At 59.7% G+C, this 51,889-nt stretch carries 48 protein-coding genes and 1 pseudogene; 22 read left to right on the top strand and 27 right to left on the bottom strand.

Annotation, left to right across the window (positions count from 1 at the left end):
• The first annotated feature begins 454 nt into the window (after nucleotides 1–454).
• The 7 genes from P406_RS14510 (at nucleotide 455) to P406_RS14540 (ending at nucleotide 9,235) form a co-directional block, all read left to right on the top strand.
• Nucleotides 455–1,270, top strand: coding sequence for a class II aldolase/adducin family protein (locus P406_RS14510; protein WP_046236560.1), 816 nt, complete (start codon nucleotides 455–457; stop codon nucleotides 1,268–1,270).
• A 70-nt stretch (nucleotides 1,271–1,340) separates the two neighbouring features.
• Entirely contained in the window at nucleotides 1,341–2,249 is a 909-nt protein-coding gene (gene glsB, locus P406_RS14515; protein WP_010433163.1) for a glutaminase B, read from the top strand.
• Between the two features lie 87 nt (nucleotides 2,250–2,336).
• Complete coding sequence (locus tag P406_RS14520) at nucleotides 2,337–3,407, top strand: DUF1615 domain-containing protein (protein ID WP_046236561.1); 1,071 nt, start codon at nucleotides 2,337–2,339, stop codon at nucleotides 3,405–3,407.
• A gap of 195 nt (nucleotides 3,408–3,602) precedes the next feature.
• Nucleotides 3,603–5,414 (top strand): ABC transporter ATP-binding protein, encoded by a 1,812-nt coding sequence (locus P406_RS14525; RefSeq protein ID WP_004412676.1) that lies wholly within the window; start codon nucleotides 3,603–3,605, stop codon nucleotides 5,412–5,414.
• A 97-nt stretch (nucleotides 5,415–5,511) separates the two neighbouring features.
• Nucleotides 5,512–6,549, top strand: a complete 1,038-nt coding sequence (locus P406_RS14530) for an NADP(H)-dependent aldo-keto reductase (protein WP_004418008.1) — start codon at nucleotides 5,512–5,514, stop codon at nucleotides 6,547–6,549.
• 66 nt (nucleotides 6,550–6,615) lie between these two features.
• Complete coding sequence (locus tag P406_RS14535) at nucleotides 6,616–7,416, top strand: SDR family oxidoreductase (protein WP_003409893.1); 801 nt, start codon at nucleotides 6,616–6,618, stop codon at nucleotides 7,414–7,416.
• Complete coding sequence (locus tag P406_RS14540) at nucleotides 7,409–9,235, top strand: glycoside hydrolase family 15 protein (RefSeq protein ID WP_046236562.1); 1,827 nt, start codon at nucleotides 7,409–7,411, stop codon at nucleotides 9,233–9,235. The genes P406_RS14535 and P406_RS14540 overlap by 8 nt, the downstream gene beginning before the upstream one ends.
• A gap of 55 nt (nucleotides 9,236–9,290) precedes the next feature.
• Here P406_RS14540 and P406_RS14545 read toward each other — a convergent pair whose 3' ends face one another.
• The 5 genes and pseudogenes from P406_RS14545 to P406_RS14565 all read right to left on the bottom strand — a co-directional run bounded on the left by P406_RS14545 (nucleotide 9,291) and on the right by P406_RS14565 (nucleotide 15,239).
• A complete protein-coding gene (locus P406_RS14545) occupies nucleotides 9,291–10,718 on the bottom strand; it encodes a DUF2723 domain-containing protein (RefSeq protein WP_046236563.1) in 1,428 nt (475 codons plus the stop codon).
• Nucleotides 10,719–10,771: 53 nt separating this feature from the next.
• Entirely contained in the window at nucleotides 10,772–11,740 is a 969-nt protein-coding gene (locus tag P406_RS14550) for a lysylphosphatidylglycerol synthase transmembrane domain-containing protein (protein ID WP_046236564.1), read from the bottom strand.
• Nucleotides 11,737–12,477 carry an SDR family oxidoreductase gene (locus tag P406_RS14555; RefSeq protein ID WP_003317865.1) on the bottom strand — a complete coding sequence of 247 codons (741 nt, stop codon included), beginning with the start codon at nucleotides 12,475–12,477 and terminating at the stop codon, nucleotides 11,737–11,739. The genes P406_RS14550 and P406_RS14555 overlap by 4 nt, the downstream gene beginning before the upstream one ends.
• Nucleotides 12,474–13,791 (bottom strand): annotated as a pseudogene (locus P406_RS14560) (FAD-binding oxidoreductase). The gene P406_RS14555 and the pseudogene P406_RS14560 overlap by 4 nt, the downstream one beginning before the upstream one ends.
• Complete coding sequence (locus P406_RS14565) at nucleotides 13,788–15,239, bottom strand: UbiA family prenyltransferase (protein ID WP_046236565.1); 1,452 nt, start codon at nucleotides 15,237–15,239, stop codon at nucleotides 13,788–13,790. Before P406_RS14565 ends, P406_RS14560 begins: the two are co-directional and overlap by 4 nt.
• 428 nt (nucleotides 15,240–15,667) lie before the next feature.
• Between P406_RS14565 and P406_RS14570 the strand changes: the two genes are divergently transcribed.
• Nucleotides 15,668–15,892: a DUF6555 family protein gene (locus tag P406_RS14570; protein ID WP_003407519.1), complete on the top strand. Its 225-nt coding sequence runs from the start codon at nucleotides 15,668–15,670 to the stop codon at nucleotides 15,890–15,892.
• Nucleotides 15,893–15,913: 21 nt separating this feature from the next.
• On the opposite strand, the gene P406_RS14575 is transcribed toward P406_RS14570, so the two are convergent.
• The gene (locus P406_RS14575; protein ID WP_046236566.1) at nucleotides 15,914–17,332 is read right to left on the bottom strand and encodes an MFS transporter; all 1,419 of its coding nucleotides are present in this window, start codon (nucleotides 17,330–17,332) and stop codon (nucleotides 15,914–15,916) included.
• A 303-nt stretch (nucleotides 17,333–17,635) separates the two neighbouring features.
• Here P406_RS14575 and P406_RS14580 point away from each other — a divergent pair, with 303 nt between their 5' ends.
• Nucleotides 17,636–18,955, top strand: a complete 1,320-nt coding sequence (locus tag P406_RS14580) for an Nramp family divalent metal transporter (protein WP_046236567.1) — start codon at nucleotides 17,636–17,638, stop codon at nucleotides 18,953–18,955.
• A 61-nt stretch (nucleotides 18,956–19,016) separates the two neighbouring features.
• A complete protein-coding gene (locus P406_RS14585; protein ID WP_046236568.1) occupies nucleotides 19,017–20,468 on the top strand; it encodes an MFS transporter in 1,452 nt (483 codons plus the stop codon).
• Between the two features lie 6 nt (nucleotides 20,469–20,474).
• Here P406_RS14585 and P406_RS14590 read toward each other — a convergent pair whose 3' ends face one another.
• From P406_RS14590 to P406_RS14600, 3 genes are all read right to left on the bottom strand, one after another.
• Nucleotides 20,475–20,672: a hypothetical protein gene (locus P406_RS14590; protein ID WP_003349205.1), complete on the bottom strand. Its 198-nt coding sequence runs from the start codon at nucleotides 20,670–20,672 to the stop codon at nucleotides 20,475–20,477.
• 154 nt (nucleotides 20,673–20,826) lie between these two features.
• Nucleotides 20,827–21,030, bottom strand: coding sequence for a hypothetical protein (locus tag P406_RS14595; protein ID WP_003349206.1), 204 nt, complete (start codon nucleotides 21,028–21,030; stop codon nucleotides 20,827–20,829).
• A 63-nt stretch (nucleotides 21,031–21,093) separates the two neighbouring features.
• The gene (locus P406_RS14600) at nucleotides 21,094–21,582 is read right to left on the bottom strand and encodes a DUF3828 domain-containing protein (RefSeq protein WP_046236569.1); all 489 of its coding nucleotides are present in this window, start codon (nucleotides 21,580–21,582) and stop codon (nucleotides 21,094–21,096) included.
• 184 nt (nucleotides 21,583–21,766) lie between these two features.
• Between P406_RS14600 and P406_RS14605 the strand changes: the two genes are divergently transcribed.
• Both P406_RS14605 and P406_RS14610 read left to right on the top strand, forming a co-directional pair.
• On the top strand, nucleotides 21,767–22,273 hold the full coding sequence (locus tag P406_RS14605; RefSeq protein WP_046236570.1) for a CesT family type III secretion system chaperone: 507 nt from the start codon (nucleotides 21,767–21,769) through the stop codon (nucleotides 22,271–22,273).
• Nucleotides 22,266–23,162: a hypothetical protein gene (locus P406_RS14610; protein WP_046236571.1), complete on the top strand. Its 897-nt coding sequence runs from the start codon at nucleotides 22,266–22,268 to the stop codon at nucleotides 23,160–23,162. The genes P406_RS14605 and P406_RS14610 overlap by 8 nt, the downstream gene beginning before the upstream one ends.
• Before the next feature lie 131 nt (nucleotides 23,163–23,293).
• On the opposite strand, the gene P406_RS14615 is transcribed toward P406_RS14610, so the two are convergent.
• A complete protein-coding gene (locus P406_RS14615; protein ID WP_046236572.1) occupies nucleotides 23,294–23,602 on the bottom strand; it encodes an RcnB family protein in 309 nt (102 codons plus the stop codon).
• 97 nt (nucleotides 23,603–23,699) lie between these two features.
• A complete protein-coding gene (locus tag P406_RS14620; protein ID WP_046236573.1) occupies nucleotides 23,700–24,557 on the bottom strand; it encodes an SDR family oxidoreductase in 858 nt (285 codons plus the stop codon).
• Nucleotides 24,558–24,645: 88 nt separating this feature from the next.
• Between P406_RS14620 and P406_RS14625 the strand changes: the two genes are divergently transcribed.
• The 4 genes from P406_RS14625 to P406_RS14640 all read left to right on the top strand — a co-directional run bounded on the left by P406_RS14625 (nucleotide 24,646) and on the right by P406_RS14640 (nucleotide 31,348).
• The gene (locus P406_RS14625; protein WP_046236574.1) at nucleotides 24,646–25,110 is read left to right on the top strand and encodes a winged helix-turn-helix transcriptional regulator; all 465 of its coding nucleotides are present in this window, start codon (nucleotides 24,646–24,648) and stop codon (nucleotides 25,108–25,110) included.
• A 138-nt stretch (nucleotides 25,111–25,248) separates the two neighbouring features.
• Nucleotides 25,249–27,138 carry a penicillin-binding protein 2 gene (gene mrdA / locus P406_RS14630; RefSeq protein ID WP_003409936.1) on the top strand — a complete coding sequence of 630 codons (1,890 nt, stop codon included), beginning with the start codon at nucleotides 25,249–25,251 and terminating at the stop codon, nucleotides 27,136–27,138.
• A 156-nt stretch (nucleotides 27,139–27,294) separates the two neighbouring features.
• On the top strand, nucleotides 27,295–29,013 hold the full coding sequence (gene poxB / locus P406_RS14635; protein ID WP_003424086.1) for a ubiquinone-dependent pyruvate dehydrogenase: 1,719 nt from the start codon (nucleotides 27,295–27,297) through the stop codon (nucleotides 29,011–29,013).
• A gap of 373 nt (nucleotides 29,014–29,386) precedes the next feature.
• Nucleotides 29,387–31,348, top strand: coding sequence for a methyl-accepting chemotaxis protein (locus tag P406_RS14640; RefSeq protein ID WP_046236575.1), 1,962 nt, complete (start codon nucleotides 29,387–29,389; stop codon nucleotides 31,346–31,348).
• A gap of 224 nt (nucleotides 31,349–31,572) precedes the next feature.
• Here P406_RS14640 and P406_RS29415 read toward each other — a convergent pair whose 3' ends face one another.
• The gene (locus P406_RS29415) at nucleotides 31,573–31,833 is read right to left on the bottom strand and encodes a hypothetical protein (RefSeq protein WP_154232073.1); all 261 of its coding nucleotides are present in this window, start codon (nucleotides 31,831–31,833) and stop codon (nucleotides 31,573–31,575) included.
• Nucleotides 31,834–31,965: 132 nt separating this feature from the next.
• On the opposite strand from P406_RS29415, the gene P406_RS29420 reads away from it, so the two are divergent.
• From P406_RS29420 to P406_RS14660, 3 genes are all read left to right on the top strand, one after another.
• Nucleotides 31,966–32,283 (top strand): hypothetical protein, encoded by a 318-nt coding sequence (locus P406_RS29420; RefSeq protein WP_046236577.1) that lies wholly within the window; start codon nucleotides 31,966–31,968, stop codon nucleotides 32,281–32,283.
• A gap of 205 nt (nucleotides 32,284–32,488) precedes the next feature.
• Nucleotides 32,489–33,007 (top strand): chalcone isomerase family protein, encoded by a 519-nt coding sequence (locus P406_RS14655; RefSeq protein WP_046236578.1) that lies wholly within the window; start codon nucleotides 32,489–32,491, stop codon nucleotides 33,005–33,007.
• Between the two features lie 17 nt (nucleotides 33,008–33,024).
• A complete protein-coding gene (locus tag P406_RS14660) occupies nucleotides 33,025–33,558 on the top strand; it encodes a DUF3833 domain-containing protein (protein ID WP_003407549.1) in 534 nt (177 codons plus the stop codon).
• A gap of 39 nt (nucleotides 33,559–33,597) precedes the next feature.
• On the opposite strand, the gene moaA is transcribed toward P406_RS14660, so the two are convergent.
• From moaA to P406_RS14705, 9 genes are all read right to left on the bottom strand, one after another.
• A complete protein-coding gene (gene moaA, locus P406_RS14665; protein WP_003317890.1) occupies nucleotides 33,598–34,596 on the bottom strand; it encodes a GTP 3',8-cyclase MoaA in 999 nt (332 codons plus the stop codon).
• 265 nt (nucleotides 34,597–34,861) lie between these two features.
• The gene (locus P406_RS14670; protein ID WP_003409949.1) at nucleotides 34,862–36,208 is read right to left on the bottom strand and encodes a cation:proton antiporter; all 1,347 of its coding nucleotides are present in this window, start codon (nucleotides 36,206–36,208) and stop codon (nucleotides 34,862–34,864) included.
• Between the two features lie 149 nt (nucleotides 36,209–36,357).
• Complete coding sequence (locus tag P406_RS14675) at nucleotides 36,358–37,410, bottom strand: ABC transporter substrate-binding protein (protein ID WP_046236579.1); 1,053 nt, start codon at nucleotides 37,408–37,410, stop codon at nucleotides 36,358–36,360.
• Complete coding sequence (locus tag P406_RS14680; RefSeq protein WP_046236580.1) at nucleotides 37,407–38,591, bottom strand: NAD(P)/FAD-dependent oxidoreductase; 1,185 nt, start codon at nucleotides 38,589–38,591, stop codon at nucleotides 37,407–37,409. The genes P406_RS14675 and P406_RS14680 overlap by 4 nt, the downstream gene beginning before the upstream one ends.
• Entirely contained in the window at nucleotides 38,588–39,979 is a 1,392-nt protein-coding gene (locus P406_RS14685) for an FAD/NAD(P)-dependent oxidoreductase (protein ID WP_046236581.1), read from the bottom strand. The genes P406_RS14680 and P406_RS14685 overlap by 4 nt, the downstream gene beginning before the upstream one ends.
• Nucleotides 39,976–40,266, bottom strand: a complete 291-nt coding sequence (locus P406_RS14690; RefSeq protein WP_032698427.1) for a (2Fe-2S)-binding protein — start codon at nucleotides 40,264–40,266, stop codon at nucleotides 39,976–39,978. Before P406_RS14690 ends, P406_RS14685 begins: the two co-directional genes overlap by 4 nt.
• A gap of 17 nt (nucleotides 40,267–40,283) precedes the next feature.
• Entirely contained in the window at nucleotides 40,284–41,078 is a 795-nt protein-coding gene (locus P406_RS14695; protein ID WP_046236582.1) for an ABC transporter permease, read from the bottom strand.
• 3 nt (nucleotides 41,079–41,081) lie between these two features.
• Nucleotides 41,082–41,954, bottom strand: coding sequence for an ABC transporter permease (locus tag P406_RS14700; protein WP_003317898.1), 873 nt, complete (start codon nucleotides 41,952–41,954; stop codon nucleotides 41,082–41,084).
• Nucleotides 41,951–42,979: an ABC transporter ATP-binding protein gene (locus P406_RS14705; RefSeq protein ID WP_046236583.1), complete on the bottom strand. Its 1,029-nt coding sequence runs from the start codon at nucleotides 42,977–42,979 to the stop codon at nucleotides 41,951–41,953. The genes P406_RS14700 and P406_RS14705 overlap by 4 nt, the downstream gene beginning before the upstream one ends.
• 241 nt (nucleotides 42,980–43,220) lie before the next feature.
• Between P406_RS14705 and P406_RS14710 the strand changes: the two genes are divergently transcribed.
• Complete coding sequence (locus tag P406_RS14710) at nucleotides 43,221–44,060, top strand: IclR family transcriptional regulator (protein ID WP_046236584.1); 840 nt, start codon at nucleotides 43,221–43,223, stop codon at nucleotides 44,058–44,060.
• Between the two features lie 194 nt (nucleotides 44,061–44,254).
• A complete protein-coding gene (locus tag P406_RS14715) occupies nucleotides 44,255–45,874 on the top strand; it encodes a methyl-accepting chemotaxis protein (protein WP_046236585.1) in 1,620 nt (539 codons plus the stop codon).
• 57 nt (nucleotides 45,875–45,931) lie between these two features.
• On the opposite strand, the gene P406_RS14720 is transcribed toward P406_RS14715, so the two are convergent.
• From P406_RS14720 to P406_RS14740, 5 genes are all read right to left on the bottom strand, one after another.
• A complete protein-coding gene (locus P406_RS14720) occupies nucleotides 45,932–46,894 on the bottom strand; it encodes a class I SAM-dependent methyltransferase (RefSeq protein WP_046236586.1) in 963 nt (320 codons plus the stop codon).
• A gap of 65 nt (nucleotides 46,895–46,959) precedes the next feature.
• Nucleotides 46,960–47,664, bottom strand: a complete 705-nt coding sequence (locus P406_RS14725) for a YoaK family protein (RefSeq protein ID WP_032609373.1) — start codon at nucleotides 47,662–47,664, stop codon at nucleotides 46,960–46,962.
• A 50-nt stretch (nucleotides 47,665–47,714) separates the two neighbouring features.
• The gene (locus tag P406_RS14730) at nucleotides 47,715–47,942 is read right to left on the bottom strand and encodes a hypothetical protein (RefSeq protein WP_003317903.1); all 228 of its coding nucleotides are present in this window, start codon (nucleotides 47,940–47,942) and stop codon (nucleotides 47,715–47,717) included.
• Between the two features lie 129 nt (nucleotides 47,943–48,071).
• Nucleotides 48,072–48,413 (bottom strand): FKBP-type peptidyl-prolyl cis-trans isomerase, encoded by a 342-nt coding sequence (locus P406_RS14735; protein ID WP_046236587.1) that lies wholly within the window; start codon nucleotides 48,411–48,413, stop codon nucleotides 48,072–48,074.
• 153 nt (nucleotides 48,414–48,566) lie between these two features.
• Nucleotides 48,567–48,848 (bottom strand): hypothetical protein, encoded by a 282-nt coding sequence (locus P406_RS14740; protein ID WP_046236588.1) that lies wholly within the window; start codon nucleotides 48,846–48,848, stop codon nucleotides 48,567–48,569.
• A gap of 647 nt (nucleotides 48,849–49,495) precedes the next feature.
• On the opposite strand from P406_RS14740, the gene P406_RS14745 reads away from it, so the two are divergent.
• Nucleotides 49,496–51,064: a TerC family protein gene (locus tag P406_RS14745; protein ID WP_032653745.1), complete on the top strand. Its 1,569-nt coding sequence runs from the start codon at nucleotides 49,496–49,498 to the stop codon at nucleotides 51,062–51,064.
• A 70-nt stretch (nucleotides 51,065–51,134) separates the two neighbouring features.
• On the opposite strand, the gene P406_RS14750 is transcribed toward P406_RS14745, so the two are convergent.
• Entirely contained in the window at nucleotides 51,135–51,710 is a 576-nt protein-coding gene (locus P406_RS14750) for a GNAT family N-acetyltransferase (RefSeq protein WP_046236589.1), read from the bottom strand.
• Nucleotides 51,711–51,889: the final 179 nt, after the last annotated feature.

The raw sequence follows: 51,889 nt of genomic DNA on the forward strand, positions 1-51,889 counted from the left end.
CCCCCGGATCAGTGACAGGGCGAAGGAACCCGACGAAGTCGGGCCGGAAACGGAGCCAGGGGCTTTGGTCACTTTGGCCCCATCAAAGTGACTCGCCGAGGGGCGAAAAGGTGACCTGAGTCGGACCCCAATCTACCTGACATCAAAAAACCGCCGTGTGACGCAGAGCGTCGGCCGCTGTGAAGCGACTGATACGGAGCAGGAATCTTGCGATATTGGACATGCGATGATCTATAGGGGTTTGCCAATTCTGGAGCATATCGCTATATAAAAAGTTATTTAAATAGCCTTTAGAAATAATCATAGACCTTCGTGGACATGTGCAAAGCCGGTAGCAGGACTGATTTTAATATTCTAATTTTTTATAATTAGCTTAGAAGTAAATGTGATTTTTAATTGAATCCCCATGCGCCTAGTCTTGCTGATCAGTCAGCAGTCATCCAGGAGCAATACCATGAGCAACGTCAGCGCTTTGCCAGTCCAGTCAGGTACGACGCCGTCGGGTAGCAGCAGCGTGCGCGACAGAGTGTCGCCGGAAGAATGGGAAGTCCGGGTCAAGCTGGCGGCGGCCTATCGACTGGCGGCGCTCAAGCGTTGGACCGATCATATCTATACGCACTTCTCGGCACGCGTGCCGGGCCCCGACGAGCACTTTCTGATCAACGCGTTCGGGCTGTTGTTCGATGAAATCACCGCGTCCAACCTGGTCAAGGTCGATATTGACGGCACGATTGTCGATGACCCCACCGGGCTGGGTATCAACTACGCCGGTTACGTGATTCACAGTGCCATTCATGCTGCGCGCCACGACCTGCAGGCCGTGCTGCACACCCACACCCGTGACGGTATCGCCGTGTCGGCGCAAAAGGACGGCCTGCTGCCCATCTCCCAGCACTCGATTGCCTTCTCCGGCCGGGTTGCTTACCACGGCTATGAAGGCATTGCGCTGGACTTGAGTGAACGCGAACGGCTGGTCGCGGACTTGGGTGACAAGAGCGTGATGATCCTGCGCAACCACGGGTTGCTGACCGGCGGGGTGAGTGTCGAGCATGCGTTCCAGCAGCTTCATGCCCTCGAGTACGCCTGCAATATTCAGATTGCGGCGCAGTCGGCGGGTAACGCCGAACTGGTGTTCCCGCCGCGCGAGGTGATTGCCAAGGTGGAGCAGCAGGCAAAGGCCATCAAGGACGGGCATGCGCCGGGTGTCGCACGGCACTGGAATGCCCTGATTCGCGAGCTGGAGCGTAACGACACCGACTACAAGACCTGAGCCTGCAACGCAGTGATGCGAGGCGCTTGAGGTTGGTGTAGTGTGCGCAGCCAAAACAAGGGGCGCACACATGCAAGACCTGCTGAACGAAATCCTCGATGAAGTAAGACCCTTGCTTGGTCAGGGCAAGGTGGCCGATTACATCCCGGCACTGGGCGGGGTCCGGCCTGATCAACTGGGCATTGCGGTGTACGGCAACGATGGTCAGGTGTTCAGCGCCGGGGACGCCGAAACAGCGTTTTCGATACAGAGCATTTCCAAGGTGTTCAGCCTGGTGCAGGCCATCGGTCACTCGGGCGAGGAGATCTGGCAGCGCCTCGGACACGAACCTTCCGGCCAGCCTTTCAACTCGCTGGTGCAGCTGGAATTCGAGCAGGGCAGGCCGCGCAATCCGTTCATCAATGCCGGTGCGCTGGTGATCTGCGACATCAACCAGGCGCGGTTCGCAGCACCGTCGCTGTCGATGCGCGACTTCGTTCGACGCCTGTGCGGCAATCGGGCGATCACCTCCGACTCCAAAGTCGCCGACTCCGAATACCAGCACCGTTCGCGCAACGCAGCGGCGGCCTATCTGATGAAATCCTTCGACAATTTCCACGGCGATGTGGAGGACGTGCTGCGCAGCTACTTCCACCATTGTGCGCTGAGCATGAACTGCATCGATCTGGCCAAGGCGTTCGGGTTTCTGGCTCATCAGGGCTTTTGCGCTCACAGCGGCGAGCAGATTCTTACTGCGCGGCAGGCCACCCAGGTCAACTCGATCATGGCCACCAGCGGGCTGTACGACGAGGCCGGCAACTTCGCCTATCGCGTAGGCCTGCCGGGCAAGAGCGGGGTAGGCGGTGGTATCGTTGCGATCGTGCCCGAGCGTGCTTCGGTCTGTGTATGGTCCCCGGAGTTGAACGCAGCGGGCAATTCCCTTGTCGGTATGGCTGCGCTGGAAAAACTCAGCGCGAGGGTCGACTGGTCGGTCTTTTGAGGTAAAAAGCCTTCTGAAGTGAACCGCGCCTCGAAGCGCGAACCAGACAGGAGTCATGGATTGAATAGAAGGCTATGCAAATCGCTCATGCTGAGCGTCGGACTGCTGGTGTTGGCAGGCTGTGGCACGCAGCGCGTCCAGGAACCCGAACTGACGCCTGAACAGGCGCGCGCGCAGATCGTGCGCCTGATGCCTGCGACTGCTACCGATCGCCAGGCATGGGCCACGGATATTCATGCCGCGTTTGCCGCGCAGAAGATTCCGCTGACCACTGAAAACCTGTGTTCGGTGATGGCCGTTACCGAGCAGGAGTCGACCTTTCAAGTCGACCCTGCGGTGCCGGACATGGGCCGGATTGCCCGCGCCGAAATCAACCGCCGCGCCGCGCGGCTGCACATTCCCAATGCGCTGATCGCCACCGCGTTACGTGTTCGCTCGCCGGACGGCAAGACTTATGGCAAACGCCTCGATTCTGCGCGCACCGAGAAAGACCTCAGCGCGATCTTCGATGATTTCATCGGCATGGTGCCGCTGGGTCAGACGTTGTTTGGCAACTTCAACCCGGTCAAGACCGGCGGCCCGATGCAGGTCAGCATCGCCTTTGCCGAAAAGCACGCCGAGGATTATCCCTACACGGTCGATGGTTCGATCCGCCGCGAAGTCTTCACCCGCCGTGGCGGCATGTACTTCGGTATCGCTCACCTGCTGGGCTACCCGGTCAACTACACCCAGTCGTTGTACCGCTTTGCCGACTTCAATGCCGGTTGGTACGCCAGTCGCAATGCCGCGTTCCAGAATGCTGTGAGTCGGGCGACCGGCATCGAGCTGGCGCTGGATGGCGACCTGATCCGCTTTGACTCTACCTCGCCGGGCTCCACCGAACTGGCAGTACGCACGCTGGGCGATCGGCTGGGCATGAACAAGTCGCAGATATGGAGCCAGCTCAAGCAGGGCGACACGCTGGAATTCGAGGAGACCGATCTGTACAGCAAGGTATTCGCCTTGGCGGACAGGGCGGCGGGCAAACCTTTGCCCAGGGCCATCCTGCCCGGCATTACCCTGAAAAGCCCGAAAATCACCCGCAACCTCACCACCGCCTGGTTTGCCGAGCGCGTCGACGATCGACGCGAACGCTGCGTGCAGCGTGCGCCCAAGTGAAGTTGAGTCCTAAAAAGCTGCTCAGAAAGGCGGGCCGACGCGGAGCGTTGCACGACAGTTACGATTATCGTTCCGCACGCTCCAGCGTGGGAATGCAGTTCTGGACGCTCTGCGTCCGCTCCTGAGAGGGCTGCGCGGCGAGACATCTGGTGGTTTCAGCCCTTTATTCAAGCTCTTCAGGACTTTTTTAAGCGTATGCCGGTTTTCAAGCGTTTCATTTCGTTCATGCACCAGGCCTTGCGCGCGATGCATCTGGTCTGGACCACCTCCCGAGCGCTGTCCATCGGGCTGATCGTCGCCACGCTGATCGCCGGCCTGCTGCCCGCGCTGGCCGCCTGGCTCGGCCAGCGCATCGTCGATGCGGTGGTCGCTGCCATGCAGTTGCACGCCAGTGCGGGCGAAGCACCGTTGTGGCCGGTGTTGCGCTATGTGTTGTTCGAAGCCGGTGTGCTGGCTCTGCTCGCTGCAGCACAGCGCGGGCTTTCGGTGCAGCAGGCGTTGCTGCGGGTGCTGCTGGGGCAGAAGGTCAATACCCTGATTCTGGAGAAGGCCCAGACTCTGTCGCTGTCGCAGTTCGAAGACTCCGAGTTCTACGACAAGCTTGTGCGCGTCCGGCGTGAAGCCTCGACACGGCCGCTGGCACTGGTGACCAAATCGTTGGGGTTGCTGCAAAACCTCATTTCGCTGATCAGCTTTGCCGTATTGCTGGTGCATTTTTCGCCCTGGGCGTTGCTGATTCTGGTGCTCGGCGCGTTGCCGGTGTTCTTTGCCGAAGCGCATTTTTCCGGCGACGCGTTCCGCCTGTTTACCCGGCGCGCTCCGGAAACCCGTCGGCAGAATTACATCGAAACACTGCTCTCCCACGAGGGCTATATCAAGGAGGTGAAGCTGTTCGGCTTCGCGCCGCTGCTGCTCAAGCGTTACCGCGACACCTTCGAGCGTCTGTATGCCGAAGACCGGCGCCTGACCGTGCGCCGTGATGGCTGGGGCTTTTTGCTCGGTCTGCTGGGCACGGCTGCGTTTTACCTGGCCTACGCCTGGGTGGTGGTCGATGCGGTGCACGGGCGGATCACCCTGGGGCAGATGACCATGTACCTGGTGCTGTTCAAACAGGGGCAGGCGGCGGTAAGCAGCAGTCTCAGCGCCATCAGTGGTTTGTACGAGGACGGACTGTATCTGGCCGACCTTTATGTCTACCTCGGTCAGCCGGTGACGCCGTCTGCTGGCAGCCTCACCGTGGGCGCGCAGCCCGGTGATGGCATGCGCTTCGAGAATGTCAGTTTCACCTACCCGGGGACCAGCCGTCCGGCACTGGAAAACATCGACCTGCACCTGGCGCCGGGGCGCAGCGTGGCCCTGGTGGGCGAGAACGGCTCGGGGAAAACTACGCTGATCAAGCTGCTGACGCGTCTTTACCAACCTGACCAAGGCCGCATTCTGCTGGACGGCAGCGACCTGCAGGAGTGGGACGAAGACGCTTTGCGCTCGCGCATCGGGGTGATTTTTCAGGACTTCATTCGCTATCAGTTTCAGGTCGGCGAGAACCTCGGGGTCGGCGACACTCAGGCCTTTCATGATGAAGGTCGTTGGCGCGAGGCAGCGGCGCAAGGCATGGCCGCGCAGTTCATCGAACAGCTCGACAAAGGCTACGCCACACAATTGGGCCGCTGGTTTGCGGGAGGTCAGGAACTGTCCGGCGGGCAGTGGCAGAAAATCGCGTTGTCACGCGCTTACATGCGCCGCGACGCCGATATCCTGATTCTCGACGAGCCGACTGCCGCGCTGGACGCAGGCGCAGAAGCGGCTGTATTCGAACATTTTCGCGAGTACGCCAAAGGGCGCATGACGCTGCTGATTTCGCATCGGTTTTCCAGCGTGCGCAACGCCGAACACATCGTGGTGCTGGAGCATGGGCGGGTGCTGGAACGCGGTGATCATGACAGCCTGATTGCCGCCGCAGGGCGCTACGCCGCGCTGTTTGATCTGCAGGCACAGGGTTACCGCTAGGTAAAACCGCATAAAAAGTGTTGCAGTGAATGACCAGTCGGCGTTTTATGGGAGCCCTGTTTCAAGCTGTATCTTTTTGAATCAAACGGAGACATCGATGCAATTTCGTAAATTGGGCAAAACCGATCTGTCGGTCAGCGCGATCTGTCTGGGCACCATGACCTGGGGCGAGCAGAACACCCAGGATGAAGCATTCGAACAGATTCGTATGGCCAAGGATGCCAAGGTCAACTTCCTCGACACGGCAGAAATGTACCCGGTGCCGCCGCGTGGCGAGACCTACACCAAGACCGAAAGCATCATCGGCGAGTACTTCAAGAAGTACGGCGACCGCAACGACTGGGTACTGGCCAGCAAGGTCGCCGGTCCAGGTCGCATGGATCACATCCGCGATGGCAATCCGCGCCTCGACCGCAAGAACATCACTGCGGCGCTGGAAGCCAGCCTCAAGCGTCTGAACACCGATTACCTGGACCTGTACCAGTTGCACTGGCCGGATCGCAAGACCAACTTCTTCGGCGTACTCGGTTACACCCACGACCCGGATGATCAGGCTGTCGAAATCGAAGAAACCCTGTCGGTACTGGGCGATCTGGTCAAGGCGGGCAAGATTCGCCACTTCGGTCTGTCCAATGAAACGCCATGGGGCACTCAGCGTTTTCTGCACCTGGCCGAAACCCTCGATCTGCCGCGTGCCGTCTCCATCCAGAATCCCTACAACCTGCTTAACCGCACCTTTGAGGTCGGTCTGGCGGAAATCGCCATTCGCGAACAGATCGGCCTGCTGGCTTACTCGCCGCTGGCGTTCGGTGTGCTGGCGGGCAAGTACCTGGACGGCGCACGTCCGGCCGATGGCCGTCTGACCCTGTTCGAGCGTTTCCAGCGCTACAACAACCCGCAGGCCGTCACCGCCACAGCCCAATACGTTGCGCTGGCTCGCGAGCATGGTCTGGATCCTTCGCAGATGGCGCTGGCCTACGTGACCAGCCGTCCGTTCGTGACCAGCAACATCATTGGTGCCACGAAACTGGATCAACTGAAGATCAATCTGCAGAGCATCGACGTCACGCTGTCCGATGAAGTCATCGCCGGTATCGAAGCCATTCACACCTCGCAGCCCAACCCTGCGCCATAACCTGCACTGAACTTAATTTCAGCCTCGCCAGTCAGCACTAGTACGCTTACTCCGAGGCTGAAATTGATGCACATCTCACTCAAGCAACAAGTCGCAATCGTTACCGGCGCCAGTTCCGGTCTGGGCGCAGGTGCTGCACGCGCGCTGGCAGAGGCCGGTGCCGCCGTGGTGATCAACTACAACTCCAAACCTGAACCTGCCGAGAAGCTGGCCGAAGAAATTCGTGCAGCCGGGGGCAAGGCTTTGGCCGTGGGGGCCGACGTCTCGAAAGAAGAAGACGTCGAGCGGCTGTTTGCACAGACCATCGAACATTTCGGCGCGCTGGATATTCTGGTCGCCAATTCCGGCTTGCAAAAGGACGCGTCGATCGTCGACATGTCCCTCGAAGACTGGAATACCGTCATCAACGTCAATCTGACCGGGCAGTTTCTCTGCGCCCGCGCGGCATTGCGCCAGTTCATCAAGCAGGGCATGCGCCCTGAAGTGTCACGGGCCATGGGCAAGATCATTCACATGAGCTCCGTGCATCAGCTGATTCCATGGGCCGGGCACGTCAATTACGCAGCGTCCAAGGGCGGCGTCGACCTGTTGATGCGCAGCATCGCCCAGGAAGTCGGCGAGCTGAAGATTCGCGTCAACAGCGTTGCACCGGGTGCCATCCGCACGCCGATCAATGCCGATGCACGCAAGGGCGACGCCGAGAAGGAAATGCTCAAACTGATTCCTTATGGCCGTATAGGCGAGCCGGAAGACGTCGCCAATGCGGTGCTCTGGCTGGCGTCCGATGCCTCGGATTATGTGCACGGCACCACCCTGTTCATCGATGGGGGCATGACCCTCTATCCGGAGTTCCGTGGCAATGGCTGACTTTCCCGCAGAGGCGCAAAACCGTATCGAGGATCACGGCATCATCGGCGACATGCGCAGTGCTGCGCTGATTGCCAACACCGGCAGTATCGATTTCTGCTGCTGGCCTGACTTCGACAGCCCGTCGATTTTCACTGCGCTGCTGGACACGCCCGACGCCGGGATCTTTCAGCTGGCGCCCGATCTACCTGACGCCAGGCGGCTGCAGATCTATCTGCCGGATACCAACGTCCTGCAAACCCGCTGGATTTCCGAGGACGCGGTGGTGGAAGTCACCGACCTGATGCCGATCGGCGAGGATCAGGATGATCTGCCGCGTATCGTGCGCCGCGTTCAGGTGCGTTTTGGCGAGGCCACGCTGCGCATGCGCTGCCGGGTGCGCATGGATTACAGCCGTGCCGACACCAGCGCGCGAATCGATGGTCAGGACATCTGTTTCGAAGCCGTCGGGCAACCGGGCATGCGTTTGTCGGCAACGACGCCGTTGCGTCTCGAGCAGCACGACGCCGTGGCCGAATTTCATATGCACAAGGGCCAGACCATCGAGTTCATCCTCGGCGGAATCGATGATTCGAATGTCGCTGCTGGCCGGTGCTCGCGCTATTTCGATGACACCTTGAAGTTCTGGCGGCGCTGGTCCGGGCAATCGCAATACACCGGGCGCTGGCGTGAAATGGTCACTCGTTCGGCGCTGGCCCTCAAGCTGCTGACCTCGCGCAAGCATGGCGGCATCGTTGCCGCCGCGACGTTCGGTCTGCCGGAAACCGAGGGCGGCGAGCGCAACTGGGATTACCGCTACACCTGGATACGTGACGCGTCGTTCACCGTGTATGCGTTCATGCGTCTGGGGTACACCGATGAAGCCAATGCGTTCATGAGCTGGGTGCGCGGGCGACTGGATGACTGCTGCGAACAGACCGAGAAACTCGGCATTCTCTATGCGCTGGATGGCCACGCTGAGCTGCCGGAAGAGCATCTCGATCACCTGTCCGGCTACGGCGGTGCGCAGCCGGTACGCATTGGCAACGAAGCCTACAAGCAGGTTCAGCTGGACATCTACGGCGAGTTGATGGACGCCGTGTACCTGGCCAACAAATACGGCGATGCCATTTCCCATGACGGCTGGCAGCATGTGGTGCGCCAGGTCGACTATGTGTGCGAGCACTGGAACGACCGGGACGTGGGCATCTGGGAAATGCGCGGCGGCGACCAGCACTTCCTGCACTCGCGGCTGATGTGCTGGGTGGCCCTGGACCGGGCTCTGCGCCTGGCCTTCAAGCGTTCACTGTCGGGGCCGTTCGAGCGTTGGACCAAGGTGCGCGAAGAGATCCACGACGATATCTGGAAGAACTTCTGGAACGACGATCTGGGGCACTTCGTGCAGCACAAGGGCAGCCGCAATCTGGATGCCTCGATGTTGCTGATGCCATTGGTACGTTTCGTCGGTGCCAACGATCCCAAGTGGCTGGCGACGCTGGATGCCATCGAGGCCGCGCTGGTGCGTGACGGGATGGTGTTCCGTTACCGCAACGACGACGATCATGATGACGGCCTGGCAGGTGAGGAGGGCGCCTTCGTGGCTTGCTCGTTTTGGTACGTCGAATGTCTGGCCCGCGCCGGTCGGGTCGAACAGGCGCACCTGGAGTTCGAGCAACTGCTGCGTTACGCCAATCCGCTGGGCTTGTACGCCGAGGAATTCGACGCGCATGCTCATCACCTCGGCAATACGCCTCAGGCCCTGAGCCATTTGGCGCTGATCAGTGCGGCCAGTTTTCTGGACCGCAAACTGGGCGGCGGGCAGGCGCTCTGGCAGCCTTGATACGGTGAACAAACGGATCATGAATGAGCGTTCAACGCTTCAGCCATGATTCGTTTCACTTGGCGTGCAATGAATATCCCACTGGCTGTTCTTCAAGTCGGTGGTCTTGCGCCACAGTCGCGCAATAACTCAACCGCGGCAGATAAACGCCGCTGCTGCGCATGGCTGCCCGAATCGCCACGTCGTCATCACACGTCGCCAGCGTGCGTCCGGCAAGCAGCCCGATCGCTTGCGCCGAGCGCATCGCGCCCATCGGTGTCCAGTCGGCAATAATCAACGCACCTTTGGGCACTACCGGCTCGTAGGCGCGCACGAAATGCTCAGCGGACCGGTCGCGCAGGTAGGGCACCATGAAGTAGCGAATATCGTCACGATAGGGCAGTTGCTCCTTGTGCGCCGGAAGGGTGATGACCCCGTTGGCGTATAGTGAATACGTCAGCAGGATGACTGCCGGTGCCGACAATGCCGAGAGATTGAGCAATGTGCCGCGTGCCGCTGTGCGGGGCAGGATACGCCGCAACTGAATCATGCCGAGGATCGTCAGTAGCGCTGCACCGGGCAGAAAAAAGGTAAAGCGGTCGGTCACATTGTAGGAAATGGCGAACACCAGATTCAGCAGCGCGGCGCTCCATAACAAGCGCAGCCGGCTTCCCCTGGGAAACAGCAGCAGCCCCGCCAGTTGCGGCCCGATCAGCGACAGCAGCAACAGCGCTACCGCGCTCTTCTCCTCGAGGAGTTTGTCGAAACGCAACAGACTGCCTTCCCACTCCGGCCCTACAACGGTCGCGCTGGCCCCGGTCATGTAACGATGCGCAATATCCAGCAGGCCCATCCCGGAGTTCAGGTCATTGATTACCGCAACAGCGGCCGCCGCGAAACCAAGCATGAAGCCGGGCAGGGTGATCAATACTCGCGCCTTGTGCTGAAACAGCAGGTGCAGGTAAAGCGGCAGCAGAACCACGAACGTCAGTTGATGAACCGAGGCCGCCAGCCCCGTGAGGACGCAAATCGCGAAGAGTTTTTTCAGCGGCGTCAGAAGGGCACTGTCATTGAAAGACAGCGCATAGGCCAGTAGCACGATCAGCGTGTGCAACAGGTAGACCTCAGCCTTGGTCGACACCCAGAACACGCCATGGGCCAGTGTTGTCGCCGCGGCAGCGAGCAGCGCCTGGCGTGCACCCGCGCCAACGCTCTGCGCCAATCGGTAGACGACCCAAGCCAGCGGCAGAAGAAGCACCGAATTCAGCAGGCTGAGCGAGCGTGCACCGAACAGGTTGAAAAAAACCGTATTGAACAGCTGATAAAACGGATGCTCAAGTGGCCCGAGCGACTGGCTGAAATACTGACCCTCATGGGCGTTGGCCAGGAACATGCCATTGTCCATCCATTGCACGGGACCACTGGAGGCCAGAAAACTCGCCGTGATGGCGGCACCTAGCAATAACAGGGGGATACACATCGATGTGCGCGAATCGAGTGGCATTGAACCGCTCCTCCGTGAGATGACCAAAAATGTCGAGCGTTTGTGTTACGGCCTCAAGGCTGAGGATTCGGTACGGGTGTCGAGCCGGTAAAGCGCGAGAGCATCACGGCGCCGATGGCCACCGCAAACCACAGGGTCGCCAGACGTATCAGCAATGTCGCAGCAATCGCATCGGCCCCCGGCATGCCCTTGAACATCAGCAGTCCGATCATCACCGCTTCGGCGCTGCCCAGGCCGCCCGGCATGAAGCTCAAGGCCCCCGCGAGCATCGCCAGTGCATAGGTAAATACGGCAAAGGTCAGCGGGATCTGCGCGCCCATCCAGCCAAGCATCCAGTAAAACGCCAGTGCCTCGGCGCTCCAGGCCAGCAGACTGAGCAGGCTGGCGGTCAGCAGCACGTTGCCATGCAGGCACTGGCGAGCGGCAAGCAGCACGTTGAACAACTGCTGCCACAGGCTGCTGGCTCGCGTGTTTTTTGTGGGCAGTGAAACCTGTAAACGCTCCAGCAAGTGACGGCGAGACAGTACCAGCGAACCCGTCAGAACCAGTGCCAGACCGAGCAGGATCATCGGCTGTGCCTGCGGATACCACGACAGTCCGAACAGCGTGAGCAGTACGATGGCCAGCAGATCGGAAAGACGCTCGCTGACAAACGCGGCAAAGCTTTGCGGGTACGGTACGCCCAGCGGCCTGAGCAATACGCCACGCAGCGCTTCACCGGCCTTGCCGGGAGTCGTGGTCAGGGCGAAACCCGCCAGATAGATCCGCAGGCTTTTTCGCCAGGCCAACGGATGCCCCAACACTGAAAGGTAGAGTTGCCAGCGGACGAAGCGCAGCGCGTAGTTGATTGCAGACATCAACAACGCCACGCCGATGCCGAGCAGCCCGACCTTGCCCGTCGCTGCGCTGACCGCCTGCCAGCCGCCCCACAGTGAGAAACCCAGATACCCCATGGCCGAGAAGACGATCGACAGAAGCACTGCCCGATAGCGCCATCCGGACAGCAACAGCGAGCCGGTCACAGGTTGAGCCTTTTGAACAATGGCTGCGGGATCGAGCGAATCACCCACATGATCCATGCCCAGAAGCCCGGCGCGTAAAGGCTTGTTGATTGGCGTGCGATGCCATTGACGATGCGTTCGGCAACGTCTTCCGGTTGTGCCACCAGCCAGGCCGGCAGTGGCAGACCCCGGGTCATGGGCGTGTCGACAAAGCCTGGCTTTATGGTCACTACGTGTACGCCCAGCTTGAACATCCGCGCCTGTAACCCGTCGCAGAACGTCGAGACGGCAGCTTTGGCCGAGCCGTACAGATAATTGGAAGGGCGTCCGCGATCGCCCGCGACCGAGGAAATCACCGCCAGTGTGCCGCAACGCTGGACCTCGAAATGCTTGGCCAACACGGTCAGCAACGCAATCATCGATGCACCATTGGTGATGAATTCCTGCACAGCCAGCCCTGCGTTTTGCTCGCAGGCCTTCTGATCGGGCAAGGTGCCGTGAGCCAGAAGCACGATATCTATCTGCCCAAGTGCAGCCAGGCAATCGGCCAGCATCGCCGGGTGCGCCGAGAAGTGCGTGACGTCCATTTGATAGGTGTCTACGTGTCCGGCACCGCGGGCCCTGAGGTCGGCGGCATTACCCGCGAGCTTGTCCGTATTGCGCGCGACCAGGAAAAAATCGCAGCCTTGCGCCGCCCAGCGCCGGGCGCAGGCATGGGCAATGGTTGATGTAGCGCCAATGATCAGAATCTTTTTCATGACATCACTCGTTTCCAGAAGCGGGACATCAAAGAGGGGTCGCGCAGGGCTTCCAGTTGTTCCCACGCCGGATAGGCCTGACGGAAGTCGCTGCCGCTCATGTGTGCATCCTTGGCCGGGTACAGTCGTCCACCCGCGTCACGGACAATGGCGTCCAGACGCGGGAACAGTGAGCCGGCCAGATCGCGCGTCTGCGCAAAGTCCAGTGCCAGCGAGGTGCCCTGCATCGGAAAAGACAGTAGCCCCGGCGAGACGATGTCACCGCAACGCTTGAGCACTGCGAGGAATGATCCCTGTCCCGAGGCTGCGATGGCATCGAGCAGCAGCTGCATGGCCTGGGGTGCGCAGTGCTCGGGAATCACGCACTGGTATTGCTGAAACCCCTTGCGACCATAAAGACGATTCCAGTGCAGCATTCGATCCAGCGGGTAGAAGAACGCCTCGCAGGTGGTGCGGCGGGACGTTGGCAGGTCTGAGTGCGCGTGCCAGTACAGAGAATTGAACGCACGCAAGGACAGGCTGTTGACCAGCGACACCGGAGGCGTGAACGGCACGCTCAGGCGATTGCGCGCCTCAACCGACAGTGACCCATAACGGGCGTGGTTGCCGACGATGTAGACCCCGCGGCCGCTATGCGCACCACGGGCCAGGCAGTCGATCCAGGCGACGCTGTATTCATGCTGCGCATCCAGCTCTTGCGACAGCGTAAAGAACTCCGCCAGATTGGCGAAGCGTACTGCCGTACTGTCGATCTGGGCGCTGCGGATCGGCATCAGCTGCAGCTCGACCCAGCTGATAACGCCAGTAAGACCGAGGCCGCCGATGCTGGCGGCGAAAAAAACGGGGATTGTCCACGGCTGAGCAGACCATGGGCGGCTGGTCATGACGGATCAGCTCGAAGCGCCTGACATGACAGCCAAAGGTGCCGCGCCGATGATGGTTCTTGCCGTGCACATCATTGGCCAGCGCGCCGCCTATCGTCACGTACTGTGTGCCAGGCGTGACCGGTAGAAACCAGCCGTGCGGGATCGCTGCCGCGAGCAGTTGCGACAGTGTCATGCCCGCTTCCAGTTGCACCACACCGCGCTGCCAGTCGGCAGCAATGAAGCGATCCAGCCCGCGCATGTCCAGTACGTGATCGCTGCTGGCCAGACAGCTGTCGCCGTAGCTGCGGCCGTTGCCGAAGGGCAGGCTGGTGTGATGGCGTGCAACGGTTTGCGAGATGTGCGCAGGCAAGCGTTTTATCGAATCACATTCGTGACCCTGCTGGGCAACCTGCGGATAGCGGCCCCAGGAGTAAAGAGGCCCGCTCATGCTGCGACCCAGAACACCAGCAGGAACAGCAAGCCGATCCCCTGGCTGATCCGGTCGCGAATCGCGAAAACCACCGGGTCCTCATTCATTTCACCGCGATGGGTGAGCATCCAGATCCGGGTGATCCAGAACAACAGCAATGGGCAGGCCAGCCAGATAACGTGCGGGTGCTGATACAAGGCCACCGTCGCACCTTCATGGATGTAAAGCGCCAGCACCATCACTGCCAGATTGCCTGACGAGGCCCCCAATGAGGCGATCATGTCCAGATCGCCCGGGTAGTAACCACGGCCAGCCGTCTTGCCTGTTACCGCGCGCAGTCGTGCCTCGCGCAGTTCGGCATAGCGCTTGACCAGCGCCAGGCTGAGAAACAGAAACATCGAAAACGCCAGAATCCAGAACGTCAGTGGCAATTGAAACGCCGCCGCACCGGCCAGGATGCGCGTGGTATAGAGCATCGCCAGAACGATGACGTCGACGGCCATGTGGCGCTTGAGGTAAAGCGAATAAACCAGCGTCAGAAGGTAATAGGCTGCCAGCACCGCCGAAAACTGCCACGGCAATCCGGTTGCCGCAGCGGAGAAGGCTGCGGCGAGCAACAGCGGTATGACCAGCAGGCCGGATTGTATCGACAGCGCACCACTGGCGAACGGGCGCTCGCGCTTGCTTCTATGGTGGCGGTCGTCTGCCAGGTCAAGGAGGTCGTTGAGCAGGTATACGCTGGATGCGCACAGCCCGAAACACAGAAAGGCCAGCAAACCGTCGAGCAGCAATTGCGTGCTCTGGACCTGATGGGCAGCCAGCAGGGGCACAAAAATCAGCGCGTTTTTCAGCCACTGGTGCAGGCGCAGCGCCTTGCGCCAGGCGCTGGTCCCGGACGCCGCCGATTGGATAACCTGCTCGACATTGCCTTGTGCCCGCGCCTTGCGCTCCACACCGGCAAGCGGGCTGGCGACGATGGCCTTGCGTGAGACACCCCAGATGCACAGATCGTCCCGGGAGTTGCCGATGTAATCGAAGCCCCGCTCACCATAATGGCTAACCAGCAAGTCGCGTTTGCGATGCGCGGAAAGGTTGGTTCTACCGTCCGAGGCCCACACCTGATCGAACAGTTGCAGGTGTGCCGCGATCCGGTTGGCGAGGGTTTCGTGGGAGGCGGTAGCCAGAATCACGCTTCTACCGGTCTGCCGCTCGGTCTGAATGTAATCGATGACGTCAGCGTTGAACGGCAGTAACGCCACGTCAATCTCGGTACCCAGCGCCAGGCCTTGCTTGAGAGACGCCTTGCCCTGCAGCAGCCAGGCGAAAAGACTGAACAGCTTTAACGGATGACCCCGGATAAACGCCACTGCGGTTTCAAACAGCATGTCAGTTCGCAGCAATGTTCCGTCGAGGTCGACAACCAGCGGTGTATGAACCTCAAGAATTCTTCCTTGAATACCGGGCATGAATAGTTGCTCCTGTGAACGTGAGCGCACTATGGAACGAAAACGGACATTCGCCACTTCAATAAAGTTAAACGCTATCGATAATTCAGCCGTGCCGATGGCGTCAGAAAAATCAGCTGTTTGACACTATTCGCCACACGACGGCTATTGATCCGTTAGTCGATCAAAGACCGGAATCTGGCGGTGGCAACGGTGATGGCTGGCGAGTGCCGCGCCACCCATCGCGATCTGGCCGGGGCAGTGCGCTTTCGGCGATTCTTTGCCGATCGGTATCAGCGACTCCGCGTGACCCGTTGCAGATCCCGGCCCCGCGCGGACTGCGCTTGAGGTGTTCATTGGTCGCAGACATCAAAAAAATAATGAATTTCTTTGCCACGAATACAGTCACCTATACTTCAAGCCACTGCTGAAAAAGGATCAGACTTTCAATGGCACTTCCAAAGCATTACCGCATTGATTATCTGCTAAATGGTTCGTTCAAGAGTTTTTATATACGAACCGAGAATATGGATAACGCTGAAGCATGGCACTGTGCAAGTGTCGACGCAGGTCTCGCACGCATACCGAAATACCGTTTGGAGAAGGTCGCGCGGGTGTCGAAACCGTACGCCGAGCACTTCGGTGTCACCAACGTTGAGTGGGCTCAGGCCTGAGCCCACTCAACCCTGCACTCGTCAGCGGTGAGCGATCTGCTCCAGCGCAAGATTGCGTGTGCGCGGCCCGAACCGGCCGATGGTGACGATCACGATCAACATGCTGCCGACGATGAAGGCCAGTACGCCCGGCGTGCCGAAGTGGTCGAGAAATATCCCGATCAGGAGGCTGCTGAACACCGTTGACAGTCGGCTGAACGAGTAACAGAAGCCCACTGCGCGAGCGCGGATGTTGGTCGGGAACAGCTCACCCTGATACGAGTGGTAGCTGAAGCTCAGCCATGCGTTGCAGAACGTGATCATGATCCCGCAGAAAATCAGTCCTGCCGCGCTGGTCTGAAAGGCGAACAGGCTGCCAAAAATCATGGCGCCCAATGCGGAGCCGACGATTTGCCATTTGTTCTCGAAGCGGTTGGCGAACTTCACGAACAGCAACGGCCCCAGCGGATAAGCCAGCGTGATCACGAACGCATACCCCAGGCTGTGGGTGACGCTCAGGCCCTGACCCGAGAGCAGTGCAGGCAACCAGTTGCCGAAGCCAAAGAAGCCGATCGCCTGGAATACATGAAACACGATCAGCATCAACGCGCGGCGACGGTAGGGCGGTTGCCACATGTCGGCAAATCGGCCTTTGCCTGACAGGGCCACGTTGTCCGGTTGAGGCTCATCCAGTGGTTCGCCGTGGTCCTTGATGCAGCGCGCCTCGATTCCGTCCAGGACTCGCTCGGCTTCATCGAAGCGTCCCTGCTGCGCCAGCCAGCGCGGTGATTCCGGCAGCGCCGAGCGCAGCCACCAGACGAACAGGGCAAAGACTGCACTGCTGATCACGACCCAGCGCCAGCCGGAGAAACCGAAAGGGTCCTGGGGCACCAGCCACCACGACATCAGTGCAACGCTGGGGACTGACAGAAACTGAATGAAGAAGGCAAAGGCGAACGCCGAACTGCGTATGCGCTTGGGCACCAGTTCCGACAGGTAGGTGTCGATGGTGACCAATTCGACGCCCAGGCCAATACCCACGACGAAGCGCATGCCTATCACGCCCAGTGCAGAGGTCTGCAGGCCCATGATCACGGTGGCAACGGTGTACCAGATCAGCGCGAAGGTAAAGATCGCGCGGCGTCCGTAGCGATCGGCAATCGGGCTGACGAGGCTGGCACCGAAGAACAGGCCCAGAAAAGTCGCCGAGGCAAAGGCCGCCTGATCGGAGAAGCCGAACAGACCCTGACTGCCCGTGGCAAAGATTCCGTCACGGATCAGGCCGGGACTGATGTAGGCGGTCTGAAACAGGTCGTAAAGCTCGAAAAAACCGGCGATGGACAGCAAAGCGACCAGCCGCCAGATGGTCGCGACCGCAGGCAGTCGGTCAATACGCGCCGAGATATACGCTGCCCGCGACGGCTCGTTCGCGGCTGCCTCGGCATGAGGTAATGAGGTCATGGATGGCCATCCTGAGTTCTTGTTAAGGCCTGAATACTACTCCTTACAATTTGTAATCATTGGTCTTTTAATGCGGTTATTAAGGTTTAAAAGATGAAAAATTGTTTATCGGATCAATTTTTCGAATTTTTATATCGGATCCATTAAAGCGCTGGAATTACGTGGACATGAGAACGGCGCAGTGATGACCTTGTCAGGCAAAGAGGCAGGCGAAAAACAGCAGGCATGAAGCCATCAACGATGTATCAACATGTGTCGCAAAACCTTAGGATTAGGCCTTCACTTTCTGCATGCCGGGTTCCCGTGACGTACAAACTGCCCACTACTGCCACTGCTCCTTTCTGCCCCTCGGCGACCACGGACAGTGTGGCCATTCCGCCGAACGCGTCCTTGCTGCGCAAAATGATGCTGTTCGTCGGGCCTGGCCTGCTGGTTTCCATCGGCTACATGGACCCTGGCAACTGGGCGACGGCCATCGAGGCCGGGTCGCGCTTCGGCTATTCACTGCTGTTCGTGGTGGTGCTGGCCAGCCTCTCGGGCATGGTCTTGCAGAACCTTTGTTCGCGGCTGGGTATCGCGACCGGCCGTGACCTGGCGCAGTTGTCCGCCGCCCGCTACAGCCGCAAGGTCGCCAAGGGCCAGTGGCTGCTGGCAGAGCTGTCGATCATTGCCACCGATCTGGCGGAAGTGCTGGGGGCTGCGTTGGCGTTTCATCTGTTGCTCGGCGTTTCCATCACCACCGGTGTGGCGCTGACCGCTTTCGATACGCTGATTGTGCTGGCTTTGCAGGGCGCCAATTTTCGTCGTCTGGAAGCCATCGTGCTGGGGCTGATTGCAACCATCGCCAGTTGCTTCGCCGTCGAATTGTTTCTGATCAAACCGTTCTGGCCGGACGTCGTCGCGGGCCTCAAGCCGAGTTGGGACGTGTTGAGCAGCCAGGAGCCGCTGTATATCGCCATCGGCATTCTGGGCGCCACGGTCATGCCGCATAACCTTTATCTGCACTCATCCGTGGTGCAGACGCGGGTCAACGGTGCCGACCAGGCCAGTAAGGCCAGCGCCATCCGCTATGCGCGGCTCGACACCATCGGTTCGCTAAGCCTGGCGCTGTTGATCAATGCGGCAATTCTGATCCTCGCTGCTGCGGCTTTTCACAAGACCGGGCATACCGAGGTGGTCGAGATTCAGGACGCCTACCACCTGCTTGATCCGCTGGTGGGTGGTGCGATTGCCAGCGTGCTGTTCGGTATTGCCTTGCTGGCGGCGGGGCAGAGCTCGACCTTCACCGGCACCATCGCCGGGCAAGTGGTGCTCGAAGGTTTTCTGCAGGCGAAGATTCCGTGCTGGCAGCGGCGCTTGATCACTCGGGCGCTGGCACTGATTCCGGCGCTGATCGGCGTGGTCTGGCTGGGTGACAGCTCGGTGGGGCAGATGCTGGTGCTCAGTCAGGTCGTGCTGAGCCTGCAACTGCCTTTCGCGCTCTGGCCGTTGATTCGTTTTACCAGCGACCCACAACTGATGGGGCCGTTCGTCAATAGCCGGCTGGTGAAAACGGCTGCCTGGGGGCTGTTCGGACTGATCTCGGCGGCCAATCTGACGTTGCTGTGGTTCTGGATCAGCTGAACTTGATCGGCGACAGCGACTCTCACACCTGACACCAATGTAAGCCGTCAGGTAGCCGGACATGAGCACACTGAACGATAAGGGCAGCGTCTTCGAAACCGATTTGCCCGCGCGACTGGACCGCCTGCCCTGGGGGCGATTCCATACCTTGCTGGTCGTGGCGCTGGGGATCACCTGGCTGCTGGACGGCCTGGAAGTGACCCTCGCAGGCTCGGTCGCCGGGGCCTTGAAAGCCAGTCCGGCGCTCAATCTCACCAATAGCGACATTGGCCTGGCGGGCGCCGCGTACATTGCCGGTGCCGTGTTGGGCGCATTGTTCTTTGGCTGGCTGGCGGACCGTCTAGGGCGTCGCAAGCTGTTCTTCATCACCTTGCTGCTGTATGTCGGTGCAACGGCCGCCACGGCGTTCTCTTTCAGTGTCTGGAGCTTCATGCTGTTCCGTTTTCTGACCGGCATGGGCATCGGCGGCGAGTACACGGCCATCAATTCGACCATTCAGGAATTCACCCCGGCCCGCTACCGGGGGTGGGTTGACCTGACCATCAATGGCACATTCTGGCTGGGCGCTGCGCTTGGTGCGATTGGCTCGATTGTCTTGCTCGATCCGCTGTGGATCGGCGCCGAGCTGGGCTGGCGCCTGTGTTTCGGAATCGGTGCGGTATTGGGCCTGCTGGTTCTGCTGATGCGACTGTGGCTGCCAGAGAGCCCGCGCTGGCTGTTGATACACGGCCAGGCTGAACAGGCGAAGCAGATTGTCGAGCAGATAGAAGCAGACTTGCAGCGCCAGGGTCACGTCTTGCCCGCCGTGTCGGGAACCCCCCTGCGCCTGCATGCCCGTGACCACACGCCGCTGGGCGAGGTCGCCAGAACGTTGCTGGTGACGTTCCGTCAGCGTTCTCTGGTAGGCCTGACGCTGCTTACGGCCCAGGCGTTTTTCTACAATGCGATTTTTTTCACCTACGCACTGGTACTGACCGACTTCTATGGCGTGCCGGCCGAGCGCGTCGGTTGGTACGTGCTGCCACTGGCGCTGGGCAACTTCTGCGGTCCGCTGCTGCTGGGCAGACTGTTTGACGTGGTCGGCCGACGGGTGATGATCAGCCTCACTTATGGCGTCTCGGGCGTGCTGCTGGCAATCAGCGGCTACCTGTTCCAGCAAGGCTTGCTGGACGTTACCCAGCAGGCCATCGCCTGGATGGTGATTTTCTTCTTTGCATCGGCAGCGGCCAGCTCGGCCTACCTGACCGTCGCCGAAACCTTTCCACTGGAAATCCGTGCCTTGGCGATTGCGGTGTTCTACGCATTCGGTACCGGGCTGGGCGGGATGATTGGTCCGACGCTGTTCGGCGAGTTGATCGAAACCGGCGAGCGCAGCAATGTGCTGATCGGCTATCTGATCGGAGCAGGGCTGATGCTGCTGGCGGCGGTTGTGCAGTCGATATGGGGCACGGCTGCCGAACGCAAATCCTTGGAAGATGTGGCCAGACCGTTGTCGCAGGCCGGGGACCGATAGGGGGCGTTATCGGAATATGCCGCGCAGGCTGTCCACGGACGCCTGCAGGCCGATGATCCGCTCACTGACCTCTTGCGCTTCGTGTGCCCGGGAAGTTCGCTCCAGGTACAGGAGATGTCCTGCGAGGTTGGCTGAAACAAGTTCCAGGTCGTCGGCAGTACGCCTGATGTAAGCCTGCATGTCTTGCAACTGTTCGATCTGCACGGATGGTGCCCTTATAGGTCGCATCCGAGCGCACTAAATGAATGGGTGGCAATCATCAATCCACCCTACCGGGTTGTCGGCGGCAAGGCCGGTTTTCTTTAATGTCGCAGCTAAATAAACAGGCCAATCAGTTTTTCGCATCGTGCCGAACGATCTATTCGTCTTCCTGATCATCGTGTTCCGAGTAGGAGTCCAGCAACTCGGCCAGTGCCAGGGTGCGGTCCAGCCCACTGCGGGTGGTCATGATTTCGGCTACCGCCTGCGTGGCGGCAACTCTGGCAGCTTCGCGTTCGGCATCGGTGTTATTGGGCGTGGCGGCCTGCGCAGCCTCAATAATCGATTGCTCAAAGGTATTCATGGTGCTCGCTCGTGAAATTCAAGTGCCTGTGATACCGAGAATGGCGGATTGTTTCAAGGCCGATCAATCACCTTCGTAGGGAAATTCCTCCAGGCTCTGCATCAGCGCGACACCCTGTGGGCCCTGAAGATTCTCCAGCACCCAGCAACTGTTGGCATTTTTGGCCAGCAGCAGGCGTGTCGTCTGGCTGGCGACCGGCTGCTGCGGGGCCTCCTTGTAACCCAGGTTATAGGTCATTTCGACCACCGCCTGCTTGTCCGAGTTGGACACCAGCTTCCAGTCGATCGGCTTTTGCACATCACCGTCCTGCGCATCGGTCCACGGGTTGGCACTGACGGCGCATTGATCGCCGTTCTGGCACGCCCAGTCCTTCTTGAGCAGGCTCAGCAGAGGTTTGGACAAATAATCAGCGCTACCTTTGCCGTTCAGATAAAAATCCTGGTGCTTCTCATAGATCCAGCGCGCCGTATCGACCGGGGTTGCAGCCGGGCAGGCCGCATGGGCGGTGGTTGAAAGCAGGCAGGCGAAGGCAATGGCGGCGGTTCTGGACATGGAGCGGGCTCGCAGAAAAGGTGGCAGTGAGGTTACAAGCTGACAACACTGCATTTGTAAGGCATGCGGACAAAAAAGCAATGGTTTTAGGTGAGCACTGGTAACGATGTCCGCCTTTCTTCTCGATGGAACCGTTTTACTGATTCTCGCCACTTAGCCAGGACTTCTAACTCAGGGCAGTCTTATGCAGCCAGATCATTTTCAGTCATTTGCACGACTGATCATCAAGCAGTATCCCGACACACCGCAGATTCCCGAGGCGGAAAAACATCCCGTCTACTTGCTGACGTTTGGTGCCGATGTGGATATTCATCTGATCGGCAGCCAGCCAGGTTATCTCAATCTGGTCGCTACGTTCCCGGCACCCAAGCCTTGGCTAGCGCCCGAGGGGCTTCGTGCTTTGCTCGCCGAAAACATATTCACACTTCAACACCCGGTGATAATGACGGGTCTGGACGCAGGCAGCGGAAACATGGTGCTTTCGCTACGCCAGTCATTGCATGAACTCAGTGAAGAAACTGTTTTGCCTCTGTTCGAAGGTTTCGTTCGGCGAGCCATTGACTTTCATTCGGGAAATATTCTCCCTCCATCGCAAACTCATATCGAACCCAAGACCAGCGGGGCGCTCAAGACGAGCCTGTCAACCAAAAACAATCCATCGTCGCTTTCTCAGGAGAAAACTCGTGCCTAAAATCAGTAGCTTTTTCGGGGGTGGATCGTCCGTACAGAGTTACGATGCCACTGTTCAGCACTATCAGTCCGATGACACTGTGCACGGTACATTCAGCGCCGATCAGTTGGGTCTGCACCGTTATCAAGGCATAGGTGTGACCGTTTCTTCCGGTACGATGGAGAAGCTTGCGGATGCGACATGGGCAAACCGGGTAGCAAAAAGTGCCATTCCGTCAGGTGCCGGTAATCAGCGCGCAGATATTATTGAGTCTGGCGGAGAAAGTTGGGCTCGAATGCACTTGGCGGATGCAAAATACTCGGGGGGCGGTAGCACCGGTCAGCTCAAGCGCGCGCAAAAGTTTCAGGGGGGCAACTGTGCGGTCCACGCCGCTGTTGCAGCAGCGGCATTGCAGAGCCGTGGCGTGAGTTACCCTATCAACCGCGTGCGTATGCAATTGCCAGGTGGTAACTCTCACGAATTCATATTGTTGGGGGATCGCCGTGAGTCTGGAGATCGAGACACTGTAGTGGTTGATCCCTGGCCTACCCACCCTAGCGCATGCACGCTGGATCAGGCTGTTCTGCATGATGCTACGAGGGGCACTCACCACGCGGTTGCTCAGTTCCTTGACAGTTCCAGCTATCGCAGTGAAATCTACAAATCATCGATTGGTTCTGCAGATGTGCAGCGGTTGAGCAGAATTGAAGTGCTAGGGACCGCAGAACTTGAGAAAAAGCTCGGGAAATCCAGGCTTCCTGGGGTGGGAACTCAAAACCTTGTAAATCATGCCTTGAATGACACCAACTTCGGTCAGTTCGACGTTCGCGTCGCGACCGATCCGAGCACTTACTACAGAGACGATTCCGGTACCGGATGGCAGACGTTTGATCCGATTTTGCGCCAGTGACATTCAAACAGAGCTATAGAAAAATCATTTGAATGGCGTGCCAATGGAAACTGCATTGGCACGCATGTCGTTAAGCTTTGCGTCATCCAGGCCCTCTCACGAGGTTCGTGAGAGGGGATAGGTACTGCGCTTTACTTCTTGACCGGCACGATGTCCATGATCTGGCCGTTGACCTTCTGGAAACGCACGTACTTGTCGTTAATCTTCACCCATTCGCTTTCCTTGGCGGGTGTTTCCAGGCCTTTGCTTTTCCAGTCCTTCACTTCCAGATCGCTGCGGCGATATTTTTCCGGAACGCGGGAGCCTACTTCCAGTTCGTGGGCGTTGTCCTTGGATTCGCTGACTTTCGGGTCCGCCGTTTCTGCCGCTTGAACGGGCAGGGTGACGGCGGAAAAGCAGCCGAGCAAGGTCATGCAGGCGATCAACGATTTGCTGTTCATGTGAAGACTCCCAGTCTTTGGTATTAGGCGATGGCTTAATGCCTCGTAATAACTCGGACCCTCACTGTTGAAAATCATTCGATCGGGTTTGCTGTGCTCAGCCTTTCAGTGTCTCAGCGACGGTTGCCGAGAGCGGGGTGGTCGGGCGGCCGATCAGCGCGCTCAACTGGCGACTGTCATCGAACAGGGCGCCCTTGGCAGCCGCGGCATCGGAGTCGGCCAGCAGCTGGGCGACGAAGTCAGGCAGGCCTGCCTGGATAAGCGCTGCTTCGAATTCGGCCTGTGGCAAGTTGACGTAAGGCAGGGACTTGCCGCTCTGCGTTGATAGCTGCGCTGCAAATTCCGACAGCGTGTAGGACTCGTCGCCTGCCAGTTCATACACGTTACCGGCCTGTGCCGTTTCCGAAGTCAGCAGCACAGCGGCCGCCTCGGCGTAATCCAGACGCGAAGCAGAGCTGATACGACCCTCATCGGCACAGCCCATGACCGCGCCATGCGCCAGTGCGCCCGGAATGCCCGTCGTGTAGTTCTCGGTGTACCAGCCATTGCGCAACAAGGCGAACGGCAGGCCACTGGCGCGCAGGTAGTCTTCGGTTTCGCGGTGCTCTTTGGCCAGGCTCAGCGCCGAGGTGTCGGCATGCAGAACACTGGTGTAGGTCAGCAGCTGGACGCCGGCACGTTTGGCTGCATCTATCACCGCCTTGTGCTGCGGCAAACGCTGGCCCACTTCGCTGGAAGAAATCAGCAACACCTTGTCGGCACCGGCAAATGCGCTGTCCAGTGTCGCCGGCTGCGAATAGTCGGCCTGACGAACCTGAATGCCCTGCCTGGACAGATCGGCGGCCTTCTCCGGACTGCGCACGGCTGCAATGATTTGCGAAGCAGGTACGCGGCTGAGCAATTGTTCAATGACGAGGCGGCCAAGCTGGCCGGTGGCACCGGTGACAACGATCATGGAATGATTCCTTGAATCAGGTTGAAAGGAAGCGCCAGCATAGTCATGATGCTTACCTTTAGTAAGTACGTACAAAAAGGTAAGTGTCATGAGCGAATCCGCCTCGCAATCAACTGCCCCGCGATCAGATACTGTGCAGCAAGGCATCCAGCCGGAAGCGGCCGAGACGCTGTTGGCGCTGGTTCGTCAGGGCCAGGTGCTGGCGTCTGACTGTCCTTCGCGGGTGGTGCTCAATCACGTCTGCAGCCGTTGGGGTGTGCTGGTGCTGGTGGTGTTGCGGGGTGGCATGCATCGCTTCAGCGAAGTTCGCCGCAAGATTGGCGGGGTGAGCGAGAAAATGCTCGCGCAAACGCTCCAGCATCTGGAGCATGATGGTTTCGTCAGCCGCAAGTCGTTGCCGGTAGTGCCACCGCATGTTCAGTACCGCTTGACCCCGATGGGCGAAGAGGTCGCCTTGCAGGTTGAAACCCTCGTCACCTGGATCGAGAGCAATCTGCCGCGCATCATGCAGGCCCGAGAAGCGTCGAATACGCTGCAGACCACGCCCGAATGAGTCTTTTCTGACAGATTTTTCATCCTGCGATTGTCGGCTCGATCGCCTGTAATCAGCCGCTTCTTGGTATGGTGCGCGCCGAAATCTTTATATACACGTTCAGTTGCGCCGTTTGCCCTTCACCGAGAAGCTGTAGAAATGCCCAATCCAATTCCCCTGAAAGACCACGAAAAAGAGACGCGGCTGGTCAATCAGCGCCTGATTGCCTGCGCGGTGCTGGTCGGCCTGCTGGCTGCCTGTCTGGTCGCGCGCATGTATTTCCTGCAAGTGACAGAGTTCGACTATCACTCGACCATTTCCGAAAACAACCGTGTTCACGTGCTGCCGATCCCGCCCGAGCGCGGTTTGATCTTTGACCGCAATGGCGAAGTGCTTGCCGACAATCGTCCCAGTTTCAACCTGACCCTGACCCGTGAGCGCGCGGGCGACTGGCACAAGGTGATCGATGAGCTGATGACCCTGCTGGAGTTGCCCGACGAAGACCGGATTCTGTTCGACAAGGAGCTGAAGCAGGTTCGTCACCCGTTCGAGCCGGCAACATTGCTCTACGAGCTCACCGAAGAGCAGATCGCAACGCTGGCGGTCAATCAGTACCTGCTGCCGGGCGTGGACGTGGCGGCGCAGTTCGTCCGTCACTACCCGTTGGGCGCCCATTTCGCGCATTCGATCGGCTACGTCGGGCGTATCAACGAAAAGGAAGCAGCCCATCTCGACAACGAGTACCGCGGCACGCAGTCCATCGGCAAGACCGGTGTCGAGCGCTTCTACGAGTCCGAGCTGCACGGCCACGTAGGCTATGAAGAGGTCGAAACCAACGCCCAGGGCCGCGTGCTGCGCGTGCTGAAACACACTGACCCGGTGCCGGGCAAGAACATCACCCTCACGCTGGACGCGCATTTGCAGGCCGCAGCGGAAAATGCGCTGGGTGATCGGCGCGGTTCGGTGGTCGCACTGGACCCGGAAACCGGCGACGTACTGGCGATGGTCAGCAAGCCAAGCTTCGACCCCAATCTGTTCGTCACCGGCATCAGCTTCAAACAATATGCGGCGCTGCGCGATTCCATCGACCGCCCCCTGTTCAATCGCGTGCTGCGTGGTCTTTATGCACCGGGCTCGACGGTCAAGCCGGAAGTGGCGATTGCCGGTCTCGACAGCGGCGTGATGACCGCCTCGACAAAGGTCTTCGACCCCGGCTACTTCCAACTGCCGGACTTCGACCACAAATACCGTAACTGGAACCACAGTGGCGATGGCTGGGTGGACATGGACACGGCGATCATGCGTTCCAATGACACCTATTTCTACACCGTGGCGCACAAGCTCGGCATCGACCGCCTGCACGACTACATGACCATGTTCGGCATCGGCCAGAAGGTGTCGCTGGACATGTTCGAGGAGTCTGCAGGCTTGATGCCGTCCCGCGAATGGAAGCGGGCCACGCGTCGCCAGGCGTGGTTCCCCGGCGAAACGGTGATTCTCGGCATCGGCCAGGGCTACATGCAGGTCACGCCGTTGCAGCTGGCTCAGGCCACCTCACTGATTGCCAGCAAGGGTGTCTGGCATCGACCGCACCTGGCGATGGAAGTCGGTGACAAGGCACCCGTCGACGAGCATCCGATGCCAAATATCGTGTTGCGCGATCCCAACGAATGGAATCAGGTCAATACCGGCATGCAGATGGTCATGCACGACCCGCGCGGCATCGCGCGGGATGCGGCCAAGGGCGCTCAGTACCGCATCGCCGGCAAAAGTGGTACGGCGCAGGTGGTGGCGATCAAGCAGGGTGAGCGCTACAACCGTCTGAAAACACTCGAGCGTAACCGCGACAACGCGTTGTTCGTCGGCTTCGCGCCGGCCGACCATCCCAAGATCGTCGTGTCGGTGACCATCGAGAACGGCGAGGCGGGTGGCCGGGTAGCGGGCCCTGTGGTGCGGGAGATTCTCGATGCCTGGCTGCTGGACAGCGAGGGCAAGCTCAAGCCGGAGTACGCGACACCCGCCAAGGCACCGGGCAACCCGCACGCCTGATCAGCGTTTTAAAACGCTTGCCGAACGACCGAGCCCTGAACAGGGCTCAGGTTTTCTGAACTGTCGAGAATGCATCGGGTCGACCACAACAGGCGTGGCAGAGCGCTGCGCGCGTTTTACCGAACTCATTATCATTGCCTCGACAAGGAACCCCGCATGTCCAAGACCATTGCCGACCACCTCGCGCAAACCCTCGCAGCGGCAGGTGTTTCGCACATCTGGGGGGTGTCCGGTGACAGCCTCAACGGCTTGACCGACAGCCTGGAACGCACCGATTCGATTCGCTGGATGCACACCCGTCATGAAGAAGTCGCAGCCTTTGCTGCCGGTGCCCAGGCAGCGTCCAGCGGCAAGCTGGCGGTCTGCGCCGGCAGCTGCGGACCGGGCAACCTGCACCTGATCAACGGCCTGTATGACTGCCACCGCAACCGTGTGCCGGTACTGGCCATTGCTGCGCATATTCCGTCCTCGGAAATCGGTCTGGATTACTTTCAGGAAACCCATCCGCAGGAGCTGTTCAAGGAGTGCAGCCACTTCGTCGAGCTGGTCAGCAACCCCGAGCAGTTCCCGCGTGTGCTGGAACGTGCCATGCGTGCCGCGATCAGCCAGAAAGGTGTGGCGGTGATTGTTTTGCCGGGCGACGTGGCGCTCAGCGACGCGCCGGATGTCGCGGCAAAATGGATCGAAGCCACAGCGCCCAAGGTCGTGCCTGCCGAAAACGACCTGCAGTCGATGGCCGACATGCTCAACGCTTCCAAAGCCGTCACGCTCCTGTGCGGTGCGGGTTGCGAGGGTGCCCACGAGCAGCTTCTGGCATTGGCGGATACGCTGGGCGCGCCGATCGTTCACGCATTGCGCGGCAAGCAGCACGTCGAGTACGACAACCCGTTCGACGTCGGCATGACCGGCCTGATCGGTTTCAGCTCCGGCTACCACGCCATGCTGTCCTGCGACACACTGGTCATTCTGGGCAGCAGCTTTCCGTATCGGAATTTCTACCCCGAAAAAGCCGACATCATCCAGATCGACCTCGATCCGACCCAGCTTGGTCGCCGTACGCCGGTGGCGCTGGGTCTGGTTGGTGGGGTGCGGGAAACCCTTGAGGCGCTTCAGCCAAAGCTCAAGCCGCATACCGATCGCCGGTTCCTCGACAAGGCCCTGAAGCACTACGCCAAGGCCCGGGAAGAACTGGACGAGCTGGCCACCCCGACGCCAGATGGCACGCCGATTCACCCGCAGTACCTCACTCGACTGGTCGACGAGCAGGCGGATGCCGATGCGATCTTTACCGTCGATGTCGGTACGCCGACGCTGTGGGCGGCGCGCTACCTGCACATGAATGGCAAGCGCAGTCTGCTCGGCTCGTTCAACCACGGCTCGATGGCCAATGCCTTGCCACAGGCTTTAGGCGCCAAGGCTGAACATCCGGATCGTCAGGTCATCGCCCTGTGTGGCGATGGCGGTCTGTCGATGTTGCTGGGCGACCTGCTGAGCATTCGTCAGCTGAACCTGCCTATCAAGATGGTGGTGTTCAACAACAGCTCGCTGGGCTTTGTCGACATGGAAATGAAAGCCAGTGGTTATGTGCCGCACGGCACTGACCTGCATGAAACCAACTTCGCCGGTATTGCCCTGGGTGCAGGCATTCTGGGCCTGCGTGTCGAGAACGCCGAAGAGCTGCCTGCCGCCTTGCGCAAGGCGTTCGATCATCCCGGTCCGGTGCTGATCGACGTTGTCACCGCCAAGCAGGAGCTGGGCATTCCACCGAAAATCAAGCTGGCCCAGGCCAAGGGCTTCAGCCTGTACATGATGCGCGCGATCATGAGCGGGCGCGGCAGTGAAGTGGTGGAACTGGCGAAAACCAACCTGCGTTAATCAGTTATAAAAACGTATGAGTTGAATAGAAAAAAAGTTGCAACTTCTATCCGCTGAGATTGTCACCGCTGTTACAGGTGACAATTTCGGTGTCTCTATATTTCTTTTCCCGCGATGACCGCGCAAGTCGGTCATTTCTTTGTGGATCCAAACTTCTCGCACGCTGTGCTTTATTGAATTCGCTATTTGAATTAACAAATTCAAATAGTGGGTCAAGCTTCCCGGCAGGCAGCCGAGACAGTGATACGGGAGCAAGACCGGCTACGGCAGGCTGATTACCGAACAGTCCCTGGCGACAAAAAAACGTCGACGCTACAGAACGTTACGCCCTGGATATTCTTTATAGAAAAGTCTGCATGTCATGAGGTCTGCAATGCTTAGAAATGCTCCTTTGAGTATGAAACTGCTGCTTATTTTAATATTCCCCCTATTGGGCTTCCTGGCCTTCGCAGGTCTGTTCGTTGCTGACAAAAGCGAAAATCTCGGTGATATGAGGCGCGCTGTGACAGCCACCGCGGTTGCACAGAAACTGAGTAACGTGGTCACCACCATTCAGCGTGAGCGCGGCGCCAGCGGCGTGTTTCTGGGCAGCGGCGGCAAGTCCATGCAGGACAAGCTGAAGGCCTTCCGTCAGGAAACCGACAAGGCGATAAGCGAGATGCGCGCCCAGTCGACCGACGGTATTCCCAGCCCCGACAAAGTCTTCCGCGCACTGGATGACCTGACCGCGCTGCGCCTCAAGATCGATACGCTGGGGATCAACAACACCGAGTCCTCTACGCGGTTCACCGACGTTATCAAAACACTCGTCGGGTTCTCCTATTCGCTGGAAGCGAGTATCGAAGATCCGGAAATACTGCGTGGCTTGAGTTCGCTCAACCAGTTCGTGGATATGAAGGAGCGTGCCGGTCGCGAGCGCGTACTGCTCGTTCAGGCATTCAACCAGAACCGCTTTGATGCGCCACTGTTATCGCGCTTCAGCCGTAACCTGGGAGAGTTCTCCGGCTACCTCGAAGCCTTTCAACGCTGGTCCCCTGAAGTATTCAAGACCAAACTCAATGACGTTATGCAGCAGCCGGGCTCGCTGGAAGTGGCCCGCTTGCAACGCCTGGGCTTCGATACCCCGATGGGTGACCCGCTCAACGTCAAGCCGGAAGACTGGTTCAACCTTTCCACCGCGCGTATCGACATGATGGCCAATGTAGAAGCAGAGCTTGGCCAGAACGTCGTCGGCCTGGCAACGGATGCGCGCAGCTCCGCTCAGAGCAGCTTGTACGTGGCGGTTGCCATTGTCGTCCTGATGCTGATCGTGGTGCTGTGGCTGGCGTCGGTGATCATCCGTAACATCAAGGTTGCGGTGGTCGATGTGAACCGCACGCTGATGGCACTCTCCACACGTGACCTGACCGCCCGGACCCGTTATGTCGGCAAGGACGAGTTCGGCGAGATCTCGCGCAATCTGGACAACATGGCGCAACAGATCAGTGATGTCATCCGCGACATCGGCAGCGCGACGGCACAGGTTGCCACCGCCGCCGAGCAGTCTTCCGCAGTGGCGTTGCAAACCAATCAGAACGTGGCGCAACAACGCCAGGGCACTGATCAGGTCGCCACTGCCATCAGCGAGATGAGTGCCACGGTGAAGGATGTAGCACGCAGCACCACTGACGCGGCCGAGATGTCGCAGCGCGTCAACAACAGCACCCTGCAGGGCAAGACCGAAATCGACAACACCATCGGCCTGATTCAGGGGCTCTCGGTGCAGGCTGAAGAGACTTCTCGGATCATTGACGAGCTCAAGGGCGAGAGCAACTCGATCTCCTCGGTACTCGATGTCATCCGTGGCGTCGCCGACCAGACCAACCTGCTGGCGCTCAACGCAGCCATTGAGGCTGCACGTGCCGGCGAGCAGGGGCGTGGTTTCGCGGTGGTTGCCGACGAAGTGCGCAATCTGGCCAAGAAGACTCAGGACTCTACCGTCAGCATCCAGAAAATGATCGCCAACCTGCAGTCCGGCTCGGAACGCGCTGCCGCGTCGATGCAGGAAACCCTGGGCAAGGCGCAGGAGGGTGCCAGCAACGTCGTACGCGCTGGTGAACTGCTGGAAGAAATTGCCGAGGGCATCGCGACCATCAGCGACCGCAATATCCAGGTCGCTTCGGCCGCTGAAGAGCAAAGCCTAGTGGCCGAAGAGATCCACCGCAACGTCGACGACATCAACTCGCTGGTCATCCAGGTCAGCGCCGGTGCCGAGCAGACTGCCGTCACCAGTCGCGAACTCGCGCGTCTGGCGGAGCAGCAGCAGGGGCTGGTGGGTCGCTTCAAGGTGAGCTGACAACAAGCTGTTTGTGTGTTGTAAAAAGGCCTGGAAGCGAACGCTTTCAGGCCTTTTTGTTGGCCTGCGGATACTGTCGTGCCGCGGTCTCTGATCACCATCGATAGTCCGTCAGCCATGACCCTTCAGTCACCTTTTCACGTAACCCCACGTCCCGCTTACGATTATGTAGTGACTAAAAATAATCACTACATAATCGTTGACGCACTCCATTTGCCCTTGCATTATGCAGCTGTCTCCCTGATCGGGAGCGCTGCAAAAGGTGTGATGAACAGGCTCGGCAAGCCGTCGAGATGTTCCCGGATGTAGGCTGCCCACAAGGCAGATTGATGGAGCTGAACTGGCATTTGTCGTCGATAAGGGCGAGAAGCTGGCGAAATGTCCTCATGATGCTTGTAACGGATCGATTGCCGATCCTGGGCCGGGTCTTTGGGTTTCGTGACTTCTTCTCTCTGCGCTGATGCCGCTGTGTAGCGGCTCTTCATCAAGGCTACCTGCATGTCCTTGAGGGCTGGAACGGTATTCGACACACACTCAATCGTGTGCGTCGCTGAAGTTCTGGCGCATGAACTTGATGTATCAATTATTGAACAGTCTATGAGCGAAGGGGCATCAACATGAATATCAACACACAACCGACTATTGATGAACTGGCTCGTCTGTTTGCTGCATGCAAAGACACGCTGGATAACCATATCGCCTGGGTTGCCGAGTCGGGTGAAGTTCGCGTCGACGCCATGTCGCCGTTCACGCAAGAGCACGAGTTTCGTGATGCGCATCCGCAACTGCGCGCATCCCTGAAGATGTTCCGTCGTGGCCAGGGTTATGTCGGCAAGAAAGCCGCTGCCGATCGTGCCTACATGGAGGACACGCTGCAGGCGTTGAAAGGTGAGTGGCAGAAGACTCGTCGGCAGACGCACTCGCAGGTTGCCTGAGCAGGTCATCGCAGCTCCTGAAGCCTGTTCCCGATCCGCGATCGGGAACAGGCTTTTTGGTTTTCGGCATCCCGAGGGCGAAGGCCTTATCGGTTGTACAAAGTGATTTTGCTGGTATAGATTCCGGGAGTGAGTCAGTGCATCTGACTCGTCTCATTCCCAGCCTGCCATTGAAGTCGTGGCAGTGCCTAGACAGAGGTTGCCGATGCGTGCGCCACGATGGTTATGGTTGGTGATGTTACTCAGCGCCGGCGCTTCGGCGGACTGGCGTGAGGCATTGCCCAATGCTCAGGTCGTCGGCGGTGGCGAGTTGAGCCTGTTCGGCTTTCGTGTTTATACGGCCCGGTTGCTCAGCCCGGTCAAACCTTTCGTGGCAGACGCGCCACTGGCACTTGAACTGACCTACCACCGCGACATTGACCGGGAAGATCTGGTCGATGCCAGTATCGATGAGATCAAGCGTATTTCCGGTTCGAAGGTGACCGAACAGCAACTGACTGATTGGCGCCAGCAGATGAACCAGTCATTTGTCGACGTCCAGCCGGGCATGAAGATTACCGGCGTCTATCTGCCTGGCCGCGAAGCGCGGTTTTATGTGGGTGACAAGCTCCAGCATGTGGTGCCTGACAGCCAGTTCGCCAAGGCTTTCTTTTCCATCTGGCTGGACCCGAAAACCCGTAACCCCGAACTTCGCGAGCAGTTGCTCGGCAGTACCGGCTCATGACCCATCAAGGAGGGCGCATGCTGAGAAAGTGGATGTTGATGCTGTGTGTGGGGCTTGTACTGAGCGGTTGCGGTGGCGTGCCGGTAACCCGTTACAGTCAGGAAGCGCCGAAACTCGATCTGCGCCAGTACTTCACCGGCCGTGTCGAAGCCTGGGGAATGTTTCAAAAACGCTCCGGTGAAGTCACCAAGCGCTTCACCGTGGTGATCGACGGGCACAGTGAAGGCGAAGTGCTGGTCATGCACGAGGCCTTCAGCTACAGCGATGGCACCAAGCAGGTGCGGGAGTGGCGCTTGCGTCCCGATGGCCCGGGGCGCTGGAAGGGCACGGCAGGTGATGTGGTTGGCGAGGCCTATGGCGAAGTGTCAGGCAACAGCTTCCACTGGAACTATGTGCTCAGGTTACCGGTGGATGGCACCGAGTATGACGTGAGCCTGGATGACTGGATGTACCTGATCGACGAGAAGACCATGGCCAATCGTTCGTCGATGACCAAGCTGGGTGTCGAAGTCGGGCAAATCACCTTGTTCTTTCGCAAGGCCGGTAAATAAATAACGCCTCATATGAGGCGTTATCCTTCAGGGCGGCTGTCAGCCGCCCGTCATATTCATGAAGCGCACCACCTGCACGCCATCGTCGTGGGTGAAGTTGTGGCTCCACGGCTTGAGCTGCATGGCGTCGATGATGGCTTTTTCGAGCTTTTCCGGCTGGCCAGGATTGGCGCGCAATACCGCCTTCAAATCCACGGAATGCTCGTTGCCCAGGCACAGCAGCAGGCGACCTTCGACGGTCATGCGCACGCGGTTACAGGTGCCGCAGAAGTTATGGCTGTGCGGGGAGATGAAGCCGATGCGAATGCCCGGCGCCTCGGCCAGACGCCAGTAGCGCGATGGCCCTTGAGTCGAGTCAGTCGAAGGCACCAGCGTGTAACGTTCGGCAATGCGTTCGCGCACCTGATCGCTGGAGTAGAAGGATTCGGCGCGGCTGTGTTCGCTGATGATGCCCAGCGGCATCTCTTCGATGAAAGAGACGTCCAGGTTGCGATCAATGGCGAACGCCAGCAGGTCGTTGATCTCATCATCATTGCGACCGTGCATTACCACGCAGTTGAGCTTGGTGTGCACAAAACCGGCGGCGTTGGCGGCATCGATGCCGGCAATCACCTTGTGCAGATCGCCTGTACGGGTCAGCTCGCGGAAACGCTGTGGGTCGAGGCTGTCCAGGCTGATGTTCAGGCGCGTGACGCCGGCCTTGAACAGCGGGGCAGCCAGTTTATCCAGCTGCGAACCGTTGGTGGTCATGCACAGTTCACGCAGGCCGGGCAGGGCGGCGATCTTCTCGCAAAGCCCCACCACGCCTGCGCGCACCAGCGGCTCACCACCGGTAAGACGAATCTTGCGCGTGCCCAGTGCCACGAAGCGCTCGGCCACCTGGAGGATCTCCTCCAGCGACAGAATCTGTTGCCGAGGCAGAAACGTCATCTCTTCGGCCATGCAGTACACGCAGCGAAAATCACAGCGGTCGGTGACCGACATGCGCAGATAATCGACTTTACGTGCAAAGCGGTCCATCAGGACGGGTTCTGACATTTCACCTTCTAAATAATCGAGTGGGCTGTATTACCGGATTTGGAGGCCAGTGCGTGACAAGGGTTCAGCCAATTTGCGATGCGCCGAGTTCAGGCCTGATCGCAGGCTGGCAGAGTGCCTTGCACGAGTTACATAGTAGCTGCACGCATTGCTGCTTGCACTGGCTGCATGGGCGCCACGCTAACCGAGTCGAAATGCCGCAGTCCAATTGCTTGTTCCAATACCCTCATCGACACGCTCTATGGCGCTTTGCCTCGATGGCTGATCAGTCAGGACTGGCGGCAGTACTGCGCTCGTAACGCTCCAGCAAAGGCTGGATACTGATGCCGTGTACCAGGATGCTTAGCGCAACAACCGAGAGCGTCATGCCGATCACCACATGGCCGACATCATGTGCAAGACCATGTGACAAGGCGAAGCACAGGTAATAAAGACTGCCGATGCCGCGAATGCCGAACCAGCCAACCAGTGCTTTTTGCCTGACATTGAGCAGGCGACGACTCACCAGCAGCCAGACGCTGGCAGGACGAATCACGCAAAACAGCGCGATCCCCAGGCCGATGGCGCGCCAGTCCCAGTACATCGCCAGCGCCGCGCCCAGCAGGGTGATCAGCAGGACTTCCATGGCGCGCTCCACCAGGCTACCGAACGCCAGCATATCGCCCATCATCACGCCGGCAGCCAGTTGCGAATCGCTCATGTCGTCGACCTGCGCGACCGTGCCCTGTTCGAGGGATGACGTCATATGCCCGAGGACCGGCTGCGCGACATGCTCGGACGGCAGCTCTGAACGCGTGACACGTACCTCAGCCTGACGCAGCCCGAACCCGGCGGCAAATACCGAAAGAAAGCCAAAGGCCCCGACGCTTTGCGCAACGACATAAGCCAGGGCGATCAGGGCCAGCGCCAGAAAGTCATTGGGCGAGGTGGTGCTGTCGGCGTTCTTGATGCGCAGAAAGATCATCAGATGGCCGACCCCGCGGCCCATGCCGTAACCAATCAACAAACCGGCCGGCACCGCCCAGACCAGGTCCTTGATCAGCCATCCCTGGACCCAGTCGCTCATCGCGCCCCCGGAACTCAGGTACAGCAAGGCAAAGATCACGAATGGAAACGCGGTTCCGTCGTTGAGGCCCGCTTCGCCGGACAAGCCGAAGCGCAGGCGATCCTGATCCTGGGCGTTGTTGACCTGGACCATACCGGCCAGCACCGGGTCGGTTGGCGACAGCATCGCGCCGAGCAACAACGACACGCCCCAGTCCAGGCCAATGATGTAGTGCCCCGCGACGGTCACGCCAGCGATGGTCGCCAGCATTACCGGGCCGGCCAGCCAATAGGCTGAGTGCCAGGCTTTGCCGCGCAAGGGCAGGCGCAACTTGATACCTGTACCGAACAGCGAAAACAGCACCGCCACTTCGGTCAGGCGTTCCAGCCACTCGTAGGACTTCTCGAAATCCAGATCGACGATATCCAGGCCCATCGGGCCGATGCCGAAGCCGAATCCCAGGCACACGGCCGATGTGGTCACTGGCATCCAGCGCAGGTAAGAGGAAGTGAGCGCCAATAGCATCAACAGCACGCCAAGCACGCCCATGCAGACAATAAAACTCATAGAGAAAGAACCACCGTCAAAATGCGCCCGAAGAAGAGGGCGTAACGGTGGGACTCCCTTGCACGGTAATAAGTTGAAATAATTTGCCGGATGGCAATCAGCATGCGTCTTTTAAGCACGGCGATGCCTTTTGGCACCGCCGCTGATCTCTAGCGCTCGATGCTGCGGCTCCAGCGTGCGTTCCACTCGGGACGGATCTGATTGACCTGATCCCAGTCGATGGTCACTGCTGTTTCCAGGTACTTCTCCATGGCCTCGACCTGACTGCGTGTCTTGTCAGTGGTCGGGGTTTTCGGGTTCGACGGAATCTGGTCACCGAACTCCAGCGCAGGCGCCTGTGCTTCCGGCGTCAGCAGATAAGCGGCCAGCTTCTGCGCCAGCTCCGGCTGGTTGTTGTTGGCTATCGCACATTCAGCCACGTTCAACACCACGCCGCCTTCCTTGGGCGATGCGTATTCCACCGGTACGCCCTTGATCTTCAGCGCGGTGACCTGGGTCGGCGTCAGCGGGAACAGGGCGGCTTCGTCGGTCTGGACCATTTCCGAGATCTTGGCGGAGCTGGCGATGTACTCCAGCACGTTCGGGCCGATGGTTTTCGGCCAGGCCTTGAAGCCGGGCTCGACGTCTTTCTCGCTGCCGCCCTGGATACGGTTGAACATCAGAAAGCCATGCAGGCCGAAGGTCGAGGAAGCCAGTGACTGGAACACCACCTTGTCCTTGAAACGTTTGTCGGCCAGGTCCATCCATGAGGTAGGCGCGCTCCAGCCCTGTGCCTTGAACATCCGTGTGTTGTAGGCGAGGCCGGTCACACCCAGGCTGACGGCTGCTGCCTGTTCCTTGATTTTGGCCTTGGCAGGCAGGTCGGCCAGACTGGCGCTGGGTTGCAGCGTGTCGCACAGGCCCATGGAAATAGCGCGGTACATGATGCCATCGTCGAGAAAGATGACGTGCATCTGCGGGTTGTCCTTACTCGCCTGAACCTTGGCGAGGATATCGGCCGACGTGCCAGGCACGATCACCACCTTGACGTTGTTGGCCTTCTCGAACGCCGGCAGCACCTGATCGGCATACAGGCGCTCCATGGTCCCGCCGTTCATGCCCAGGTACAGCGTGGTTTCGGCCATGGCAGGCGTGGACAGAAGTGCGGCGGCCAGCGGCAGGCAGGACAGCCCGGTGAGGGCGAGACGTTTGGTGCTTTTCATAGGGACGACCTTCCTCTGTGCAATGGGATGACGTTCGTAACAGGTTCGATGGCAGGGGGTTGCAGAGCGATTTGCTGAAAGCGGTTGATGGAAAAGGCATCGAGCGAGATCCGTGAGGCGCCGTCGCAGACCCATTCGGCCAGCGCTTCACCCGCTGCCGGGCCGATCTGAAAGCCCGCCCCGGCAAAGCCGAAGCCGTGCAGCAGGCCCGGACGAGTCAGGCTCGGGCCCAGCACCGGCTCGCGATCCGGCAAATAGCCTTCGGTGCCGCTCCAGGTGCGAATGGCCTGGGCGCCGGCGAGTGGCGGGTAGAGTTCGACGGCGTTGCGCAGGATATCCAGCACCGCCGCCTGTCCCGGTCTGGCGCGTGCCGGGTCGAGGGCAAAGCCTTGTCCGCCGCCCAGCACGCAATTACCACGTGCCACTTGCCGGGCATAAATGCCGCCGCCTTCGACACCGGTGCTGACGTCCATGAACATCGGCAACGGTTCTGTCACCAGCATTGCCGGGTGCCCTGAATACATCGGCACCGGTTCGTTGAATTGTGCGGCCAGCGCTGCGGCCCACGCCCCGGCGCAGTTGAGCAGCCAGGTGGCGCGCAGTGTCAGGCCGCTGGCGGTGGTGACGACGAACACGTTGCCGTCGTGGCTGACGTCGCTGACCGGCGCCTGCTCGAACACCTGCGCGCCTGCCCGACGCGCAGCGCGGGCGAAGGCCGGCGATACCAGACGTGGATTGGCGTGTCCGTCGTCGGCGCACAGCGATGCACCGACGGCGACATCGCCGGCCCAGGGATAACGCGCGCGCAGCTGATCGCGATCAAGCAGTTGCAAATCCAGGCCGAATCCCTGGCTGGCTTCAGCGTAGGCGCGTAAGGCATTCATGTCCTGTTCGCTGCGCGCCAGTTTGAGATGGCCCGAGCGCTGGTACTCGCCGTCGATGCCGATCAGTTCGCGCAGGTTGCCCCACATCTGATGCGCCCGCTGCGACAAGGGTAACTGCGACAGCGGACGGCCCTGACGACGCACGCCGCCGTAATTGACGCCGCTGGAGTGCGATCCGCAAAAATCGCGTTCCAGCAAGGCGACCCGCTTGCCCTTCAGGGCCAGCGTCAAGGCTGCCGAGGCGCCGACAATGCCGCCGCCGATGACAATCGCATCGGTTTCAATCAGCGTACTCATGGTTGCGTCTCCACCGATTGCTTCTCCATGGGCTGCATCCCCAGACCAAACGGCAGCGGCTTGATCGGTGCCTGGCCGCGCAGCCGGCCGACGTGCTCGACGGGCCGGCCGCTCTCGCGGGCGATGATCTCGGCCGCGGCCAGGCCACACATCCGGCCCTGACAGCGACCCATACCGACCCGGCACATGGCCTTGACCCGGTTGATCTCCCAATGACCGTCCTGCACGGCACTGCGAATCTCACCTGCAGAGACTTCTTCGCAGCGGCACACCAGCGTGTCATCCGCCACAGTGGCGGCCCAGTCCTCAGGGAACGGAAACGCGGTTTCCAGCCCGTGGCGGAAGCGTTCGATGCGTCGCAAGGCAGTTTTAAGTGTGTCGATACGGGCGGTGTCTGCGCCAACACCGATGTCTTGCAGCAGCCCGAGCGCGGCCAGTTCTCCGGCCATTTCCGCAGCGTCTGCGCCCATGATTCCCGCGCCGTCGCCCGCCAGATAGATGCCTGACACGCTACTGCGTCCACAGTCATCGCGGGTCGGCAGCCACGCCCGGTTGAGTGCGCTCCAGGCGAATTCACAGCCCAGCAGGTCGGCCAGTTGCGTCTCGCTGCGCAGTGCATGGGCAAAAGCGACCGCGTCACAAGCCAGGTGGCCCGATTTGCCGTTACGTTGCCATTGAATGCCGTCTACGCGTTTTTCCCCGCCGATGCGTGTCAGCTGCGCACCTTGATGCACCGGAATGCCGTGCGCGCTCAGCCACGCGCGGTAGTAGATGCCTTTGGCCAGCGTTGCCGGTTGGCCCAAGAGCGCCGGCAATGCCTTGCATTGCGCCGAAAACGGCGCGCTGTCGAGCACCGCCAGCACTTTTGCGCCAGCCTTGGCGTACTGATAGGCGACCAGGTACAGCAACGGGCCGCTGCCACAAAACACTACGCGCTGGCCGATCGCACAGCCCTGGTATTTGAGCGCAATTTGCGCTGCGCCGAGGCTGTACACGCCGGGCAGGGTCCAGCCGGGCACCGGCAGAATGCGATCCGTAGCACCAGTGGCGACGATCAGGTGGCTGAAGTCGAGTGTGGCGGCGATACCGTTTTGCAGGGTATCGAGTTGATGATCTTCGGCATTCCAGACCAGCGTCTGCGGCCGGTAGTCGATATGCGCTGCCAGCGTGTCGAGCGCGTCGTGCACCGCGACCGCCTTGGCGCTTTCAAAGCCGTAGAGCGCCCTGGCCGAGCGCTGGAAGTTGGCCGGCTGGCGACGGTAGACCTGGCCGCCGCCGCGCAGCCCTTCATCGATCAGGCAGGCCTTGACGCCGTGGGCCAGTAGCGTCTGGGCGGCGCGAATGCCGGCCGGTCCTGCGCCAACAATGGCAATGGCCTGATCGCTCATACGCAGCGCCCCGGTTCACGAATCACCTCATGACCAGCCTCAAGCAGTGTCGAACAGGCACGTACGCGCTGGCCGTCACCCAGCCTGACCCAGCAGTCCTGGCAGGCGCCCATCATGCAGAAACCGGCGCGAGGCTCGGCGCTGAAGTCACTGCCGCGCAAGTGTTCGCTGGCGGTCAGTACCGCGGTCAGCAAGGTGTCGCCCAACAGACCGCTGGCCGGTTGGCCGTCAAGGGTGAAGGGCAGAACCGGGCGGTCATGTTCGGTCAGTCGTTTCAGCAATGCCATAACGTGAAAGCTCCGGGTTAGTGTTTGCCGACCAGCACGCGATCCAGCCCGTAGACCCGGTCGAGCAGGATCATGGTGGCGGCGGTGAGGGCGATGACCAGTGCCGATACGGCGGCCATCATCGGGTCGATGGATTCGGTGGCGTAGACATACATGCGCACCGGCAGGGTCTGGGTCGCGGGCGAGGTGACGAAGATCGACAGCGTGACTTCATCGAAACTGTTGATGAACGCCAGTAACCAGCCGCCTGCCACGCCGGGCAGGATCATTGGCAGGGTGATCTGCCGAAACAGCGTGAAACGATCGGCCCCCAGAGACTCGGCGGCGTGCTCGGCGCTGCGGTCGATGCCGATTGCCGCCGCCAGTACCAGGCGCAGTACGTAAGGCGTGATGACCAGCACATGGGCGAAGATCAGCCAGGTGAAGCTGCCGTTCACACCCATCAGCGCAAACAGGCGCAGCATCGCCACCCCCAGTACCAGGTGCGGAATGATGATCGGCGACAGAAACAGGGCATTGAAAAAATTGCGGCCCGGGAATGTATGGCGAGTGATTGCCAGAGCGGCGGGTACCGCGATCAGGGTGGCCAGCGTCGCCGATACGAACGCCAGTATCAGGCTGTTGTAGAAGGAATCGATAAAGTCGGCGCGCTCGAAAACGGCCTTGAACCAGCGCAGCGAGAAGTGGGTGGTGGGCAGGCTCAGGGTGTTTTCCGGGGTGAGCGCCACCAGGCACACCACCACCAGCGGGGCCATCATGAAGATCACTACCAGCGCATGAAACGAGAGGGCCAACGGACCGTTCTTGGACATGGATCATTCCCCCAGAGTTTTTTTGTAACGGCCTTCGATCATGCGGTTCCAGGACAGCATGACCAGCAGGTTGACCAGCAGCAGCGCCACGGCAAGGGTCGCGCCCATCGGCCAGTTCAGCTCCGACAGGTACTGGTCGTAGATCACCGTGGCGACCATCTTCAGGCGTCGTCCGCCGAGCAGGCCGGGAATGGCGAACGAACTGGCGGCCAGACCGAACACGATCAGCGAGCCGGACAGCACGCCGGGCATGACTTGCGGCAGCACGATCAGACGCATGACTTTCGCCTGGCTGGCGCCCAGCGACAGCGCGGCCTGTTCGGCAGTGGGGTCGAGCTTCTGCAGCGAGGTCCAGACCGGAATGATCATGAACGGCAACATGACGTGGACCAGCGCAATGACCACGGCAAACGGGGTGTACAGCAGTTTCACCGGGCGTCCGCCCATGAACTGGATGACCTGATTGATCAGACCGTCCGCGCCCAGCAGCAGGCTCCAGCCGAACGCCCGGACCACCACCGAGATCAGCAGCGGCGTGAGAATCAGGATCAGGAAGATCGAGCGCCACGGCGTGCCCATGCGGCTGAGAATGTAGGCTTCCGGCACGCCTATAAGCACGCACAGCAGGGTGACCAGCGCACTGATCCAGAAGGTGCGCAGGAAGATTTCATAGAAATACGAGTCGGTGACCACGGCCATATAGTTGGCCAGCGTGTAGCTGTCGCTTTTCACCCCGACCTGATAGTCGAACACGTTGAACGACAGCACCAGGGTCAGACCCAGCGGCAACACCAGCAGGCCGATATACAGCGCCAGCGCCGGTGCTGACAGCCAATAGCCGCGGCCGCCCTGACGCATTTCGCTCAGCAGGCTCATGCGCGCACCTCGTCGGCATCCAGCACGCGCAGCAACTCGGTGGGCCAGTCCATGTCGACTGCCGCGCCTTGTTCCAGCGGCGCCTGGCCGTCGTTGCGACGTACTACCGTCACTTCGCCAATGCCGGTCTGGATGCGATACAGCCACTGGCTGCCGAGGAAGTAACGGGTGACGATGCGTCCGGACAGTCGTCCGCAGCCAGGTGCCACCAGATCGATCTTCTCGGGACGCAGGCTGAGGGTCAGGCTGCCATCGCCGGGCACCTGACGAATCTGCGGAATGCCGCTGCTGTCCAGATCACCCTGCAACATGTTGGCCTTGCCGACGAAACCCGAAATGAAGCGTGTGCGCGGGTGTTCGTAAAGCTTGTAAGGCTCGTCGATCTGGGTGATACGACCGGCCTGCATCACCACGACCCGATCGCTGATCGACAGGGCTTCGGCCTGATCATGGGTGACCATCAGCGTGGTAATGCCGACTTCGTTCTGAATGCGGCGGATCTCGAACTGCATCTCTTCGCGCAGGTTGGCGTCCAGGTTGGACAGCGGCTCGTCGAGCAGCAGCACTGGCGGCTCGATTACCAGTGCGCGGGCCAATGCGACCCGTTGGCGCTGACCACCGGACAACTCGCGCGGGTAGCGCTCGGCATGCTGACCGAGGCGCACCAGTTCCAGTACCCGTTTGACACGCGGCTGCAACTCGGCGGCAGGCACCTTGCGCATACGCAGGCCGAACGCAACGTTGTCGGCCACGGTCATGTGCGGAAACAGCGCATAGCTTTGGAACACTACGCCGAGGCCTCGGCTGCTGGGTTTGGCATGGGTGATGTCGCGCCCGTCGAGCACAATGCGTCCGTCACTGACGTCAACGAAGCCGGCGATCATTTGCAGGGTGGTGGTTTTGCCGCAGCCGGAAGGGCCGAGCAGTGAAACGAATTCGCCCTTGTCGACGGCCAGGTTGGTGGCAACCACCGCGTCAATGGAGCCGTAGCGTTTGGAAAGTCCTTCGAGCTGCAGAAATGCCATGCCTGCTTCCACCTTTGTGCATGCGCGCCGAAGCACGCGTTTGTCATGGGCAGATGCGAAATGAAGTCATGCAGTTCTGTGGACGTTGGTGCTCGCTCTGCGTCGGCTACCGATGATTGTTCAAATCGCCCCTGTGGACTGAGAGTAGGGCGAAGGCTAGGATGGGCTCAACAGAGAATTTCACTGAATAACATTTTTATTTGAATTAATTCTTTTAGTGGAAATATAAAGAGATATTGTCATGAATAATTCCACTGATCGGAATAACGTGAAAGCTGAAGTCGGAGTGGGAGCCGTTTCCCGTCTGTTCGCGGTACTGCGCTGCCTGGGCGATTGTGATGAAGGCGGCGAGCGGGTCACGCAACTCGCCCAGCGGGTCGGGTTGTCGCAACCCACCACACACCGCTTGCTGCGCAGCCTGATGGATGAGGGGATGGTCGAGCAGGATCTGCTCAGCAAACGTTACCGGTTGAGCATCGAGTTCTTCGCCCTGGCCGCCAAGGCGGGTAATACCGGCAACCTGCGTGACGTGGTGCGCCCCAGCCTTTTGCGCCTGTCCGCCTCACTGGGTGACTCGCTGTTTCTGCTGGCACGCAGCGGTTTTGACGCGATCTGTCTGGACCGCAGCGAAGGCCCGTATCCGATCCGCACGTTCACCGGCGACATTGGCGGCCGTGTAGCCTTGGGCGTGGGGCAGGGCAGTCTGGCGATTCTTGCGTTTCTGCCCGAGGACGAGCGGGAAACGGTCATTGCCTACAACCTGCCACGGCTCAAGGATTTTCACCTGTACGACGAGGTATTTCTGCGTTCGGAGGTGGAAAACGTACGACGCCAGGGCTACGCGGGGCGCAACACCGGTGCGCTTCCGGGCATGGCCGGGCTTGCTGTGCCGATCCTGGACCGCAGCGGTCGTGCAGTGGCTGCGCTCAGCGTGGCGACCATTTCCGACCGGCTGGGGCTCGATCGCCTGATGACCGTGGTCGAATTGCTCAAGCGCGAAGCCACGGCCATCAGTGCCAGAATCAACCCGTTCGACCCGTCGCTGCGGCGGCCCAGCCAAGTGTTCGGGCAGGTCGATTAGCCAGCAGGTTACCCGCTGCTGTTTTGTTCTTTTATCGGGTGTATTGCCGATCATCGCTGTTTTTAAAGAAAAAGTTTTGTGGGCCAATGTTGATCGCAAGGGCCACATATACCTGATCCACAAGATCGGTCTACAGGGACGTGTCTGCAACTTTCGCGTATCCCGCGGATTCTTTTTCTCCAGAGATCGTCCTGATGTCCAAATCCCTGCGACTGCAAATTCTAGGTCTGCTCGGCGGTAGCCTTGCGCTTGTGCTGGTCATTGCCTTGGCCTGCTTCAACTTTCTCTCCGATAACGTGCAGGCTTATCGCAGCCTTATCGACGGCCCGGTCCGGGCGTCGCAACTGGTGGACGAAGCCAACCTGCAATTCAAGATTCAGGTCCAGGAGTGGAAAAACGTCCTGTTGCGTGGCAAAACACCCGCCGAGCGCGACAAGTACTGGGGGCAGTTCGAAGAACAGGAGCGCAAGGTGCAAAGCACACTGGGTCGGCTTGCTGAAATGCACGGCACCGACGCTGCGTTGAAAAGCCAGGTGCAAACGCTGCAACAGGCTCACCAGGCGCTGGGTACGGCCTACCGGACCGGTCGTGATGCGTTTGTCGCCGCAGGCGGTGACGCTGGCGCGGGTGATATGGCGGTCAAAGGTGTCGACCGTCCGACCAGCGAGCAGATGGCTGGTCTGGTCGAACAATTGCACAAGAGCAGCGATGCTCAGTCCGTTGCCATCAGCCATGAAGCCCAACGTACCATTCTGGTCGGCGCAGGGGTGATGCTGGTGTCGGCGCTGCTGGTCGGTCTGCTGGCACTGTGGATGATCAATCGCAACCTGATTGCGCCCATTCGCATGCTTATCGACTACGTCGCCCAGTTAAGTGAAGGCAAGTTTGGTGCGCGCGTCGAGATCACGCGACAGGACGAACTGGGTCGTCTGGCCGTTGCCGCAAATACCCTGCGGGATTTCCTGGCCGACACCTTCACCCGCCTGAAGCGCAGCAGCACCGATCTGGACACGGCGGGCGGCGAGTTGAATGCCATTGCCGAGTTGATGGCGCAAGGCACTCATGAGCAGTTCGAGCGCACCGATCAGGTCGCGACCGCCATGACCGAGATGTCTGCCACCGCTCAGGACGTTGCCCGACATGCCGCCGATGCTGCGCGAGCTGCGGATGAGGCTGACCAGAGCGCTCAGGATGGCGAGCGGGTCATGCAATTGACCATTGCGACCATCACCCGCATGCGCAACGAGATCGTTTTGACGGCCGATGTCATCGAGCGACTGGAAACCGACAGCGGCCGTATTGGCAAAGTGCTGGAAGTGATCCGCAGCATTGCCGATCAGACCAATCTGCTGGCGCTGAATGCCGCGATCGAAGCCGCACGGGCCGGTGACGCCGGACGCGGTTTCGCGGTGGTGGCTGACGAGGTTCGTACACTGGCGCAGCGTACTGCCGTTTCAACCTCCGAAATCAATCAGATCATCAATTCGGTGCAGACCGGTGCCAGTGATGCGGTGCAGGCCATTCAGGGCGGTCAGGCGCGAAGTGAAGAGAGCGTCCAGCAGGTTGCGAACGCTGGCGCAACCCTGCAGCGCATTACCATGGCCGTGGAGAATATTCGCGACATGAATCGCCAGATTGCGACGGCTGCCGAAGAGCAGACTTCCGTGGCAGAGGACATCTCGCGCAACCTCACTGAAATCACCTCCATCGCCGTGACCAATCAGGACAACGTCAAACGCACTCAGAACGCCAGTCAGGAACTGCGGAGCCTTTCTACTGGCCTCGGGGATGTGATCTCGCGTTTGGGTGCCTGAGTCACTTGAAAACCTGACAGCCTTTTCGGCGTTGAAGCGGCCGTCAGTCCTGGCTCGCTACGCCCATCCGCTGCGGCTCAAGCCTTCTGCCTTGAACACCAGCGCCTTCAAGCCGCCCTCAACGCGAGCGTCGGGGAACTCCGGCGGGTTTTCCAGGCGCTGTTCGAAGCGCAGGCAAGGTGCTTCGATTGCGGTGTGCTGAATCAGAAAATCCGGTCCCAGCGCGGGATCGTTCATGCACGCCAGCACCGAGCCGTTCTCGTCCAGCAACTCCGGCAGGCGGCGCAGGACACGCTGGTAGTCCTTGTCGAGCATGAAACTGCCTTTCTGGAAGGACGGCGGGTCGATGATGATCAGGTCGTAAGGGCCGCAGCGGGTGACCTTGGCCCAAGATTTGAACAGGTCATGGCCCAGAAAGGTCACGCGGCTGAGGTCCTGATCATTGAGGCGATGATTCTCGCGGCCACGATTCAACGCAGCGCGGGCCATGTCCAGATTCACGACGTGGTCGGCACCTCCGGCCAGGGCGGCGACCGAGAAGCCGCAGGTGTAGGCGAACAGATTGAGGATGCGCTTGCCCTTGGCCTGAGCCTGCACCCATTCACGGCCGTAGCGCATGTCCAGAAACAGCCCGCTGTTCTGCTTTTTGCCGAAATCGACTTTGTAGCGCAGGCCGTTTTCGGTGATCACCCATTCATCCACGACATCGCCGGTCAACCATTGGGTGGTGCTCTGTGGCAGATAGCGGTGCTGCAGCAGCAGGGTGTGCGCCTGGCTCTGCTGCCACTGGGGCGTGTCGATCAACGCGTGCAACAGCTGCATCAATGCTGCCAGCTCGGATTCAAGAGGTTCCTTGAACACCGAGACCAGCACCACGCCCTGCATCCAGTCGACAGTGATGTGCTCCAGCCCCGGCCACACACGACCACGGCCGTGAAACAGGCGGCGGGTTTCATTCGGGACGTTGTTCAACGCGTCGATCAGGTGCTGTTGCAGAATCGCGAGTGCTTCAGGGGTCATGGCGCAGGTCGGTCAGGAAAAGCGGAGTATGGTAAACGTATTTCAGCAGATGGGCATCGCAGGGTTCAGCGTGGCATGTATTGACGTTGCCAGCGGTGCGGGATTTTCAGCGAAACCAGCCCCAGCAACGCTGACAGGCTGCCGCTGATCAACAGGGCGTTGAGCCCCAGGCGGTGCTCGAGTAGCGCGCCTATCACGGCCCCGATGAACATGCCGACCCAGGGGACCAGTTGCACGCGCCAGCCGTCCCGGCGTTCCCCCAGCATCCAGCGACCCAGGCCACGACCGAAGCGCGACAGCGCGCCGGTCACGTAAGTCAGGCCGACCGGCAGCCCGTTGACCTGCTCGACGGCGGCGTTGAGCATGCCCATTGCCAGAATCGCCCAGATCAGCGCGAGCATATTGCTTTCCAGTGGCCATGCTGCAGCCGCACACAGCAGCGTGGCGATACCCAGCAGCAAGGGCAGGGCGCGACGCCCGCCAAGGCGCGCAACCACCACGCCCAGCGCGTTGCCGGCAATGAAGGCAAGGATTGCGAGGGTCAGACGCACCGTCACGCTCAGGTCGCCATCACTGATTGCGACTGCAAGCCGGGTGGTGTTGCCGCTCATGAACGAAACGAAATCGCCGGTGGCCATGAAGCCGATGGCATCGGTCATGCCGGCCAGAACCGACAGGCTAGCGACCAGGCCCATGCCGACCCGGCCACGCCATTTCTGCATGTTCAGGTGCCTGGGGCTGACGCTGGAAGTGGCGGGCTGTGGCAGCATCGAAGGTCCTCTGGACCGAAGAAAGCGCGTCTGAACTCGGGTGCAGCGATTTACAGCGGCTTGGCGCGCACGATCCGCTTGGCCTTGACCTCATCGGCATAGGCTTTGAGCTGGTCGGCATCGCTGTAAAGGCGGTTGACCATCTGCAGCACTGCGGTGACATCCACATCGTTCATCTGCGAGGCGAGTTTGAGAATTTCTTCCGCCGTGTTTTCCAGGTTGGTTGCTGTCCCTTTCAGGTGTCGCTTCAGCTCCTGAGTCGACTTATTGAGCGCCATACGTGTTCCTGTGCCAAGACCTTGAATTCCATACCCGGAGCATGGCTTTTTCTGCGATAACAAGCAATCAGGCGTGTGCCTGTGCGTCAGGGTATCGGCCGATTCAGGCTGATCTGCAAGGCAAGCTGCTCAATCGTCGCGGGTCAGCACTTCTAGCAGTTCTATTTCGAACGTCAGGTCGGCACCGGGCTTGATGTGCGCGCCCATGCTTCTGTCGCCGTAGGCCAGGTGGGCGGGGACGAACAATTGACGCTTGCCGCCGACTTTCATGCCCATCAGGCCCTGGTCCCAGCCCTTGATGACGCGCCCGGTGCCGATCACGCACTGAAACGGCTTGCCACGCTCGTGGGATGAATCGAACACAGTGCCATCTTCCAGGGTTCCGGTGTAATGCGTGGTGATCAGCGCACCCTTTACCGCTGCCTTGCCCTCGCCGAGGTGCAGCTCGGTAATCTGTAATTCTTTACTCATTGCCATGCTTCCGGTTGCAGCGCGCTCTGTCATTGGCGCGAGCGGGCTTTCTCGCAGAAAAGCCGCTTCATGACAAGCCGCATCATCACAAACCGGTGCAAACGAAAACGGGGGAAGCTTTCGCTTCCCCCGTTTAGTCCAACCCAGTAACTGTCAGAGATTCTGCGAGCTGACCACCATGGCCTGCGCGATGTTCTCTTTCTGCTCCTGAGTGAAGCCGTCCCAGATGTTGGTCTTGGCGTAGTAATCCAGGCCAGCCAGGCAATAAAGGCTGAGGGTCAGAACGATGACGATCGAAACAAACGTCCAGCGGCCTTCGTCATCGTTTTCGCGTGTGAAGCTGCGCGAATAGTTGTCCTCTGCGCTGCGGAAGAACAGCGCGGACGACAGACGCTTGAGCCACTGGAACAAATGAACAACAACGATGCGCAGCATGGGTAAATCACCTCAAAGGTTAAGAAAACAGGTTGCCCAGATGCCGTCGAGGGCATCGGATGCAAAAGCTGAAAATGAAAAAAGCCCGTCTATGACGGGCTTTCTTTTTATGATTCTGTTCAGGCGAGCAGTGAAGGGCGACGTTGAAACGGATCGCGAGCAGCACTGCGCATGCCTGACGTTATGGAAACATTTTAAAACAAATGGATTGGCGCATCTACCCGCGCCATTCGGTTGTCAGACAACTGGTAGTGCCTGGAGGTGTGACAAAACGTCGCCCTGTGCTCATTTGCTGCTCAGCAAGCAGCACGCTCCGTGGTCAAGTCTTGTAATACTTTCTCAACGTACGAAACATCTATGTGTATTGTACGATCAGCGCCCGTATTGATTTTCAGGACTGTATGAATACCCTCCAGGAGCCTCCGAGTTGTCCTCCTTCCATCGCTTATGGCTGGCCGGTGATCTCACTGTTACCCAGCAGGCCGCTTCATTTGAACGTCTCTCTACTTAACCTCTTGCACTGCATGGATTCCGGCAGACCTTCGCGTCCTGACGCTGCAACGCCATGCCTGACGTTCAGTCATGGCGTCTGGTCTACAGTGACCCATACCCACCCCTGCCATTTTTATCGTGAGGCTGCATAAACCATGGAATGGATCGCTGATCCCACGGCATGGCTTGGCCTGCTGACCCTTATCGTGCTGGAACTGGTGCTGGGCATCGACAACCTGGTGTTCATCGCCATCCTGGCCGACAAACTGCCCCCTGAACAACGCGACAAGGCGCGCGTCATCGGCCTGTCGCTGGCGTTGATCATGCGCCTTGGCCTGCTGGCGAGCATCTCGTGGATGGTGACCCTGACCGAGCCGTTGTTCGAAATATTCGGCAAGACGTTCTCCGGTCGCGACCTGATCATGCTGTTTGGTGGTGTGTTCCTGCTGTTCAAGGCCACCATGGAACTGCACGAGCGGCTGGAAGGGCATGTCGCCCAGCGCGCCGGTAATGCGGGCTATGCGTTGTTCTGGCCTATCGTTGCGCAGATCGTCGTACTGGACGCCGTGTTCTCGCTGGATGCGGTGATTACCGCCGTCGGCATGGTCGAGCACCTGTCGGTGATGATGATCGCGGTGATCTTCTCCATCGGCCTGATGATGATTGCCAGCAAGCCGCTGACCAAATTCGTCAACAGCCGCCCGACGGTGATCATGCTGTGTCTGGGCTTCCTGATGATGATCGGTTTCAGCCTGACCGCCGAAGGCCTGGGTTTCCATATTCCCAAGGGCTATCTGTATGCGGCCATCGGCTTCTCGATCCTCATCGAGGTGTTCAACCAGATCGCCCGCAAGCGCAGCAAGAAGTCGGCCCATGGTCACCTGCCGCGCCGCGAGCGGGCAGCCCACGCGGTGATGCGCCTGTTGGGCGGTCGCAAGCTGGAGTCTGGTGACGTCGATGAGGAAATCACCGACATGCTGGATGGTGAAAGCAGCGAGCCGGTGTTCGACCGTCGTGAGCGCGTGATGATCAGCGGCGTACTGCAGCTGGCAGAGCGGCCGATTCGCACAGTGATGACGCCGAGGGCGGAAGTCGACTGTATCGACCTGAACGACAGCGCCGAAAAGATTCGTCTGAAACTGATGCACTCGTCCTACTCGCGTCTGCCGCTGATTGGCGAGCGCGGTATCGATGAGCCGCTGGGCTTCGTGCACAAGAAAGAGCTGTTCAAGGAGCTGTTGTCCGGCAACGAGCCCGACTTGAAACTGATGTCGCGCAAGGCAATCAACCTGCTGGAAAGCTTCACCATCCTCAATGCCCTGGAGCAGATGCGCAAGGAATCGACGCACATCGCCTTTGTGGTCAACGAGTTTGGTGACTTCATCGGCGTGTTGAGCATGACCGACATTCTCGAGTCCATCGCTGGCCAGCTGCCTGACGCCAGCGAAGTGGAAGGCCCGGACATCGTCGAGCAGGGCGAGGACTTCGTGGTATCGGGTGCCTTGAACCTGAGCCTGATTCGCGAGCGCACTGGCTTCCAGGCCAAGGCGACCGAAGACTATCAGACCCTCGCCGGACTGGTCATGAGCCTGCTGGATCGCCTGCCGTCTACCGGCGACAGCCTCAGCTGGCAGGGCTGGAACCTGCACGTCGTCGGCGTGGAAGAGCGCCGAGTGACTCGGGTGTTGCTGCAGAAACAGCCCGACATGGGGGCTGGCAAATAAGCACCGAGCTGTAATGCAAAACGGGGCCTGCTCATGGTGAGCAGGCCCCGTTTTCATGTGTGCGTCGCGCTTATTTTCGACGCGGACGTGACACCACGGATTCGATATTCTTGCGGCCAATCAGCTTGGGCTGCGCAGGCTCTTTGGCCACCGGCTCATCAGCCAGCCACTTGTACATCACCAGACAATCCACCAGGCCCAATCGGGCATGACGATAAGCCTTGGGCAACCGCCCGACAGTCTCGAAACCCAGCTTGCTCCACAACCCGACCGCCACCTCATTGCTGGCGACCACCGAATTGAACTGCATCGCCAGGAACCCGCTATCGCGCGCCAGTTGCTGCGAGTGCTCGCACATCAACCGCGCCACACCACGACCCCGCGCCGCGTCCGTCACCATATAGCCACAGTTGCAGACATGATTACCCGGGCCTGCCGCATTGGTCTTCAGGTAGTAGCTGCCCAACAGATGGCCATCTTCCTCGGCAATCAGCGTATGCAGCGGGGCCTTCATCCACAGATCGCGGGCCTGCTCCTGAGTGAGGGCAGGGTCGTAGGCGTAGGTTTCCTGGGCGATGACGACAGCCTGAAAGGTGGGCCAGAAGCGCTCGAAATCTTCCGGTGTCATGGGGCGAATCTGGATCATGGTGAGGCCTTGGTGGGTAGGGCTTGAAGTCCGGCGTGTACGTTAGGCTCTGTACGAAAAGTGGCTGCGCTCGGTGATGCTTCGTTAAAAACAGGCTCGGATGCGAGTCCAATCGGAATGCTCATTTACAACACGTAGAGTCGAACGCGACCCCGGCCGTTCCTCGCCTGTTTTTGCCT

Source organism: Pseudomonas syringae pv. coryli str. NCPPB 4273 (genome assembly GCF_000972175.1).
GTDB classification, from domain to species: Bacteria; Pseudomonadota; Gammaproteobacteria; order Pseudomonadales; family Pseudomonadaceae; genus Aquipseudomonas; species Aquipseudomonas syringae.

Excerpts from the sequence above, each read along its gene's own strand:
- P406_RS14710 (WP_046236584.1), top strand. The coding sequence starts at position 43,221 with ATGAATAATTCCACTGATCGGAATAACGTGAAAGCTGAAGTCGGAGTG.
- P406_RS14690 (WP_032698427.1), bottom strand. The coding sequence starts at position 40,266 with ATGGCATTGCTGAAACGACTGACCGAACATGACCGCCCGGTTCTGCCC.
- P406_RS14655 (WP_046236578.1), top strand. The coding sequence starts at position 32,489 with ATGCGTGCGCCACGATGGTTATGGTTGGTGATGTTACTCAGCGCCGGC.
- P406_RS14700 (WP_003317898.1), bottom strand. The coding sequence starts at position 41,954 with ATGAGCCTGCTGAGCGAAATGCGTCAGGGCGGCCGCGGCTATTGGCTG.
- P406_RS29415 (WP_154232073.1), bottom strand. The coding sequence starts at position 31,833 with ATGAAGAGCCGCTACACAGCGGCATCAGCGCAGAGAGAAGAAGTCACG.
- P406_RS14735 (WP_046236587.1), bottom strand. The coding sequence starts at position 48,413 with ATGAGTAAAGAATTACAGATTACCGAGCTGCACCTCGGCGAGGGCAAG.
- P406_RS14720 (WP_046236586.1), bottom strand. The coding sequence starts at position 46,894 with ATGACCCCTGAAGCACTCGCGATTCTGCAACAGCACCTGATCGACGCG.
- P406_RS14695 (WP_046236582.1), bottom strand. The coding sequence starts at position 41,078 with ATGTCCAAGAACGGTCCGTTGGCCCTCTCGTTTCATGCGCTGGTAGTG.
- P406_RS14530 (WP_004418008.1), top strand. The coding sequence starts at position 5,512 with ATGCAATTTCGTAAATTGGGCAAAACCGATCTGTCGGTCAGCGCGATC.
- P406_RS14670 (WP_003409949.1), bottom strand. The coding sequence starts at position 36,208 with ATGAGTTTTATTGTCTGCATGGGCGTGCTTGGCGTGCTGTTGATGCTA.
- P406_RS14740 (WP_046236588.1), bottom strand. The coding sequence starts at position 48,848 with ATGCTGCGCATCGTTGTTGTTCATTTGTTCCAGTGGCTCAAGCGTCTG.
- poxB (WP_003424086.1), top strand. The coding sequence starts at position 27,295 with ATGTCCAAGACCATTGCCGACCACCTCGCGCAAACCCTCGCAGCGGCA.
- P406_RS14620 (WP_046236573.1), bottom strand. The coding sequence starts at position 24,557 with ATGATCGTTGTCACCGGTGCCACCGGCCAGCTTGGCCGCCTCGTCATT.
- glsB (WP_010433163.1), top strand. The coding sequence starts at position 1,341 with ATGCAAGACCTGCTGAACGAAATCCTCGATGAAGTAAGACCCTTGCTT.
- P406_RS14750 (WP_046236589.1), bottom strand. The coding sequence starts at position 51,710 with ATGATCCAGATTCGCCCCATGACACCGGAAGATTTCGAGCGCTTCTGG.
- P406_RS14575 (WP_046236566.1), bottom strand. The coding sequence starts at position 17,332 with ATGACCTCATTACCTCATGCCGAGGCAGCCGCGAACGAGCCGTCGCGG.
- P406_RS14625 (WP_046236574.1), top strand. The coding sequence starts at position 24,646 with ATGAGCGAATCCGCCTCGCAATCAACTGCCCCGCGATCAGATACTGTG.
- P406_RS14715 (WP_046236585.1), top strand. The coding sequence starts at position 44,255 with ATGTCCAAATCCCTGCGACTGCAAATTCTAGGTCTGCTCGGCGGTAGC.
- P406_RS14570 (WP_003407519.1), top strand. The coding sequence starts at position 15,668 with ATGGCACTTCCAAAGCATTACCGCATTGATTATCTGCTAAATGGTTCG.
- P406_RS14605 (WP_046236570.1), top strand. The coding sequence starts at position 21,767 with ATGCAGCCAGATCATTTTCAGTCATTTGCACGACTGATCATCAAGCAG.
- P406_RS14545 (WP_046236563.1), bottom strand. The coding sequence starts at position 10,718 with ATGCCACTCGATTCGCGCACATCGATGTGTATCCCCCTGTTATTGCTA.
- P406_RS14730 (WP_003317903.1), bottom strand. The coding sequence starts at position 47,942 with ATGGCGCTCAATAAGTCGACTCAGGAGCTGAAGCGACACCTGAAAGGG.
- P406_RS14555 (WP_003317865.1), bottom strand. The coding sequence starts at position 12,477 with ATGAAAAAGATTCTGATCATTGGCGCTACATCAACCATTGCCCATGCC.
- P406_RS14600 (WP_046236569.1), bottom strand. The coding sequence starts at position 21,582 with ATGTCCAGAACCGCCGCCATTGCCTTCGCCTGCCTGCTTTCAACCACC.
- P406_RS14585 (WP_046236568.1), top strand. The coding sequence starts at position 19,017 with ATGAGCACACTGAACGATAAGGGCAGCGTCTTCGAAACCGATTTGCCC.
- P406_RS14520 (WP_046236561.1), top strand. The coding sequence starts at position 2,337 with ATGCTGAGCGTCGGACTGCTGGTGTTGGCAGGCTGTGGCACGCAGCGC.
- P406_RS14525 (WP_004412676.1), top strand. The coding sequence starts at position 3,603 with ATGCCGGTTTTCAAGCGTTTCATTTCGTTCATGCACCAGGCCTTGCGC.
- P406_RS29420 (WP_046236577.1), top strand. The coding sequence starts at position 31,966 with ATGAATATCAACACACAACCGACTATTGATGAACTGGCTCGTCTGTTT.
- P406_RS14595 (WP_003349206.1), bottom strand. The coding sequence starts at position 21,030 with ATGAATACCTTTGAGCAATCGATTATTGAGGCTGCGCAGGCCGCCACG.
- P406_RS14615 (WP_046236572.1), bottom strand. The coding sequence starts at position 23,602 with ATGAACAGCAAATCGTTGATCGCCTGCATGACCTTGCTCGGCTGCTTT.
- P406_RS14565 (WP_046236565.1), bottom strand. The coding sequence starts at position 15,239 with ATGCCCGGTATTCAAGGAAGAATTCTTGAGGTTCATACACCGCTGGTT.
- P406_RS14685 (WP_046236581.1), bottom strand. The coding sequence starts at position 39,979 with ATGAGCGATCAGGCCATTGCCATTGTTGGCGCAGGACCGGCCGGCATT.
- P406_RS14705 (WP_046236583.1), bottom strand. The coding sequence starts at position 42,979 with ATGGCATTTCTGCAGCTCGAAGGACTTTCCAAACGCTACGGCTCCATT.
- P406_RS14640 (WP_046236575.1), top strand. The coding sequence starts at position 29,387 with ATGCTTAGAAATGCTCCTTTGAGTATGAAACTGCTGCTTATTTTAATA.
- P406_RS14540 (WP_046236562.1), top strand. The coding sequence starts at position 7,409 with ATGGCTGACTTTCCCGCAGAGGCGCAAAACCGTATCGAGGATCACGGC.
- P406_RS14510 (WP_046236560.1), top strand. The coding sequence starts at position 455 with ATGAGCAACGTCAGCGCTTTGCCAGTCCAGTCAGGTACGACGCCGTCG.
- P406_RS14680 (WP_046236580.1), bottom strand. The coding sequence starts at position 38,591 with ATGAGTACGCTGATTGAAACCGATGCGATTGTCATCGGCGGCGGCATT.
- P406_RS14675 (WP_046236579.1), bottom strand. The coding sequence starts at position 37,410 with ATGAAAAGCACCAAACGTCTCGCCCTCACCGGGCTGTCCTGCCTGCCG.
- P406_RS14660 (WP_003407549.1), top strand. The coding sequence starts at position 33,025 with ATGCTGAGAAAGTGGATGTTGATGCTGTGTGTGGGGCTTGTACTGAGC.
- P406_RS14745 (WP_032653745.1), top strand. The coding sequence starts at position 49,496 with ATGGAATGGATCGCTGATCCCACGGCATGGCTTGGCCTGCTGACCCTT.
- P406_RS14535 (WP_003409893.1), top strand. The coding sequence starts at position 6,616 with ATGCACATCTCACTCAAGCAACAAGTCGCAATCGTTACCGGCGCCAGT.
- moaA (WP_003317890.1), bottom strand. The coding sequence starts at position 34,596 with ATGTCAGAACCCGTCCTGATGGACCGCTTTGCACGTAAAGTCGATTAT.
- P406_RS14725 (WP_032609373.1), bottom strand. The coding sequence starts at position 47,664 with ATGCTGCCACAGCCCGCCACTTCCAGCGTCAGCCCCAGGCACCTGAAC.
- mrdA (WP_003409936.1), top strand. The coding sequence starts at position 25,249 with ATGCCCAATCCAATTCCCCTGAAAGACCACGAAAAAGAGACGCGGCTG.